49 protein-coding genes (2 of these 49 cut by a window edge) are annotated in these 57,671 nt (G+C 51.9%); 32 read left to right on the forward strand and 17 right to left on the reverse strand.

Annotated features, from left to right (window positions below; all coding sequences use genetic code 11):
• The 5 genes in view from IMCC3135_RS14720 to IMCC3135_RS14740 are tightly spaced (at most 13 nt apart) and all read left to right on the forward strand, a layout consistent with a single transcriptional unit that may run on beyond the window.
• Window positions 1–1,106 carry the 3' portion of an ABC transporter substrate-binding protein gene (locus tag IMCC3135_RS14720; RefSeq protein WP_088918317.1) on the forward strand. It extends 451 nt beyond the left edge of the window, so the window shows 1,106 of its 1,557 coding nt (coding positions 452–1,557); the start codon falls outside the window, past its left edge; the stop codon is at window positions 1,104–1,106.
• A 13-nt stretch (window positions 1,107–1,119) separates the two neighbouring features.
• Window positions 1,120–2,070 carry an ABC transporter permease gene (locus IMCC3135_RS14725; protein WP_088918318.1) on the forward strand — a complete coding sequence of 317 codons (951 nt, stop codon included), beginning with the start codon at window positions 1,120–1,122 and terminating at the stop codon, window positions 2,068–2,070.
• Complete coding sequence (locus IMCC3135_RS14730) at window positions 2,067–2,906, forward strand: ABC transporter permease (protein WP_088918319.1); 840 nt, start codon at window positions 2,067–2,069, stop codon at window positions 2,904–2,906. The genes IMCC3135_RS14725 and IMCC3135_RS14730 overlap by 4 nt, the downstream gene beginning before the upstream one ends.
• A complete protein-coding gene (locus tag IMCC3135_RS14735; protein WP_088918320.1) occupies window positions 2,903–4,969 on the forward strand; it encodes a dipeptide ABC transporter ATP-binding protein in 2,067 nt (688 codons plus the stop codon). Before IMCC3135_RS14730 ends, IMCC3135_RS14735 begins: the two co-directional genes overlap by 4 nt.
• On the forward strand, window positions 4,966–6,183 hold the full coding sequence (locus tag IMCC3135_RS14740) for a M20 family metallopeptidase (RefSeq protein WP_088918321.1): 1,218 nt from the start codon (window positions 4,966–4,968) through the stop codon (window positions 6,181–6,183). Before IMCC3135_RS14735 ends, IMCC3135_RS14740 begins: the two co-directional genes overlap by 4 nt.
• A gap of 70 nt (window positions 6,184–6,253) precedes the next feature.
• On the opposite strand, the gene IMCC3135_RS14745 is transcribed toward IMCC3135_RS14740, so the two are convergent.
• On the reverse strand, window positions 6,254–6,697 hold the full coding sequence (locus IMCC3135_RS14745; RefSeq protein ID WP_088918322.1) for an Lrp/AsnC family transcriptional regulator: 444 nt from the start codon (window positions 6,695–6,697) through the stop codon (window positions 6,254–6,256).
• Between the two features lie 247 nt (window positions 6,698–6,944).
• Between IMCC3135_RS14745 and ctlX the strand changes: the two genes are divergently transcribed.
• The 3 genes from ctlX (at window position 6,945) to IMCC3135_RS14760 (ending at window position 9,512) form a co-directional block, all read left to right on the forward strand.
• Window positions 6,945–7,886: a citrulline utilization hydrolase CtlX gene (gene ctlX / locus IMCC3135_RS14750; RefSeq protein ID WP_088918323.1), complete on the forward strand. Its 942-nt coding sequence runs from the start codon at window positions 6,945–6,947 to the stop codon at window positions 7,884–7,886.
• Window positions 7,887–8,203: 317 nt separating this feature from the next.
• Entirely contained in the window at window positions 8,204–9,178 is a 975-nt protein-coding gene (locus tag IMCC3135_RS14755; RefSeq protein WP_088918324.1) for a helix-turn-helix transcriptional regulator, read from the forward strand.
• Window positions 9,117–9,512, forward strand: coding sequence for a RidA family protein (locus IMCC3135_RS14760; protein WP_088918325.1), 396 nt, complete (start codon window positions 9,117–9,119; stop codon window positions 9,510–9,512). The genes IMCC3135_RS14755 and IMCC3135_RS14760 overlap by 62 nt, the downstream gene beginning before the upstream one ends.
• Window positions 9,513–9,643: 131 nt before the next feature.
• Here IMCC3135_RS14760 and IMCC3135_RS14765 read toward each other — a convergent pair whose 3' ends face one another.
• Window positions 9,644–10,135, reverse strand: a complete 492-nt coding sequence (locus IMCC3135_RS14765) for a hypothetical protein (RefSeq protein WP_157735994.1) — start codon at window positions 10,133–10,135, stop codon at window positions 9,644–9,646.
• A gap of 644 nt (window positions 10,136–10,779) precedes the next feature.
• On the opposite strand from IMCC3135_RS14765, the gene IMCC3135_RS14770 reads away from it, so the two are divergent.
• Window positions 10,780–12,963 carry a glutamine synthetase III family protein gene (locus IMCC3135_RS14770; RefSeq protein WP_088918327.1) on the forward strand — a complete coding sequence of 728 codons (2,184 nt, stop codon included), beginning with the start codon at window positions 10,780–10,782 and terminating at the stop codon, window positions 12,961–12,963.
• A gap of 184 nt (window positions 12,964–13,147) precedes the next feature.
• Here the strand turns inward: IMCC3135_RS14770 and IMCC3135_RS14775 are convergent, their stop codons facing one another.
• A complete protein-coding gene (locus tag IMCC3135_RS14775; RefSeq protein ID WP_088918328.1) occupies window positions 13,148–13,591 on the reverse strand; it encodes a cache domain-containing protein in 444 nt (147 codons plus the stop codon).
• A 241-nt stretch (window positions 13,592–13,832) separates the two neighbouring features.
• On the opposite strand from IMCC3135_RS14775, the gene tnpC reads away from it, so the two are divergent.
• The gene (gene tnpC, locus IMCC3135_RS14780; RefSeq protein ID WP_088918329.1) at window positions 13,833–15,284 is read left to right on the forward strand and encodes an IS66 family transposase; all 1,452 of its coding nucleotides are present in this window, start codon (window positions 13,833–13,835) and stop codon (window positions 15,282–15,284) included.
• Window positions 15,285–15,870: 586 nt separating this feature from the next.
• Here tnpC and IMCC3135_RS14785 read toward each other — a convergent pair.
• Window positions 15,871–16,362 carry a hypothetical protein gene (locus tag IMCC3135_RS14785; protein WP_157735995.1) on the reverse strand — a complete coding sequence of 164 codons (492 nt, stop codon included), beginning with the start codon at window positions 16,360–16,362 and terminating at the stop codon, window positions 15,871–15,873.
• Between the two features lie 430 nt (window positions 16,363–16,792).
• Window positions 16,793–17,080, reverse strand: coding sequence for a hypothetical protein (locus tag IMCC3135_RS14790; RefSeq protein WP_088918331.1), 288 nt, complete (start codon window positions 17,078–17,080; stop codon window positions 16,793–16,795).
• Window positions 17,081–17,581: 501 nt separating this feature from the next.
• Between IMCC3135_RS14790 and IMCC3135_RS34080 the strand changes: the two genes are divergently transcribed.
• Window positions 17,582–17,722: a hypothetical protein gene (locus tag IMCC3135_RS34080; protein ID WP_157735996.1), complete on the forward strand. Its 141-nt coding sequence runs from the start codon at window positions 17,582–17,584 to the stop codon at window positions 17,720–17,722.
• A gap of 76 nt (window positions 17,723–17,798) precedes the next feature.
• On the forward strand, window positions 17,799–19,301 hold the full coding sequence (locus IMCC3135_RS14795; RefSeq protein ID WP_088918332.1) for a CoA-acylating methylmalonate-semialdehyde dehydrogenase: 1,503 nt from the start codon (window positions 17,799–17,801) through the stop codon (window positions 19,299–19,301).
• Window positions 19,302–19,351: 50 nt separating this feature from the next.
• On the opposite strand, the gene IMCC3135_RS14800 is transcribed toward IMCC3135_RS14795, so the two are convergent.
• Window positions 19,352–22,732, reverse strand: a complete 3,381-nt coding sequence (locus IMCC3135_RS14800; protein ID WP_088918333.1) for an EAL domain-containing protein — start codon at window positions 22,730–22,732, stop codon at window positions 19,352–19,354.
• 494 nt (window positions 22,733–23,226) lie between these two features.
• Between IMCC3135_RS14800 and IMCC3135_RS14805 the strand changes: the two genes are divergently transcribed.
• The gene (locus IMCC3135_RS14805) at window positions 23,227–23,823 is read left to right on the forward strand and encodes a hypothetical protein (protein ID WP_157735997.1); all 597 of its coding nucleotides are present in this window, start codon (window positions 23,227–23,229) and stop codon (window positions 23,821–23,823) included.
• A gap of 184 nt (window positions 23,824–24,007) precedes the next feature.
• Window positions 24,008–25,432, forward strand: a complete 1,425-nt coding sequence (locus tag IMCC3135_RS14810) for a hypothetical protein (RefSeq protein ID WP_088918335.1) — start codon at window positions 24,008–24,010, stop codon at window positions 25,430–25,432.
• A gap of 3 nt (window positions 25,433–25,435) precedes the next feature.
• Here IMCC3135_RS14810 and IMCC3135_RS14815 read toward each other — a convergent pair whose 3' ends face one another.
• Window positions 25,436–27,268: an ABC transporter ATP-binding protein gene (locus IMCC3135_RS14815; protein ID WP_088918336.1), complete on the reverse strand. Its 1,833-nt coding sequence runs from the start codon at window positions 27,266–27,268 to the stop codon at window positions 25,436–25,438.
• Window positions 27,269–27,278: 10 nt separating this feature from the next.
• On the reverse strand, window positions 27,279–28,292 hold the full coding sequence (locus IMCC3135_RS14820; protein WP_088918337.1) for a YHYH protein: 1,014 nt from the start codon (window positions 28,290–28,292) through the stop codon (window positions 27,279–27,281).
• A gap of 301 nt (window positions 28,293–28,593) precedes the next feature.
• Here IMCC3135_RS14820 and IMCC3135_RS14825 point away from each other — a divergent pair, with 301 nt between their 5' ends.
• A complete protein-coding gene (locus IMCC3135_RS14825) occupies window positions 28,594–29,469 on the forward strand; it encodes a prenyltransferase (RefSeq protein ID WP_157735998.1) in 876 nt (291 codons plus the stop codon).
• Between the two features lie 6 nt (window positions 29,470–29,475).
• Here IMCC3135_RS14825 and IMCC3135_RS14830 read toward each other — a convergent pair whose 3' ends face one another.
• Complete coding sequence (locus IMCC3135_RS14830; RefSeq protein WP_088918339.1) at window positions 29,476–30,630, reverse strand: dimethylsulfoniopropionate demethylase; 1,155 nt, start codon at window positions 30,628–30,630, stop codon at window positions 29,476–29,478.
• Between the two features lie 251 nt (window positions 30,631–30,881).
• Here IMCC3135_RS14830 and IMCC3135_RS14835 point away from each other — a divergent pair, with 251 nt between their 5' ends.
• The gene (locus IMCC3135_RS14835) at window positions 30,882–31,451 is read left to right on the forward strand and encodes a GNAT family N-acetyltransferase (protein WP_157735999.1); all 570 of its coding nucleotides are present in this window, start codon (window positions 30,882–30,884) and stop codon (window positions 31,449–31,451) included.
• A gap of 263 nt (window positions 31,452–31,714) precedes the next feature.
• Here IMCC3135_RS14835 and IMCC3135_RS14845 read toward each other — a convergent pair whose 3' ends face one another.
• On the reverse strand, window positions 31,715–32,839 hold the full coding sequence (locus IMCC3135_RS14845; RefSeq protein WP_205738050.1) for a Gfo/Idh/MocA family protein: 1,125 nt from the start codon (window positions 32,837–32,839) through the stop codon (window positions 31,715–31,717).
• 359 nt (window positions 32,840–33,198) lie between these two features.
• Between IMCC3135_RS14845 and IMCC3135_RS14850 the strand changes: the two genes are divergently transcribed.
• The 4 genes from IMCC3135_RS14850 to IMCC3135_RS14860 all read left to right on the forward strand — a co-directional run bounded on the left by IMCC3135_RS14850 (window position 33,199) and on the right by IMCC3135_RS14860 (window position 36,042).
• A complete protein-coding gene (locus tag IMCC3135_RS14850; RefSeq protein WP_205738051.1) occupies window positions 33,199–33,654 on the forward strand; it encodes a GFA family protein in 456 nt (151 codons plus the stop codon).
• Between the two features lie 151 nt (window positions 33,655–33,805).
• Entirely contained in the window at window positions 33,806–34,015 is a 210-nt protein-coding gene (locus IMCC3135_RS14855) for a hypothetical protein (protein WP_088918342.1), read from the forward strand.
• Between the two features lie 92 nt (window positions 34,016–34,107).
• Window positions 34,108–34,179: a DUF6494 family protein gene (locus tag IMCC3135_RS35495; protein ID WP_418251441.1), complete on the forward strand. Its 72-nt coding sequence runs from the start codon at window positions 34,108–34,110 to the stop codon at window positions 34,177–34,179.
• Window positions 34,180–34,218: 39 nt separating this feature from the next.
• The gene (locus IMCC3135_RS14860; RefSeq protein WP_088921864.1) at window positions 34,219–36,042 is read left to right on the forward strand and encodes an SLC13 family permease; all 1,824 of its coding nucleotides are present in this window, start codon (window positions 34,219–34,221) and stop codon (window positions 36,040–36,042) included.
• 271 nt (window positions 36,043–36,313) lie between these two features.
• Here the strand turns inward: IMCC3135_RS14860 and IMCC3135_RS14865 are convergent, their stop codons facing one another.
• A complete protein-coding gene (locus tag IMCC3135_RS14865; protein WP_088918343.1) occupies window positions 36,314–37,246 on the reverse strand; it encodes a LysR family transcriptional regulator in 933 nt (310 codons plus the stop codon).
• Window positions 37,247–37,379: 133 nt separating this feature from the next.
• Between IMCC3135_RS14865 and IMCC3135_RS14870 the strand changes: the two genes are divergently transcribed.
• Window positions 37,380–38,747: an aminotransferase gene (locus tag IMCC3135_RS14870; protein WP_205738052.1), complete on the forward strand. Its 1,368-nt coding sequence runs from the start codon at window positions 37,380–37,382 to the stop codon at window positions 38,745–38,747.
• A 341-nt stretch (window positions 38,748–39,088) separates the two neighbouring features.
• Window positions 39,089–39,676: a hypothetical protein gene (locus tag IMCC3135_RS14875; protein ID WP_088918345.1), complete on the forward strand. Its 588-nt coding sequence runs from the start codon at window positions 39,089–39,091 to the stop codon at window positions 39,674–39,676.
• Between the two features lie 106 nt (window positions 39,677–39,782).
• Here the strand turns inward: IMCC3135_RS14875 and IMCC3135_RS14880 are convergent, their stop codons facing one another.
• On the reverse strand, window positions 39,783–41,123 hold the full coding sequence (locus IMCC3135_RS14880) for an IS4 family transposase (RefSeq protein ID WP_088918346.1): 1,341 nt from the start codon (window positions 41,121–41,123) through the stop codon (window positions 39,783–39,785).
• 573 nt (window positions 41,124–41,696) lie between these two features.
• On the opposite strand from IMCC3135_RS14880, the gene IMCC3135_RS14885 reads away from it, so the two are divergent.
• Window positions 41,697–41,978 carry a hypothetical protein gene (locus IMCC3135_RS14885; RefSeq protein ID WP_157736000.1) on the forward strand — a complete coding sequence of 94 codons (282 nt, stop codon included), beginning with the start codon at window positions 41,697–41,699 and terminating at the stop codon, window positions 41,976–41,978.
• Window positions 41,979–42,364: 386 nt separating this feature from the next.
• Here IMCC3135_RS14885 and IMCC3135_RS14890 read toward each other — a convergent pair whose 3' ends face one another.
• Together IMCC3135_RS14890 and IMCC3135_RS14895 are read right to left on the reverse strand one after the other, a co-directional pair.
• The gene (locus tag IMCC3135_RS14890; protein WP_088918346.1) at window positions 42,365–43,705 is read right to left on the reverse strand and encodes an IS4 family transposase; all 1,341 of its coding nucleotides are present in this window, start codon (window positions 43,703–43,705) and stop codon (window positions 42,365–42,367) included.
• Window positions 43,706–44,223: 518 nt separating this feature from the next.
• The gene (locus IMCC3135_RS14895) at window positions 44,224–45,369 is read right to left on the reverse strand and encodes an aminotransferase-like domain-containing protein (RefSeq protein WP_088918348.1); all 1,146 of its coding nucleotides are present in this window, start codon (window positions 45,367–45,369) and stop codon (window positions 44,224–44,226) included.
• 81 nt (window positions 45,370–45,450) lie between these two features.
• Here IMCC3135_RS14895 and IMCC3135_RS14900 point away from each other — a divergent pair, with 81 nt between their 5' ends.
• The gene (locus tag IMCC3135_RS14900) at window positions 45,451–45,915 is read left to right on the forward strand and encodes a MarR family winged helix-turn-helix transcriptional regulator (protein WP_088918349.1); all 465 of its coding nucleotides are present in this window, start codon (window positions 45,451–45,453) and stop codon (window positions 45,913–45,915) included.
• A 41-nt stretch (window positions 45,916–45,956) separates the two neighbouring features.
• Here IMCC3135_RS14900 and IMCC3135_RS14905 read toward each other — a convergent pair whose 3' ends face one another.
• Window positions 45,957–46,367 carry a response regulator gene (locus tag IMCC3135_RS14905; protein WP_088918350.1) on the reverse strand — a complete coding sequence of 137 codons (411 nt, stop codon included), beginning with the start codon at window positions 46,365–46,367 and terminating at the stop codon, window positions 45,957–45,959.
• The gene (locus tag IMCC3135_RS14910) at window positions 46,364–47,785 is read right to left on the reverse strand and encodes a sensor histidine kinase (RefSeq protein ID WP_088918351.1); all 1,422 of its coding nucleotides are present in this window, start codon (window positions 47,783–47,785) and stop codon (window positions 46,364–46,366) included. Before IMCC3135_RS14910 ends, IMCC3135_RS14905 begins: the two co-directional genes overlap by 4 nt.
• A 490-nt stretch (window positions 47,786–48,275) precedes the next feature.
• Here IMCC3135_RS14910 and IMCC3135_RS14915 point away from each other — a divergent pair, with 490 nt between their 5' ends.
• A complete protein-coding gene (locus IMCC3135_RS14915) occupies window positions 48,276–49,556 on the forward strand; it encodes a polyhydroxyalkanoate depolymerase (RefSeq protein WP_088918352.1) in 1,281 nt (426 codons plus the stop codon).
• A 93-nt stretch (window positions 49,557–49,649) separates the two neighbouring features.
• On the opposite strand, the gene IMCC3135_RS14920 is transcribed toward IMCC3135_RS14915, so the two are convergent.
• A complete protein-coding gene (locus tag IMCC3135_RS14920; protein WP_157736001.1) occupies window positions 49,650–50,453 on the reverse strand; it encodes an alpha/beta hydrolase in 804 nt (267 codons plus the stop codon).
• 287 nt (window positions 50,454–50,740) lie between these two features.
• Here IMCC3135_RS14920 and IMCC3135_RS14925 point away from each other — a divergent pair, with 287 nt between their 5' ends.
• From IMCC3135_RS14925 to IMCC3135_RS14955, 7 genes are all read left to right on the forward strand, one after another.
• On the forward strand, window positions 50,741–51,763 hold the full coding sequence (locus IMCC3135_RS14925; protein WP_088918354.1) for a TRAP transporter substrate-binding protein: 1,023 nt from the start codon (window positions 50,741–50,743) through the stop codon (window positions 51,761–51,763).
• A gap of 64 nt (window positions 51,764–51,827) precedes the next feature.
• Complete coding sequence (locus tag IMCC3135_RS14930) at window positions 51,828–52,328, forward strand: TRAP transporter small permease (RefSeq protein ID WP_205738053.1); 501 nt, start codon at window positions 51,828–51,830, stop codon at window positions 52,326–52,328.
• Complete coding sequence (locus IMCC3135_RS14935; protein ID WP_088918356.1) at window positions 52,325–53,599, forward strand: TRAP transporter large permease; 1,275 nt, start codon at window positions 52,325–52,327, stop codon at window positions 53,597–53,599. Before IMCC3135_RS14930 ends, IMCC3135_RS14935 begins: the two co-directional genes overlap by 4 nt.
• A gap of 38 nt (window positions 53,600–53,637) precedes the next feature.
• Window positions 53,638–54,531, forward strand: a complete 894-nt coding sequence (locus IMCC3135_RS14940) for an isocitrate lyase/PEP mutase family protein (RefSeq protein WP_088918357.1) — start codon at window positions 53,638–53,640, stop codon at window positions 54,529–54,531.
• Window positions 54,532–54,612: 81 nt separating this feature from the next.
• Window positions 54,613–55,266, forward strand: coding sequence for a Crp/Fnr family transcriptional regulator (locus IMCC3135_RS14945; RefSeq protein ID WP_088918358.1), 654 nt, complete (start codon window positions 54,613–54,615; stop codon window positions 55,264–55,266).
• A gap of 261 nt (window positions 55,267–55,527) precedes the next feature.
• A complete protein-coding gene (locus tag IMCC3135_RS14950; RefSeq protein ID WP_472343589.1) occupies window positions 55,528–56,415 on the forward strand; it encodes an MBL fold metallo-hydrolase in 888 nt (295 codons plus the stop codon).
• 26 nt (window positions 56,416–56,441) lie between these two features.
• Window positions 56,442–57,671, forward strand: partial view of a bifunctional protein tyrosine phosphatase family protein/NAD(P)/FAD-dependent oxidoreductase gene (locus tag IMCC3135_RS14955; RefSeq protein WP_088918359.1) — the 5' portion only. It continues 447 nt past the right edge of the window; the window shows 1,230 of its 1,677 coding nt (coding positions 1–1,230); it begins with the start codon at window positions 56,442–56,444; its stop codon lies off the right edge, out of view.

Here is a 57,671-nt window from a genome sequence, read left to right on the forward strand (position 1 = left end):
CAGTCGTTATCACGACCGAAACACCGTTCAGTGATTTGCCGGTGGGTTTGACTTATCCAACAGCAAAGATACTGCCGGCCAGTCTGATAGAGAGCGATTTCGCCGGATTTGATCAGGTGCCTGTGGGCACCGGGCCTTTCAGGCTGGTTGAGTTCAAACCCGATCAGGTTGCTGTAGTGGAAAAGAACCCGGATTACTTCATCGCCGGTGAACCTCTGCTCGATTCTGTTGAAATCCGCACCTTTCCTGATGCCTCCAGTGCCGCTGCCGCAATGCTGGCAGGCGAGATCGATCTGCTCAACGAAATACAACCCACTGATTTCAAACGAGTGGCTGATTCCGCTGGTATTGAAGGTCTGGTCACCCCGTCAGGTCGTTTTCTTGACATCGTCATGGACACCTCCAAACCGCCGTTCAATGATGTACGAGTACGTGAAGCCTTGTCATTGTCGCTGGATCGTGAGGCAATCGTTGAGCTTGTCGCTGAAGGCTATGGGACTGCCGGCAACGATACTCCGGTCAATAGTGCCTATCGCTATCATGACGAGGCGCCGCTCAAGGCGTTTGACCCCGAGAGAGCCAAAGCCTTGCTGGCTGAGGCCGGCTACCCGGATGGGATCGAACTGGAGCTGGTTGCCTCGGTCAAACCCGGCTATCGTTCTTCTCTGGCGGTAGTGGTTCGTGAAATGGCTCGTGCCAGTGGTTTCGATATTTCCGTCAAGACCATGGATCATCCCTCCTATCTTGATCAGGTCTGGAAAAAGGGCCATTTTTATGTTGGCTTCTACAACATGCAGCCCACTGAAGGTACGATCTTCAACCTGCTATTCACCTCGGATGCTTCGTGGAACGAGACACGCTGGAACAATGAAGAGTTCGATGCTCTGATCGATGAGGCCGATCGAACCACGGATACTGACAAGCGTTCTGAGCTGTATGCAGAGGCTCAACGTCTGATGCGCAAGGATGTCCCCGCAATCGTGCCATGCTTCTTTGATGTTCTGGGGGCCAGGGCCGAGTACGTGGAAGGCTATGTACAGCATCCTCGCGGTGCCAACTACGGCTTTCACAAAGTATCCCTGTCAGACTCGGCGCCCAAGCGCTAGTTGATCTGATTCCATGTCAATCGGATTCCTTCTCAAACGTCTGTCATCACTGGTGGTGACAGCCATCATTGTCTCGATTATCGTGTTCAGCGTCACACAGCTGCTGCCCGCAAATGCGGCGACGATGATACTGGGCGAATATGCAACGCCAGAGTCTCTGGCCGCGTTGAACGCAAAGCTGGGCCTGGACGATCCTGCCTGGGCCCAGTATTGGAACTGGTTTTCAGGGATTCTACACGGTGATTTCGGGATCTCCTTGCGCACCGGGCAACCCGTCGGGCCTGTCATTCTTTCAGCATTTGGCAACTCAGCCATTCTGGCGGTGTGTGCGCTCTTTCTGGTTTCCCTGATCTCCATTCCTCTGGGTGTTCTGGCTGCGGCACGTCGTGGCAAGCCGGTTGATCTGGGGGTCTCGCTGATCAGCTATCTAGGGGTCTCACTGCCTGAGTTTGTATTGGCAACCTTGTTGCTGGCATGGCTGGCCAGTCCCGCTATTGCATTGTTTCCGGCATCTGGCTATGTACCCTTTGCCGAAAACCCGCTCAAAGCGTTGCATCACATTGCACTGCCGGTGCTGACTCTGACCATTGTTCTGACCGCACACGTGAGTCGGATGGTCCGATCCGAGATGGTTGATACGCTGGAGAGTGATTTCGTCAGAGCCGCCAGATTGCGTGGTTTGTCTGCAAAGCGTGTGTTGTTCCGACACGCTCTGCCCAATTCCATGTTGCCAGCCATCACGGTCATCGCGCTGGATATCGGCTATCTGATTGGTGGTGTCATTGTCGTGGAGGAGGTGTTCTCCTTTCCGGGTGTCGGTCGGCAACTGATTCTAGCTATTCAGAATCGTGATCTGCCCATGCTTCAGGCGGGAGCCTTGCTGATGGCCGTTACCTATGCGGCAGCCAATCTGCTGGCAGATCTGGCTTATGCGCTACTGGACAAACGGATACAATTCGAATGAGTGGTTTTTTGCGTACATTGTCGGCCCTGGTTCGAAGTCCACAGGGTGCGGTTGGATTGGTCTTGTGTCTGATATTACTCATACTGACGCTTGTCGGGCCAGAGTTGGCGCCGCTTGATCCGGAGAAATTTCACTTCACTGCGCGCTTTGCAGCGCCTTCGGCCGAGTTTCCACTGGGAACAGACTGGTACGGTCGCGACCTGCTGAGTCGTATTCTGGCAGGTTCGCGTTCCACCATCTTGCTGGCTCTGGTAGCAACCGTCATTGGTACGGTGGCAGGCTCCATCATCGGCATTGTCTCCGGCTATCTGGGCGGACGGGCAGATGAAATAATCATGCGTTTGAACGATGCCATCATGGCGATTCCCAGTCTGCTGTTTGCACTGTTGATTCTCTCTGTGCTGGGATCCTCATCGCTTAATGCGGTTATTGCCATCGGCATCGCCTTTACGCCAGGCATGGCACGTATTGCCCGATCAGTTACCTTGCAAGTGCGTGAGCTTGATTACATCTCGGCGGCCAAGGCACGAGGCGAGGGTGTTGCCTGGATACTCATGGCAGAGCTTTTGCCCAATGTGGTGTCGCCCATCATCGTTGAGGCGACTATCCGGGTTGCCTTTGCAGTCATGACGCTGGCCACGTTGTCCTTTCTGGGTCTGGGCGCACAGCCACCATCACCTGAGTGGGGGTTGATGATTGCAGAGGGGCGTGATCATATGTTTCGCAGTCCCTGGCCTATTCTGGTCCCCGGTGTGGCGATTGGTCTGGTGGCCATTGCCTTCAATTTACTGGGCGATGGTTTGCGTGATGCCTTGAACCCGCAGGCAAGCTCATGAACGATCTCACACCGATCCTTCGCATAGAGAACTACTCTTTGTCTTATGCCACACGCGCCGGTACGGTGCGAATTCTCGATGGCATTGAGCTTGAGATCAAACGCGGGGAGGTACTGGGGCTGGTTGGCGAGAGTGGTTCTGCCAAATCGTCACTGGCTAACGCCATCATGCGGGATCTGCCGGGTAAGGTTGCGAGTGAATCGGGTCGGATGCTGTTCTGCGCAGAGGACATTCTGGGTGTTGATGAGAACGCCATGCAGGCCATTCGTGGTAATCGAATCGCCATGGTCATGCAGAATGCCAGTACGGCACTCAACCCGACGCTGAGTCTGGGTGATCATGTTATCGAGATGCTCAAACAACATGGCAAGGGCTTGGAAGGTGATGTAAAACAGCTCGCCGTGGAAGCGCTGGATTTAGTGGGTCTGCCGGATCCTGTCGCCATGATGAAACGCTACGCACATGAGGTATCCGGCGGCGAGAAGCAACGGGTTGTGCTCGCCATGGCATTGGCCTGTGAGCCTGAATTGATCCTGTTTGATGAGCCGACCTCGGCACTGGATGCTACGACTGCTGCCACGCTGCTGGATCTGTTTGCATTGCTACAACAACGTACCGGTGTCTCCGCTTTGTTCATCAGTCATGATCTGGGTGTGGTGTCATCTGTTGCTGATCGGGTCGCGGTTATCTACGGTGGGCGTGTCGTTGAAGAGGCACAAACATCACAACTGTTCAGCAATCCTCAGCATCCCTACACGCGCGCTTTGCTGGCAAGTCTTCCCAGACCTTCTGATACTCGGACCGGTCGTCAACTGGCGACGCGGCGTAGCCGTCCGGCACCTCGTCTGGGGCCGGCACCGTCCTGTATCTATTCGCAATCCTGTGCCTATCATGAGCCAGATCGTTGTGACTCAGGAATTGTTGGTTTGCAGGCGGACAAGGGGCATGCGGTGGCGTGTGTCAAAGTCGTTGCAGAATTTGCAGGAACAGAACAACCCTTGCAGCAACGTGCAACCTTGATCAGATCGCAGAGTCGGCCGCAGACGATGATGGCACTGTCTGGTGTCTCTGTCTCTTATGGCCGAACGAGTTGGCTGGATTCTTTACGAGGGAAAACCAGGAAAGTACACGCTGTCATTGATGTCAATCTGACACTGATCAAAGGCGAGACGCTGGCACTGGTGGGCGAGAGTGGTTGTGGGAAATCGACGTTGGCCAAAACGCTTGCCGGCTTGGTCGGATTTGAGGGGGAGTTGAGTCTCTCTGGTACTCCTGTCAGGCGAATTGACGAAAAATACCGGTCCCGTGTGCAGATCATCTTTCAGAACCCCGATAGCTCACTTAATCCCCGGCATTCGATCAATACCATCCTCAGCCGACCATTGGCGCTATATCGCACCAGTCTTGCAGCGGCTGAACGATTGACTGAGGTCAAGGCTTTACTGCAACGTGTGCAATTACCTGAACACTATGCCAGTCGTTATCCGCATCAGCTATCAGGCGGTGAGAAGCAACGAGTTGCTATTGCAAGGGCTCTGGCGGCAAATCCCGAAGTCATTATCTGCGACGAAGTTACCTCGGGGCTGGATGCCAGCGTTCAGGCATCAATCGCATTGTTGCTGAAGAGCATCCAGCGCGAAAGCGGAACATCAATCATTTTCATTACTCATGATCTGGGCATTTTGCGGCACCTGGCGCATCGGGTAGCTGTCATGTATCTGGGGGAAGTCGTTGAACTGATGGACATCAACGACATGGACTTGCCGCCCTATCATCCCTATACCGAAGCATTATTGTCTTCCTTGCCGTCGATAGATCCGCTGACCAGCACTCGGCGAATTCGTCTGCACGGGGCATTACCCAAACGTACCGAGCGCGTGACGGGATGTGCGTTCCAGAGCCGCTGTCCTCATCATCTGGGTGAGCAATGCGTGACTGAGCAACCACCCAGACAGCTCACCGCTGATGGTCATGAGATCAAATGCCATATCGATATCAACGATTTATCCTCGCATGCGCCCCTCTGGCATGAACTTGTAATACAACCGGAAACCACATCATGACCCCCCAGGAGTTGGTAGCACAGCTTGATGAACAAGCCTGTCTTGACAGGTTGGTCGACCTTGTCCAGCACAAGAGTTATACAGAGACTGACGAAGAGCGTGCGCTGGCTGTGCATGTCAACGATATCTGTCTGTCTCTGGGTCTCGACAGTGCGCTGCAAAGCGTGGAAGGTACGCGCGTCAACACCATTGCCAGGCTCAAAGGTGAAGGCGGCGGTAGTAGTCTGTTGTTCAATGGCCATCTGGATACCAATCCAGCGACATCCGGATGGAGCGTTGATCCATGGGGTGGGGTGGTGGATGAAGAATTCATCTACGGCATCGGTGTTTCGAACATGAAAGCTGGTGATGCAGCCTACCTGTGTGCAGTGGAAACCTTGTTGAAAGCCGGTGCGAAGCTCAAGGGCGATGTCATACTGTCATTTGTAGTGGGCGAATTGCAGGGCGGTATCGGTACGGTACGCATGATCGAACAAGGTGTTCGTGCAGACTATTTCATCAACAGCGAGCCGACGGATCTGCAGGCATTGACGCTGCATGCAGGAGCCTTCTCCTATGAAATAAAACTGCAAGGCTCGACACGTCATGTCTCCAAAAGACATGAGGCCTGTGATGCACTGGCAGCTGCCGCCGCGCTGGTTCCACGTATTAACAACATGACATTTTCCGGCGTCACTGATCCCATGCATCGATTGGTTAATCGAGGCCATGTCGGTGTGGTTCGCGCGGGTCTGGGAGAGGAGTTTCATGAGTGGCGGCCACCTCAGGTGGCAGATCATGCCAAGCTGTTGGGAACATGCCGTTATGGGCCCAGTCAATCAGTAGAGACTGTACTGGCTGATCTGCGACAAATGCTGGATGCCTTGCAACTCGAATTTCCCGGGTTGGTCAGCACAGTCGCTTCTCACGATATACGCAAGAACAAACCGCAAATGCCTCCCTTCCAGGTGCCCGTCGATGCACCTATCGTACAAGTCATGAATCGCGCCTACCAGCAATTGACAGGCAAGCCTCAGCCTACGGGGGCCATCATGCCGCCCGCATTCTTTGGAACCGATGCAGCGCATCTGGCCGCAGCTGGCATGCAGGGTGTTGTCTGTGGACCCGGTGGTGAGTTCAATACCATGCCCGATGAGCGTGTTCGCAAGAGCCAGTTCCTTGATTGCGTAAGGTTGTACATCCTGGCCATCTGCGATGTTTGCGAGCTGGTGTAACTGAGTTTCGAGAAAGACCCGTGCCGATAGCAATACGGCACGGGATCAAACTCTATAGAACCGCAATCATTCAGCTCGGACGAGCTGGACGGTTGCTTCGCATGGTGGAAAGATACAGGCTGGTTTCGCTATTGGTGATGCCTTCAATGACCCTGAGTCTTTTCAGAAACTGGTCCATATCGGGTAGCGTGTGTACGGCGAACTCGATGACGCAGTCCCATTGGCCGTTGGTCGTATGAATGGCCTGCACTTCGCTGAAGCCTGCCAGAGCTCTGACGATTTCATCATTGCCATGACCTGAAATCTCTATCAGTGTCACGCCACGAACGGCGTGCTCCTGAGCATCGCCTTCGACGATAACCGTAAACCCCAGAATCTTTCCCGAGGCCAGCAGACCATCTATACGCGTGCGCACGGTGGTACGCGAGACTCGTAGCAACTTTGCCAGCTCGGAAACAGTGGCGCGAGCATTCTGGCGTAGCGCGCTGATCAGCTGCATATCGGTTTTGTTCATAATGGAAGTTTAAACCGTCATTTTGAACAAAAATGTGAAAATTAGACCAATTTTACCGATTGTAACTGCCATTACAGAAATCTAAGATTTCGCAATGATCAGCCAGGCTCATTCTGTCCACGATTGACGATGAGTGAGCCTGCATTTTTTGCACAACCTTGCAGATTTCAACCATGACCCATTCACGTAATCCGAATATCGATCCAGTACCTTTCATCCATGCTGGTTCGCCCGAACTGGTCGCACCATGAACGCGATTAGAAAACCGAGGCGAAGCGTTCAGGCTCCCAGTTCCGTGGTCATGATTCGTCCGCACAGTTTTCGCTCGAACCCTGAAACCAGTGAGGATAATGCTTTTCAAAAACAGGGTGGTGAGGATACGGATGGTCGTATCGCCAAGGCTGCGTATAAAGAGGTCACCGCGGCAGCTGAGACCTTGAGTCAGCACGGTGTCACGACACATATATTCGAGGATGAAGGGCAGGCGACGCCTGATTCGGTATTCCCGAACAACTGGTTCTCGACACACCCTGGCGGGCATGTTGCGCTCTATCCCATGGCCATGAAAAATCGCAGATTGGAACGGCGCAGCGATGTGCTGGAACTGCTCAAGCAACACTACCGCGTACAGGACATTATTGACTATTCGGGGCTGGAAGCCGATGGCATGTTCCTGGAAGGCACGGGCGCCATGGTGCTCGATCATGTCGATCGTGTGGCCTATGCTGCAAGATCAAAACGCACAGACCCTGTCGCACTGGAACGGTTCTGTACCCACTTCAACTATGAGCCCATGGTGTTCGATGCGCTTGATGCGACAGGCGTTGCGATCTATCACACGAATGTGTTGATGTGTATCGCAACGGATTTTGCTCTGATCGGTCTGGACTCGATCAGTAATAGGGCAAGGCGTGATGAAATAGTAGACAGGCTGAGTCGCTCAGGTCGCGAAGTGATGACATTGACCCATGAACAGGTTGCCAACTTTGCCGGCAATGCGATAGAACTGCAGGGCGCTGATAATCGCATTCTGGCCCTGTCATCAAGAGCTTCGGCAAGTCTGACAGACAAGCAGAAGGCGATCATTGAGCAGAGTTGTACGCTGGTGCCACTGGAGGTACCGACCATTGAGCTGGCAGGTGGTTCAGTACGCTGCATGTTGGCGGGAGTGCATCTGGTTAGTCGGTAACCGGCCTGGTTCTGCAAAAATAAAGGCAAGGGATTGCCTGATCAGGCGATGCGAAATTCTGGATCAGGCCTGGTTAGAGGATTCGATTTGTTTTTTGATTTTCTTGTTTAATATGCCGTATTGCAAGTATGAGAAAAACACGAACAGAAACAGGAGTGAGATAAGATCTCCGCATAAAAATAAGTGTCGGGATGAATGGTTTTCTGAGGAAGGGCATTTGTCCGGGAACTCTGAGTATCACCTTGATTTTCCGATCGACTCACTAAGGTTGCGCGTTAGCGCAGAGCTGTAACAATGGGCAATGCTATAATAAAGTCATGAATCGATTCGATCGCGTTACCTCCATTTTACTGTTGCTGCAAACACGATCGGTTCTTACAGCTCGATTTCTGGCAGAGCATTTTCAGGTTACCGAGCGCACGATCTATCGTGATATCAGAACCCTGGAGAATGCCGGTGTGCCCATTGGCGCTGAGGCGGGTGTTGGCTACTTTCTGGAAAAAGGTTATCGCTTGCCGCCGGTCAGTTTCACGCTTGATGAGGCAGCCTCCTTGTTATTAGGGGAAAAGCTACTGGTGTCGAGTCTGGATGCCAGTTCATTGCAGGATTTCAAACAGGCTCTGAACAAGGTCAGGGCGGTTATCGATAGTGCGGACACCGATTATCTGAGTTCGCTGGATACCGATCTGGAAGTATTCCCGACTGGCAGTCATTTTCCCATTGATGCTGCTCATGAAGAGAATCAGGAACCAGGGGTATCCGGAGCACAGGGAGTTGCGCACAGTGGGGATCGCTGGTTGCGTGAGTGTCGAGGTGCGCTGGTACGTCGGCAGGTGATAGAAATTGGCTATGCCAGCACTGGTAGTGACAGTCATACCGCCCGGCTAATCGAGCCTATCGGGCTTTTCTACTATAGCTGGCACTGGCATCTGATTGCCTGGTGTCGTCTGCGTGAAGCCTATCGGGATTTCAGGCTGGATCGCATTCAATCTTTCTCGCTACAGTCTGAGCAGTTTGCACGCCATAGCAGACTGACTCTGCAAGAGTATCTCAAGCAACGACCCGGGCAAGAAGAGTTGCAGGAGGTTGAATTGTACTTCAGTACAGAGGCTGCTCGATTTGTTGGCTTGTCAGTGCCCTCTGTCATAGTTGATTCCTCGGTCAAACACCGTGAACCAAGGTCCGGAGCTTCTCCGGTTCTCCGGTCAGTGAATCAATGGGAAACAAGCTATGAAGCGCACATCTGTCAATCCGTGGTCGTGGTCCTTGAAGCTCGGTTACCACCAGGCTGAAATACTTGAAGACATCAAACGACAGTTGGTCTGTGCAGGCCAGACCTCCGTTGATGCCCAGGGCAACCCGCAGCACACAGACGATATGCGTGGCCAGATGGCTCTTGCGCTGGAGAACCTGGAGGCGGTACTTGAGGCGGCTGGCATGAGTCTGAGCAATATCACGCGGCTCAATATCTACACCACGGATATGGACGAAACCATGGAGCATTTTGATGTACTGGGAGCGGGGTTCGGCGCGTTCAATGCCACACCGCCAATGACCCTGCTTGGTGTTACACGACTCGCGATTCCAACGCTAATGTTTGAGATCGAGGCGACAGCCGCAGACTAGATCGATTCAAGCCTATCGCCAACACAGCAAGCAATCACTTCACGGTAATGCCCAAAAAAACGGCTGATCATATGACCAGCCGAAAAGGGGTAATGCTTTAGGGGATAGAATTTTTTGAGTTTGGGTGCGCTCTAGCGAATCTGCAGCTTGTACTGGAAAAACAGGACAGCGTTGTTTTTCTGATCACCGTAGTCAATGGCAGGTGAGCCACTGATGTTGAGTACCGCGTTTTTGCTCATCTTTACTTCAAGAGCCGGGAAGGGCAGTATCTTGGTCTCCGGAGCACCGTTCTTCTTGAACTGCTTGTGCACAACGGAGATGCCGAGCAGCAGACGTACTCGACTGGCGAGAACAGCGCGTGTGGCGTAGTTGATGCCACCATAGTAGGACTGGTAACCAAAGCTGTCGGACAGGGTGCCGGCATTCCAGCCCAGCTTGTGGCTAGGTGAGTATTCCCAACCGATACCGGGTGTAAAGGCGTTGCGATCGTCAAAGTTTTCGAAATGCAGAGCCAGTGTGCTCAATACAAGGAAGCTGTTATCGGCTTTGGCGGAGGCGCTGCCTGTCAACGATCCAAAGGCCAGAAGTACAACTGTAACGATTTTGAAAATCTGTGTTTTCATTGTTCTAATCCCGTGTTCTTCGCTGATCTGCGCCAGCTTTAAAGAGCCGCTGTTGATCTGTGTCAACAACATGCCGCGAACTCTACTGGGGAGCTAAGAGATAAGCAAATGGGGCGGGAGTTTATGAAAAATATAATTAAAACATAAGGTTACGATAAAATTAGAGGTGCCAATACTATGGCGCATGGGTGTAATATGTTCTAAGTTGTTGTATTGAATAATGTTTCTCTGACACGAAGAGTCGTTTGGCGCTATGCCCAAAGCGAGAACCCGCACGGGTTTTCAGGAGCATCCCGAGGGGCTCTGTGAGATGGCTCTCAGTCATCTTCTGCGATCACGGTCAGTGAGCCGGTTTGATAATTCAATTCGGTTTCGTCAGTGCTTGCAAATTGAATCGCAGATGACGATGTCACTGATTGTCGTGCTTCATGTCATCTGGTACTCCGCCTGATTTCGGGCACGTTGATCTGGAGCAATGACTCTACAGATTACCCAAGTGGGACGGATCATTCCTGAGTCTTTCGAAACAATACTTTGTCCTGGCATGTCTGTAATAAACGTTCAATTACTTAGATGATGTTCTGGCATGTGAGAGAGAGATTTCGCTGCACATGTGCCAAACATCGGATAACAGGAGATATTGAATGGGTGGACACACAACCAGGCTCGACGCAATTGCCGCAATCACGAAGGCACCGCCACTAGAATCGGGTATGGATTTCATTGCCACTCCTGCCAGCGAATACTGGGGCAAGAATGTCTTTAGCCTGAGTGAGATGGCACAACGCCTTCCCAAGGCAACCTTCAAGTCTTTGAAGCGGACGATAACCTCCGGCGACCTGCTTGACATCTCCACCGCAGATGCCGTGGCTGAGGCAATGAAGACCTGGGCACTCAGTAAGGGCGCAACTCACTACGCTCATGTGTTCTATCCGTTAACCGGATTAACCGCTGAGAAGCACGATTCGTTTTTTGACCCCGACGGCGATGGTGGCACCATTGCCACGTTTGCAGGTTCAGCGTTGATACAAGGCGAGCCCGACGGTTCATCATTCCCGAACGGTGGTATTCGCCAGACCTTCGAAGCTCGGGGTTACACTATTTGGGACGTGACGAGTCCAGCCTATCTGATCGAAAATCCGAATGGCACAACCTTGTGTATTCCGACTGCATTCGTGTCATGGACCGGTGAAGCCCTGGACAGAAAAACCCCTATCCTGCGCTCCATGCAAGCTTTGAACACGCAAACACAACGGGTTCTGAAGTTCTTTGGCACCGATGGGCCTTTCGTCTCCTCCACGGCGGGTGCCGAGCAGGAATATTTTCTTATCGACAAGAATTTTTACTATGCACGACCCGACTTGCTGGCGTGTGGACGCACTCTGTTTGGTGCGCCACCTCCCAAGGGTCAGGAGTTTGATGATCACTATTTCGGTGCGATTCCCGAGCGCGTTCAGGCCTTCATGTTCGAGGTCGAGCGGGAATGCTTCAAGCTTGGCATTCCGGCCAAGACAAGGCATAACGAGGTAGCCCCGGGTCAGTATGAGTTTGCGCCAGTGTATGAGTTTGCCAACGTGGCGACTGACCATCAGCAGATGATGATGACGATCCTCAAGAAAGTGGCCGACAAATACGGCATGGCTTGCCTGATGCACGAAAAACCCTTCGCAGGTGTCAACGGTAGTGGCAAGCATGTGAATTTCTCCATGGGTTCGTCAGCCGCTGGCAATGTATTTGATCCTGGCGATACACCTGCCGAAAATGCGCAGTTTCTGGTGTTCTGTGCGGCTATGATCAGTGCGGTCTACAAGCACGCAACGTTGCTACGCGCGGTGGTGGCCACGGCCTCGAACGATCATCGTCTGGGTGCTAACGAAGCCCCACCTGCCATTTTGTCGGTGTTTCTTGGCACTGAGCTCAACGAGATCATGGAAACCATCCTCAGCGGCGATTCTTCGGTCAGCTCGAAAAGCAGCACGCTTAACATAGGGGTCGATGTACTACCGCCGATACCCAGGCATTCGGGGGATCGTAACCGTACCAGTCCTATGGCATTCACAGGCAATCGGTTCGAATTCCGGGCGGTTGGTTCGAGTCAGTCAATCTCCGGGCCAATGGTTGCACTTAATATCATCATGGCCGAAGCACTGGATGAGGCCGCTACAGAATTGGAACGCGCTGATACCAGCTCGAGAGAAGCCTTGGGTAAAGCGGTTGAGGCCTATGTGAGCAAGGTTTGGAAAGAGAGTTCGAGCGTGGTCTTCAATGGCGATGGATATTCATCCGGTTGGCATGAAGAGGCAGCCAGACGCGGACTTCCCAATCTGGCGACCACTGCAGATTCACTGGGTGTCTTTATGGAGCCTGCAACAATTTCTCTCTTTGAAAAATACGGCGTGTTGTCGGCGCGTGAACTTGAATCACGCTACGAGGTTTATGCCGAACAGTACGTGGCTACGGCCAATGTCGAATCGAATCTGGTTCTTGAGATGGGCAGAACACAGATATTCCCGGCTGCCATTCGCTACCAGAGCGAGCTGGCGCTCAGCCTGGCTAATCTCAAGGCCGTCGGTATCGAGACTGATCACGATTCCATCAACCTCATCACCAGTCTGATCAAGAGTCTGCAAGTATCACTTGATGATCTGGAGAAGCTGAAGAATCAGGAAAGTTCCATAACCGATGTTGCGGCTCATTGTCAGTTCGTCAAAACCGAGGTATTGCCTAAAATGCTGGAAGTGCGCACGACGGTTGATGCACTGGAACATCGGGTTGCGGATGATTTGTGGCCGTTGCCAACATTTCAGGAAATGCTTTTTATCCGTTAGGAAAAATCAGAATTCCGTTCCCTGGTAGCGGTTGAAGATGCCGGGGGAGGCGATAATGCAGCTATGGCTGCTTTATCGGGCCCGATAGAAAACGGCTGGTCAATTGACCAGCCGAAAGGGGTCGTACTCAGGAGATAGAATTCAGTGCAATTAACACTACGTTAGCGTAGTTGCAGTTAGGCGACTACTGGTAGTAACCAACAGCGCATACCTGGTCACCGACTTTGGTGACGTAGGTGATTTTCTGTACAGGCTCTGTCGTATCAGGGCGTGGCCACATATAGCTCACCTCGCTTACACCACCTTCACTTGCGTTCTTGTAGATTTCTTCACCCAACGCAGCACCGGTCTTGTCTTTCAGATCTTTCAGGCTCTCTCCGGTTAGAGACGGGTGTGCGGTGAAGTTTCCGTCCGGGCCGCCACAAAACGGATAGAGATCACGGTCCTTGAAACCACCTTCGCCACTAGCGAACATGGTAAGTGCTGCTGCCTGGTCGGTTTCCAGTGCAACAACGGCTGATTCCAGCATGGCTTTGGCCTCATCAGCGGTACCAAAATCACTGGCAGCGAATACGCTGCTGCTCAGGGCCAATGCCGAAAATGTGCTTATAGCGAATTTGTGTAACATATTCGTAACTATTCAGCCGTATTTGTCGTTGCCGCGATAGATTTGCACACTTGATTAGTACTTGATCGAGAGCAATACCGCTGGCCCTGCATCTGTAAGCGCTGTATGCGCATTCATTTTCCACGGTGCCTCAAGATTGCACAGTGGTGCTATTTTTCTGGCAGTTTTCTCAATGACGTCTATGCTCCTCATAGACAAAACGTGGCTATGAGAGCAGCTCTGAAATGTTTGGGTTGTCACAGTGAAAATTCAGGATATTGACGTTGAATCGACCATCGAGTCGGTCAAGCTATCTCTGAAAAATGAGAAGGATCTATCACCTGCGCTCAGATCCTCTTTGGAGGTGTTGCTTCTGTTGGTTGGCCTGCTGCTCAACCGTGTCACTCTTAACAGCAGCACTAGCAGCATCCCACCTTCACAAGATCCGAATCGCGACAAGAAAGCGAGGCCGCCCAGAGGCAAACGCAAGCCCGGTGGACAAAAAGGTCATAAGGGGTGCACCCTGGAACCGGTGGCTGAACCAGATGAAATTGTGCCCATCAAAATCGATAAGCGCACGATTCCCACAGGAGTCGAGTACAAAGAAGTGGGCTATGAGTCACGACAGGTTTTTGATATCAAGATCTGCGCTGTCGTCACCGAGTACCGCGCCCAGATTCTTGAAGGTAGTGATGGATATCAGTACACCGCACCATTCCCCGAAGGAGTGGTTGCCAGAGCTCAATACGGCAATACGGTAAAAGTTCAGGCAGTCTATCTGTCTCAGAAACAGCTCATTCCCTATGAGCGAGTACACGAACAGTTTGCTGATCAATTTCTAATGCCGCTTAGTGCCGGGACGATCCATAACTTCAATCGTAAAGCGTTTGACAAGCTGGAAGAATATGAAAGTTGGGTCAAGTATCAGCTCACGAACAGTACCTTACTTCACGTGGATGAAACGGGCATCAACATTAATGGCAAGCGTCATTGGTTGCACTGCACCTCGAACCTACAATTTACCTACTATTACCCGCACGAACGCCGTGGCACTGAAGCGATGGATCAGATCGACATTCTTCCACACTTCACCGGCGTGCTATGTCATGACCACTGGAAGCCCTATTACACATATCTTTTTTGTCTCCATTCTCTTTGTAACGCACACCACCTACGCGAACTGCAGCGTGCCTGGGAGCAGGATAAGCAAGCGTGGGCAAGAACGATGCGTCAATACCTGATAGAACTCAATACAGCGGTCAACAAGGCTCAAGGTAAGTTGGATTTAGATGAGGCGACTCGTTGGTACGCCAGATATCGTCGGATAACGAAAAAAGCACAGATCGAATGTCCTCCACCGATAGACAATCGTCGAAGTGGTACCCGTGGCCGCCTCAAGCGCAGCAAGTCACGAAATTTGCTCGAGCGTCTGATCAACTACGAAGATGACGTGTTGCGATTCATGAGTGATGCGATAGTGCCGTTCACCAACAACCAGGGTGAGAACGACATACGGATGACCAAGGTGCAGCAAAAAATATCAGGATGTTTCCGTTCGATGGACGGTGCCTTGATATCGTGTCGAATTCGCGGCTACCTATCGACGTGCCGCAAAAATGGAGTTTCAGCAACTGATGCGCTGAACATGCTCTTTGATGGGCAGTTGCCTTCGTTCATAGCCAATACTATTCAATCACAAGCTCAGGCCGCCTGAAACGGCTGAATAGTTACACATATTCCTTCCTTTAAGAGTATGAATAATCCAAGCCAGCGATGGGCAGGATTCAATGGTTAACGCTCCTTCCTTAAGTGGGCAGAATAGCTTGAGCTGAACGTTGGCAAGTCGAACAATCAGTAATCGGTGTAGAGCCTGGAGTGAACTCTCTGAATGGTTTCAATGGCTAACGTGCTCTTTCAGCCCACCTGTAGGAATCATACGAGTGTGACGCAGTTATCACAAGTAATGTGTCGAAGCAGCAATGCTTCTCATGGAGGCAACCGTTTTCAAATGGAAAATATCTCGCACTGGCACCAAGTGTTCAACAGGCTCGATTGTGCAGAATCCTAAAAACTGCAAGGTTGTCTCTGCCTGTTCAATGCGAGTGCGAAACGTAGATCTGATGACCCTCGTCGCAAATTCTCGATTGAAACGTTGAGCACAAGTGTTACAAACAATGAGAATGGAACTTGATGCGATTCGTCAGCATGAACTTTATTTGCGCCCAAAAAAATGGCTGATCAAACGATCAGCCAAAAGGGGTAATGCTTTAGGGGATAGAATTTCTGGAATTGGGTGCGCTCTAGCGAATTTGTAGCTTGTACTGGAAAAACAGGACAGCGTTGTTTTTCTGGTTACCGTAGTCAATGGCGGGTGAGCCACTGATGTTCAGTACCGCGTTCTTGCTCATTTTTAGTTCGAGAGCCGGGAAGGGCAGTATTTTGGTTTCCGGAGCACCGTTCTTCTTGAACTGCTTGTGCACCACGTTCAGACCGACAAGGAGGCGTACTCGATTGTAGAGAGCAGAGCGTGTGGCGTAATTGATGCCGCCGTAGTAGGACTGGTAGCCAAAGCTGTCGGACAAAGTGCCTACGTTCCAACCCAGTTTGCGGCTGGGCGAGTACTCCCAACCGATGCCTGGAGTAAAGGCGTTGCGCTCGTCGAAGTTTTCGAAATGCAGAGCCAATGTGCTCAATACAAAGAAGCCGTTATCGGCTTTGGCGGAGGCGCTGCCTGTCAACGATCCAAAGGCCAGAAGTACGACTGTAACGATTTTGAAAATCTGCGTTTTCATTGTTCTAATCCCGAGTTCTTTGCCGGTCTGCGCCAGCTTTAAAGAGCCGCTGTTGATCTGTGTCAACAACATGCCGCGCACTCTACTGGGGAGCTAAGCGATACGCAAATGGAGTGGGGATATTTGGAAAAACGATTTAAAACATAGTGTTATGGCTTTATTGCTGGCGCCATTACTATGGCGTCAAGCTAAAATTCATCGTAAGTAGTTGTATTGAATGAGTTTTATTTGGCACGATGGCCAACCTGTCTCTATGCCCAAAGCGAGAACCAGCATGGGTTTTCAGGGGCGAGTCGAGGGGCTCTGTGAGACGGCTCTCAGTATCTGTCAGCTTGAGAGACAGCGATCCGGTGCCTCGATATCCATGTCCGGATGAGCACATGGGGTATACCGCCAAGCTGATTGGAATGCTCGGCGGTATAGGGACTACTTAAGCAAACAGCAAATCATAAGCTTTGCAATACGCTCGGCCTTTAGGGGCAATCTTCAGAAAAACACCTTTGGCTGGTGCATCTGCAGGTGGAGCGATCTGCACTGCCAATTCTTTTTTGATCAGTGTTTTGTAGGCTGCTGTTACCTGAGTAGTAGGCAATGCTGTTAATTCAACAACCTGGCGTTTGGTGCATGGAGCCTTTTTCGCTTGAGCACCAATAGCGTTCAAGACAGCCACCAAGGCAGTGACATCGTCAAAGTCTAGTTTTTTAGCGGCACGTGGCATATCTGTATATCTCTAGTCAATTAAGTTGGTTACGGGTACAGGAAGTCGCTATTTAAGCGAGCCTCTATCTGTTGGTTAAAGCCGAAGGCAATAGCTTTGGCGCATATAGTGTCATATTGACGTTCTTAGCGCTTGTTTAAGACATAGATAATATAAATTGCAATGACCTTTTTTTCTTCCTGTGCGGCTTGATTCCCGATTGCGCGATCGAAGCGAAGCTGCAATCTGTTTCAGATTTGGGGGGCATTGGATAACGCTTCTTTAGCTTTGACACTTTAAAAATAGTAGTTTTCAGGCAATCATCGAACTGATATGAAAATTCAGGTGGAATGTTTGAGTGATCGATTTTTAGTGAAAAACCATATTTTAGAAAACTTTTGGTTCTGGAGAATAAGTGCTGTGGCTGTCGAAAAAGAATCGCTGTTTCGTCTTTTCAGGGCAGTTGTGGTCACTCGCTGATACCACTGCGAACTTACAGAGCGTAAATTGTGTCGCCAGAAATTGATCGCAATCTTTGCTCTGGTGTATTCCTTGGCAATGATGGTGTTCAGCTTTCGTGTCTCGGTGGATGGCTGGCTGGAGGGTGTGCTGCCTGCCTCCTTGCATTATCCGCTTGCCGGTTTGTTATCTGTTTTTGGATAATGGTTAATCATTTTCGAGTATATAAATGGATGATAAATGTCGATAGTCTCGCACCATGAACTCAAGGAGACCTGATATGAACGACATCGCACATTACATCAATGGTTCGGCCCTCAGTGGCGATTCCAGTCGCACGCAGCCTGTCTACGATCCGGCGACGGGTGAGACGGAGAAGAACGTGGTTTTGGGATCAGCCGCCGACGTGGATACCGCGGTCGCAGCAGCCAAGGCTGCCTGGCCAGCCTGGTCCAAGACGCCGGCACTCAGACGTGCCCGTGTACTGGATCGATTCAAATCGATCTTGTGGGAGCGCGCTGATGAGCTGGCCGGTATTCTGGCCTCTGAGCATGGCAAGACACACGAGGATGCACTGGGTGAAGTGACCCGCGGTCTGGAAGTGGTTGAGTTTGCCACCAGCGCTCCCAGCTTTCTCAAAGGGGACTTCTCCGAGAACGTAGGAACCGGTGTCGATAGTCACAACATTCGTCAATCACTGGGTGTGTGTGTCGGCATCACACCGTTCAACTTTCCTGCCATGGTGCCCATGTGGATGTTTCCGGTCTCTCTGGCCTGCGGTAACACCTTTATCCTGAAGCCATCCGAGCGGGTGCCATCGGCTTCTCTGAAAATGGCCGAATGGCTAACCGAAGCGGGTTTGCCGGACGGTGTCTTTAATGTTGTACAAGGCGACAAGGAGGCAGTTGATGCGCTGCTGAACCATCGTGACGTCAAGGCCATCAGCTTTGTCGGCTCCACACCGATTGCCAAGTACATCTACACAACGGGTACTAGCAACGGTAAGCGAGTGCAGGCATTGGGTGGTGCCAAGAACCACGCCATCATCATGCCTGATGCAGATCTGGACATGGCTGCCAATGCACTGATGGGGGCTGCCTACGGTTCAGCAGGTGAACGTTGCATGGCAATCTCGGTGGCAGTGCCAGTGACCGACGCGGTGGCCGATGCGCTGATCGAAAAGCTGATCCCCAAGATCGAAGCTTTGAGAATTGGGCCCACAGGCGACAGTGATTCGGATATGGGACCTCTGGTTACCGCCCAGCACCGTGATCGCGTTAGTGGTTATATCGATGCGGGCGAGGCGGAAGGTGCGAAAGTGGTTATTGACGGTCGTGGCTTCAAGCAGGACAAGCAGGGTTTTGAAAATGGCTACTACCTGGGTGGCACGTTGCTGGACAATGTCACAGCCGATATGTCGGTGTGGAAGGATGAAATCTTTGGCCCGGTACTCGCCGTGGTGCGTCGCAACTCCTACCAGGAAGCGCTGGACCTGGTGCACAGCCATGATTTTGCCAACGGTACTGCCATCTTTACTCGTGATGGTGATACGGCACGCGCTTTTAGTCAGGATGTTGAGGTGGGCATGATTGGTATCAATGTGCCGATTCCTGTGCCGATGGCATTCCATAGTTTTGGTGGCTGGAAAGCATCGATCTTTGGTGATCATTCCATGCACGGTATGGAAGGTGTTCGCTTCTATACGCGCATCAAGACAACAACGACTCGTTGGCCTGATGGTCAGCGCAGTGATGCTGAGTTTGTGATGCCGACTCTGGGTTGATCGTCTGTTTCCAATCAGCGATACCTGGCTGGTATCGCTGATTGGAAATGCTACGAAGGTTTAGAGCAGGTTGTCAAGACGCGTTCGATGTTTGTCAGTACATCATTGGCAGGTTCGGGTCGATGCAATAAAAAGCCTTGGGCAAAGTCGATCCCGATGGCGCGGACACGTTCAAGAATGGCCGGGCTCCCGACATATTCTGCGACAGTTTTCAGCCCCATGATGTTGGCAACCTCGACGAAGCTGCGCACGGCCGCATCGTTCAAAGGATCATCGATCAGACCGGTGATGTACTGACCGTCGATCTTTAGCAGGTCAACTTGCAGCGATTTCAGATAGCCAAATGAGGAGGCGCCTGCGCCAAAATCGTCAAGAGCGATGCGTACGCCCAATGCGCGTAGCTGTTCGATGAATTTGGTGGCGTCTGCAATGTTGGTCACGGCAGCCGTCTCGGTAATCTCCAGGCAGATGGTCTGGCAGATCGTTGCGCCGGCCGATGTCAGCATGTCGATCGCCTGATGATGAAAGACTCGGTCTCCAATCGACTGGCCCGACAAATTGATGAACAGCATGGTAGGCGATGATTCCCTCGTCGATGCGCACGCCGATGAGCTCAGGAGATCGATGGCACTTCTGAGCACGTATCGATCAATACGGGTGGCCAGATGGTAGCGTTCAGCCGCTGGCAGAAATTGCCCGGGCAGCACCAGACTGCCATCCACATCGCGCAAGCGAATCAGTACTTCGGCGTGCAGGCCACAGGTTTGGAATAGCGGTTCGATGCGCTGTAGATGTAGCTCGAAGCGATTCTCATCGAGCGCCTGTTCAAGTCGAGCAGCCCATTGCATGTCGCCCTGACGCTCTTGCATCAATTTATCAGTATCGAACCAGAGATGAACTCGATTGCGCCCAGCCTCCTTGGCAGCGTAACAAGAGATATCGGCGGCTTGCAGCAGAGCCTGCTTGTCAGGCCAGCGGTTATCCATCGGTACCAGGCCGATACTGGTGCCGATACGAAAACGTTGGCCATCATGGGTGAATCGGAACTCATCCATGCGATCGCAGATCGCCTGTGCCATATGCAGGGCCTGTTCATCGTCGCAATCGTGAAGAATCACACCGAACTCGTCGCCTCCGAGGCGCGCCGCAGTATCAGTGTCACGGATCGTTGCAGTCAGCAGTTTTGACATCTGTAGCAGTAGTTCGTCACCGGCAGTATGTCCGCAGGCGTCATTGACCAGCTTGAACTGATCCAGATCGATATACATGAGTGCACTGAGACAGTTGTCCTCATGAGCACGATCAAGCGTGTACTGCAGGCGAACCTCGAATTCTGAGCGATTGATCAGGCCGGTCAGTGCATCATGCGTGGCCCGGTGCATCATTTCCCTGGCCAGGCGGCGCTTTTCGGTGACGTCGTGGAAGACCAGTACCGCACCCAGTGTGGTGCCATGCTGGCCATGGATGGGAGCTGCAGAATCTTCGATGCTGATCTCGTGACCGTCACGTGAGATCAGCATTGTGTGGTTGGCCAGCCCGACGACCTTGTTGAGTGCCAGGCAATTGTCCACCGGACTCTCGATTGCCTGGCGTGTGTCCTCGCGCATGATGTGAAAGACCTGGTCCAGCGGTCGTCCCTCGGCCTCGCTCGATAGCCACCCGGTAAGCCCTTCGGCGGCGGGGTTCATCCAGGTCACGAGAGCATCAGCATTAGTCGTGATAACTGCGTCTCCGATCGATTGCAGGGTCACGCGCAGCAATTCATGCTGTTCCGCAAGCTCTGCGGTTAACTGGCGCACATCTGTGACGTCCCAATGCACACCCAGAAGTTTCAACGCACGGCCTTGTTCATCTCGTGTGACGTGGCCCGATGAGCGCAAATGATGAATACTGCCGTCAGGCCAGATTACGCGATATTCAGCATCGGCTCTGCCTGTGTCTTCAATGGCAAGCTTCAGATGTTGTTCAGCAATTGGCAGATCTTCAGGATGTACGCACTGAGCCCAGCTTGCGTAGTTCAGGGGGGCGGCGCTGAGGTCCTGGCCGAACAATGCATACGTTTGCGCGGTCCAAAGCAGGGTGTCGGTGTCGACCTCCCACTCCCAGACACCGATTTTTGCGCTGTTTGTGGCAATGCTGATGCGCTTGTGCGCATTTTCCAGTGCTCGGCGCTGGGTTACTTGTTGAGTTGCGTCCTGTATGGCACCAAACAATCGGACTGCCTTGCCGTTCGAGAACTCGGTACGTCCAACAGCTCGCACCCAGATCGATTCGCCATTGGCACGCCGAAAAGGAAGTTCCAGGTCCCAGGACCGGCCTTCATTGATGGCATGAGCTATCGCATCGTGCATGACTGCACGCGCCTCTGGTGCGTAGTAGTTGATCGCATCGTTTATTGAGGGTGCCTCTGTTGAGCTAAGCCCAAAGATGCGAAATGTCTGTTCTGTCCACTGCATCTTGTCGGCGACGATGTCCAGCTCCCAGCCTCCGACGTCGGCCAACGAGCCGGTTTCGCCCAGCAATTGGCGATTATGTTCAAGTGCCTGGCTTTGTTTTCGCTGGGCGGAGATATCACAAACAGAACCTATATGACCGAGCCACTCACCGGTCTCACCGATCATCGGGCGCGTCAATGCATGTACGTGTAGCACTGTCCCATTATCATGAAGTACCCGAAACTCCATGTCGAAGTTCAATTTTTGTTGAGCGCAGCGCTGCCATTCATCGAATATATGCTGTCGGTCGTCGGGGTGTAGCGTACGACTCCAGCCGTGTCCATAGGCATCGGTTCGACTCATACCGAAGATTTTCTCCCACAGATCATTGGCGAACGTACAGGCCCCGCTGGTGTCGGTGCGGAACAGGCCCATCGGTGTACATTCACCCAGTGCACGGAAGTTGGCCGTTGTAATGGCCAGCGTTCTAATGGTCTCGCGAGTTTCCAGCATCTTTGCCGTGGTTACTGCAAGGTGTCTCAGCATCTGGCGTTGACCGTCGTCCAATTGTTGCGGTTCACGATCAAGAACGCACAGCGCGCCAACCTGATGGCCTGAGCTAAGCCGCAATGGTGCGCCAGCGTAAAAGCGCAAGCGCGTCTTGCCAGTGACGAGTGGGTTGTCAAGAAAGCGGGCATCCATGGATGCATCCGCAACCTCGAAGACATCAGATCCGGCAATGGTGTGAGCACTGAAGGAGCCTGCCAATGGTGTCTCGGTGACATCAGACATATCGATTGCCGCCAGTCCCGTTGTCGCCTTCAGCCAGTGTCGATTCTGGTCGAGCAAGGCGATTACGGCAGTGGTAACGCCGCAGGCTAGTGCAGCGGCTTCAACAAGGCCTGAAAATTCATCATCGTCTGTGTGAGAATCGAGAACATCGAGTGCGCGCAGTGCGTTCAATCGTTCCAACTCATCAGGCAACAATATAGACATACTCAGGCGCTCAGGTAATTATCGCTGAATGGCATCGGTTGGATGTCGGTGATTGAAGTGGAAAACAACAACATCAGCCCCGTGTTGTTCAATGGCTGGCATTATTTTGCAATCTCGTTGTTAAAAAGGACGACCATCGTTCGACTCTCCTGAAAAATCCCCGTGAATACTTACATAGTGTAGGGATATTTTCGTTCAGCTCCGATGCGTAGCGTTATATTGGCAATCTACTCGAGTGGTTAACATGGAGCCAATAGCGGTGTAACTACAACTCCGTCTCTGAGGGATCCCAATACACTGACACTCCAGCGTTTTCTATCCAACTCTGGCTCAGAACAGGATCGCTACGCGGGATGAACTCAGAACCCGCTGCCGGGTACGATTGGAAAAACCTGACTTGGTCAAGTTTATTCAGTATTTTTCGGCTAGTATTAATATTGCAGTCAAGCTCGCACACGCAAGTTTGAGGTTGGCAATCCGGAGCCGTATCAACAGTGACTCAAAGTCGAATACAGAATCATCGTCGCCGCACTTGCCTGGCAGTGGCGATCTTGTCAAGTTGTGTGCTGGCGAGTTGCTCCACACGGCAGGTGTCACGCACACTTGAAGGCTCGACTGCTCAGCGACTTGTGACCTACAGTCTTGATCAGTTCATTGGAGAGCTGGCAGAGCAACCTGAAATCTCGGTGATGAAAGGCAAGACAGTCCACCTGGGTGTCTATTTCGTCAAAGATCACCCTTTAATGGATTACGCGACGCGTTTGATTACCGCGCGGCTGAATCTGGTTCATGGTATCAAGGTGGCAGCACCGGCAGACACGTCAGAGTTCGAGCTTGATGTGTTTTTCAACTCCATGGGTACAGACAGCGATGACTTCGGCTTATCAGTGCCAACATTCGGGTTGGTGCCCACTTCTGATTCCATCAATATTCTGGCGCTTGACATGTACCACGGGATTACCGAAGGCTACGCTATTGTCAAATCGACTGACGATGGCGTTATCCAGCAAACCGAGCGCGTGCTTGCCCGTATTCGCAGAGATAATGTGTCTACGCCTATCATTGATTTTCCGTTGAACCAGCTGGAGTGAAGCGTGAGCGCGATCACAGTGAGCCCGGGTCATACCCATGGCTCGCTGTTGTCGACTGCGACCAGCGCACATAGAGCAAAGTAGAGCCTACGTACGGGACCTGTATGGCCGATATCGTTAGCGTCAGCCGAGTTTGAAGGCTTGACGAATCAACGATAGCGCCCATACCGGATAGTTGAAACTCGTGAAACTTGCTGATTTCCCCATACTGCTTCCCATTGTCTGTCTGGTCATGGCATTGCCATTGTCAAACGCTCTGGCAGATTCAAATCAAGTCTATCTTGAGGAGAATGGTTATATCCACTTTGAAGCAGAAGATGCTGATCTGCAGGGAGAGTGGGAGAAAAATGCAACTCTAGCCGGCCATACAGGCAGCGGTTACCTGGAATGGGCAGGAGCAGATTACTTTTCTGAAGACACCGCAGGCGAAGGCACAACCACATATCATTTCACTATAGAGACTGCTGGCAACTATGAGTTTCGCTGGCGTAGCAGAATTGCCAAGGGTGATAGCAATACTGAGTCAAATGACTCATGGCTGCGTTTTGACACGGGCGACAATGTCCCGGGTGAAGAGCCACTCTATGGGTGGACGAAAGTGTATATGGGCGAATCGAACGTATGGTCGTGGAGCGCGCGTACGGTTGACCAGCAAGCCAGGAACGTCCGGCAATATCTGTCAGAGGGTGAGCACACCTTAGCCATCTCGGGCCGTTCTTATGGCCATGCCATCGATAGAATTGCCCTGTATCGTTACGCGGACGTCAGTTTTGATCCTGGTTTGAACGATACGCTGCCGCTGTCGCGTTATCAGCTGGCGGATGGAACAACAATAGATCCTAATCCAATCGTCTATTCAAATATCCCGGAGCCCGAAACCACGGAGCCGGTACCTTTGGATCGATTGAATGTCGACTATATAACTGTTGCCAGTAATGCCCAAAGCGAAACATCTTGTCAGGGCAACACACTGAGGCTATCACTGGCTGAGGCGGCAAGCGTCAGCATTGGGAATGCGGCAGGTCAGTACAATACAGATGAGCTTGTGCTAATCGCGGATTCTCAACAAGTACTACTCTCATATGATTTGTCTGAGGTGCCTGTGTTTTCTACCGCATCGCTACACTACTCAACCGGTGCAGAGGCAAGTAACGGTTCCATGACGATACATTTAGGGTCGCATAACAACTGGCCTGATGGAGAATCTGCCGAGGCACCCAGTGCACAGGTATTGATCGCGGATGCGCAGGGCGGCTGGGAAGCCGACAAGCGATATGGCACGAATCTGGACGCAACTCTGTTACCACGTGAAATGACAACCATCATCCTGTCCGCAACGACAGGTAGCGAATCACTCGCACTTATGCAAGCCTCAGATGACATCACAGCGCCTGAGCTGGTGTTGACAGGTGACAGCTCGTTTTGCAGCACATGGGAAGCTGGTCTTGGTACAGGAGCGGTAGATAACGAAACCACTGATGAGGTGGAATCAGAAAAGAGTGAGGAAAATGCCGAGGGTCAGAGTGAGAGTAAAAAATCGGGCGGTGGTGGTGTGATGTACTGGTTGTCAGCGTGGTTGCTTGTTGCGTTCAGAAGAAGGCGCGTTTAATGCCTATTCAATGTCGATAAAGCCACCGGACTGATGTTGCCAAAGCGTTGCATACAGGCCTTTTTGATTGATAAGGGTCTGGTGCGAACCTTGTTCGACAATGCAGCCTTTGTCCAGTACCAGAATGCGATCCATTTGCGCAATGGTCGATAAGCGATGTGCAATGGCAACCACGGTTTTGCCGCGCATCATGCCGTAGAGCGTCGTCTGTATCTGTGCTTCGATCTCACTGTCCAGTGCACTGGTAGCCTCGTCCAGAATCAGTATGGGGGCGTCTTTCAATATGACTCTTGCCAGAGCTATTCGCTGGCGCTGGCCGCCAGAGAGTTTGACGCCTCGTTCTCCGACATGAGCGGCATAACCTGTGCGGCCATAGGAATCGCATTGATCCAGAATAAAATCATGTGCCTCAGCTTGAATGGCGGCACTGATTACCTGCTCGTCACTGGCACCAGGCCGGCCGTAAAGCAGGTTCTCTTTGATAGAGCGGTGCAGTAGCGAGTTTTCCTGCTGAACCATGCCGATCTGGGCGCGCAGGCTTGCCTGGGTGACGCTGCCGATATCCACATCATCGAACAGAATCTGCCCTTGCTCGGGGTCATAGAGCCTCAACAAGGCCTTGACCAACGTTGACTTGCCTGATCCTGAACGGCCTACCAATCCAACTTTCTCACCGGCTTGTATCTCAAACGACACATTGTTGAGCCCGCCGGACTCCCGGCCATAGTGATGGCTCAGTGCCACCACCTTGATGCCACCTTCGCTCAGCTGCAAATCAGGTGCGTCGGGCTTATCCAGCAGGCCAATGGGTTGGGCGACAGATTCCATACCTTCTGAAACAACGCCTAGATTGCGAAAGAAAGAGGTCAGGGAACCCATGACCCAGCTGGACATCGAGTTTATTCGTAAAGCCAGTGCACCAGCCGTGGCGACAACTCCGACCGTGGCTGAACCATCACTCCAAATCATCAATGCCCAGCCCACGACACTGGCAATCAGAAAACCATTCAGAAGCACCAGGCCGGCATCGATAGTGGTGAATATTCGAGTCTCAGCGGCGTAGGTCTGGCGGTGATCTTCGAAAATGCCTTGAGCGAATTCAGTTTCTCTTGCGGTATGAGAAAACAGTTTCACAGACTGTATATTCGAAAAGCTGTCGACCACAAACCCCAGGGTGCGACTGCGCGAGGCCGAACTGGCACGAGATGCGGGTCGGATGCGCTTCAACGACCAGCGAAGCAGAACGATATAAAGTACAAACCACAAAAACAGGGGGATGAGCAATCTGGGGTCTGAGCTTGCCAGCAAGATGCTGGCCCCGATCATATAAGCCACTGTAAAGCTCAGAGTGTCCATCACCTGAAAGATCAGGTCGCCGCATGCCGCGGGCATCTGGCAAACCCGGTTGGCAATACGTCCGGCAAAGTCATTCTCGAACCAGCCTACCGACTGGTTGAGAACATGTTTGTAGGAGCGCCATCGTCCCAGGGCTGCGATGTTTGGCTGTATCGCATTCTTGATCAGTGCCGTATTCAATATCTGTACAAGAGGGCGAAAGATGACGACAAGCGCCAGCACAATCGATATTTCCAGCCCATTGGCTGACCAGAATTCACTCGGAGTGGATTCATTCAACAAGTCGACTATACGGCCAAGATAATAGAGAAGACCTACCTCGGCGGCTGCAACGAGAAAAGAGGTGACAATGTTGAGCGCAATGATCGTGCGGAAAGGACGTGTAAATGCACCAATGAATGGCCAGACACGCGTGGTAGATTCCGAACCGACAGGACCTTCGGTGTAGGGATCAACCAGATTTTCAAAAAACGTGAACATGATGGCTGGATCATTGCCGTGTGTTGGTTGGCGACACTAGCACAGTACCCCTATCGATCGCAGGGTGCACAGATTCCCCATGCAGACACCCAATGAACAGATTCTCGCTCGGACTGGCCGCATGGTAGTGATAGCCTCGAGTGTCGTCGCTTATTCCTCGGCACTCATCCAGCGACTCTTCATTACCTTCAGCATCTGTCATGGCATAGATGCCGTAGCCATCTGATGCGTAGCCGATTAACGGAGCATGTCCATCTTCGGTGTTGCTATCCGGGGTATCCGTGCAGCCAGTGCTGGCGTGGTAGTGATAACCCTGGTGTACGTTGATATGTCCACCGCAGTCATCAAAGGCTGCGATCGTATAGGCGCCCAGAATGGCATCTACCGGTGCAGGTCCTGACAGCTCTGTGCCATCCAGTGCGATACCTGCGGTGCGAACACGACCCGTCTCGGCGGCCGGTATCGGCGTGGTCGGTATCAGAAAGGTGAGAGAGAAGTCATCATCAAGGTATGACAGCTGGCATTCAATGCAGTTTTGCTTGTACTGCTCTTCAACGTCAGGCCTGGCCGCGCCCAGGCAGGCCTCTTTTGTTGCTGTATAGCGTACTTCGTTGGTCTTGGCATCGTATAGCACCCACTTTTCATCACCGTAGTAGTCGCTTAGTCTCAGGATGAATTCGCCGGTGATATCCACCAGATCGCCTGTACCATCCTTGCTGAACCAGGCTCCACCAGCATCAGGCCCATCGGTGATGGTTCGCGGGCAGAAAGGTCCCGGCTCGCGTCCTGCAGGTGCACCGGAGGTGACCAGTTTGTAGCAGGTCGTTGTGGTACCTGCGGCCGTTTCGCAATCCACTATCTCAGGCTCTTGCGTGAATGCACCTTCGGCGAACAGGGAAATGTCCATGCCAACAGAAGCTGTTGCCTTGTCCGTTGAATTGACGGAGGAGCTGGCACAGCCCCCCAGGGCGAGGGCACTAAAGGCGAGCATGCCCAGTAGTGATGGACTACGGGATAAGCGCATGAATCGATTCCTTAGTATTGGCAGACTATCGGTTTGCATAGCGTACAGAGCAAATATGCAAACAAAGTGAAGACTGTACGACAAGGGCATGAGTATTTCAAAGAACATATTACCCACTGCTGTGTGCACAGGTAAGAACACGAAAGTTCGCCTCGAAGAGTATTCGCAACCCATTGCCGTAGATTGTGTACATGGCTCAAAGTCTGGTGCCAGACATTGCCATGCTCCTGTTGTAGAGTGCCTTTACTCTCCAGGTATATTCAGGCTTTTTGGTTGTATGCTGCACACCCTTGTCAGATCCATGCGAGTCCCATTTCTGGTACTGGCACCCGTCAGTGTCTTTCTGGGATACGCCACCTCATTGGTCAGCGCGTTGCGCATTCAGTACCTGGATCTGTTTCTTGTACTGCTGGGTGCTTTGCTTGCGCATGTCAGCGTCAACCTGTTTAACGAATATCATGATTTTCGTCGTGGTCTGGATGTCGATGCCAATTCGAAGACCAAGAGAACACAGTTCAGTGTCAACAGCGGTGCATTGTTGGAAAACCCGGACGCAGCAGAGGCGGTGCACTATGGGGCAATCGCCAGTCTGTTTGTCACAACCCTTATCGGAACCTACTTCATCGTCAGCCAGGGACTGCTGATAGCCCCCTTGGGGGTTATCGGTGTTCTCATCATCCTGAGCTACGCACCGCGGTTGATCCAGCATCCGGTTTTGTGTCTGGTGGCTCCGGGCGTCGGATTTGGCCCGTTAATCGTTATCGGTACGCATGTCGTACTCACGGGTGAATATTCAGTACAAGCAGCCATTGCCTCATTGATTCCTTTTTTTCTTGTCAACAATCTCCTGTTGCTCAACCAGTACCCTGACATTGCGGCAGACAGACGTATTGGGCGGCAGCATTTTCCTATCGTCTACGGTGAAAGGAAAGGCATCATGTTGTACGGCAATACGATCATGGCTACCTGCGGGATCATTGTTCTGGGGATCGTGTCGGGGATTTTTCCCGAGCTGAGTATTGTTTGCCTGTTTCCGGTCGGTTTTGCGGTGATGATCTTCTTTGGTATCGCCAGACATGGAATCTCGTTGTTCAGATTATTGCCATATCTGGGGATGAATGTGGGAGTGACATTAGTGACGACTGTATTTCTGGGGATGAGTATTATCTATGGCTGAATGCCTTTACAGATTGGGGAAGCGCTCATTCAGTCCCATTTGACCCAGTTTGAAAGGAATCTCGCTGTAGCGTGCGTCATGCAGCTCGTTATTGCATAGCAACTGGAGTTTGACCGATTCATTTTTCAGCCTGTCTATCAACTCGCTTTCGAAATAGGCGAAAGCGATCCAGGCATCATATCGCCCGGAGAGCGATTGGGATGTTATATCGCCCACAGGCTTGCCATCGGCAAGCAATTGGCAATATTTTGAAGCGGCTGGAACCCCGGGGGCCACAATGCCTACAAGGCGGGTTGGTACACCTTGCGCCCGCTGCTCTCTGAGCGCTGCGATACTCATGCTTTGCAGGTCTGTATCCAGCTGGCAATAACGGTCAAGGCCACATTGCAGAGGTGTGTGGCTGTAATCCATATCACTGCCGAAAGATAACAGGCCTGTTTCCATACGCTCGATGTTGTTGGGGCAGCCATGCCCGACGTTCAGGTCTGCTCCGACCACGAATAGTTCATCCCAGAGTTCCTGGCCCAATTCGGCATCATCGATATAGATTTCAAACCCACCCTGGCCCGACCAGCCGGATCTGGCGACTATGAAAGCGTGGCCTCGGTATTCCAGGCGCTTGTAGCGAAAGAACCGTATTGAATTGACTTCGTCACCAAACACCCGTGCCATCAGCGTTTCAGCCTTGGGGCCCTGGACGGCAATGGGCCAAACGTCGGCTCGAATTATCTCGACATCCAGACCTTTGCCAAGGGCAAGACCCTTGGCCCAGAGATAGATGTCCGAATCGGCAAGACTGAGCCACCAGGTGTCGTCATCGACCTTGATGGCGATCGGATCGTTGAGAATATGTCCACGTTCATCGCATATCGGAACATAGAAGCACTGATCTGGCTGGGCTTTTGATAAATCGCGCGGTGTCATCAGCTGTACCAGCATTTCAGCATCCGGGCCTTTCAATTGCACCTGTCGTTCGCAAGAGACATCCCATACCTGCACGTGCTCTACCAGGTGCCAGTAGTCCCCCTCCAGAGACCGAAACCAGCTGGGTAACAGGGTGTGGTTGTATACCGTGAAGGATTGTGCACCTCCAGCCAGAATACGGTCGGTGAAGGGGGTTTCTCGCAAACGTCGAGAGAACGTGATCAGTGGCAACGTCATGGCCGAAACCCATGTGATATTAACGAAGTCTGATTCTGTACTTTGTCTGGCAGATAATCAATTGTATTCGTCAAACTGCCAGAACAGGGGTATTGCCAAGAGGTGAGTCTGTAGAGCTGTGCAACATACCGAACGTTGTTCCGTCTTGTTGGGCGACTACAATGACATCATGGCGACTGATATGGATGGCATGTGCGAAGGTTTGGGAAAATTCAAGCGGATTGTAACCAGGCGTCAACACAGGAGTGAGTATGACCGGATATTTTGAGAACGTGAGTGTCCGGCGAGCAAAGCCTGCCGATGCTAATGCCATTGCCTCTGTTCATTTTCTCAGTTGGCGGTATGAATATGCAGGGCTTTTGCCGGAGTCGGTGATACGGTCTCAATCGTTGCCGGATATCACTGTATTCTGGCGCGATTTCGTCTCTGAACCGAACAACTGGCCGGTTTTTGTCCTTGAAGAGGACCGTCATGTTGTTGGGTTTTCATCGGTGATTCCTGCAAGGGACGATGATGTTGATGAGTTGAAAGTCTCAGAGCTTGCGGCAATCTACCTTAAGGAATCTTCCCGAGACAAAGGTTTGGGAGCCTCGCTTCTTCAGAGTTGTCTGGATGAGTCTTGCGCACGTGGGTGCATGTCTATGGTTCTGTGGGTTCTGGATGGTAATAGGCAGGCATTGGGCTTTTATCGCAAGCACGGTTTTGTCGTTGATGGGGATTCAAGATGTGAGGAACCATTCGCTGTACATGAGACTCGAATGCGGGTTGATATTACTGGCAATGCAAGCTTGTCAGACAGCATGCAAACGCATGATGAATGAAGTTTGATAAGGACGAGTTCGCCAAGGTCCCTCAAAGATCCAGTGCTCCATGGCGTGAATTTCCCGGGTCATCGCGCTTTTTACTGTCGCTGATCGTTCCACCCAGCCAGGTAGATAATGAATCTTGTCCATATGGAATACAGGTAACCCAGTGGCCTCTCCCAAGCGTATGGCCAGCGTACTTTTCCCTGATCCAGGTTGACCAACAATCATGACGCGTTTCATTGGATTGACCGGCTTTCTCTATATCGAAGTAATTTTTGTTACAGGTGAGAGACTTGTGTCCAGTTCTGATTCAAGCGGATAAGGTCGATAAATTGCTGATACTGGCTGCCTTCCTTGAACGTCGGGTAGGGTTCAACGCTCTGTCCACGGATGTCCTTCACGAACTCCCGCGCCAGATAATGCCAGCATTGCTCTGTTTCGCCTTTTACATCAGGGATGCTGTCGGCAATGTCAGCCGGTGTTGGTACTTCTTCCCACTGTTTGTTCTTGCCCCACACTGACAGAGGTCCGCTGCCATAGTGACCCTTGATGTAGATTGCGCCATCTCGGCCGTAGAACACAATATGATCGTCGTGATAGCGCGGTACCAGTCCACCATGTTTGAACAATACTGACACCGGCTTGACGGCGAACTGGCTTTCAAGTTGCGCCATGACGGTATAGGACCATTCAACGTTGCTCTCTCCCCACTTGAGCGAAGGGTCGTTCAGATCTTCGGGAATGAAGTTTCGTCGGGTCATGAAGTTGTGCACGCCATCGACAATAGGGGCCTTGCCCAAGTCATCTCGAACTTCACCGATAAGCGAAAGAATCTTTTCGCCGATGACTGAGGATACGATAGACAGTGTGTGAGTGAAGTTGTTGTTAAGACGACCACCGCCGTCCTCTTTGCGATGAGACCAACCGAAGGGGATGTCACGATCTAGATTGAAATGCGAGATACATTCGACCTCAAGCGGTTCACCAATCGCCCCTTCCTCAACCAGACGTTTGGCATGCAGGACACTGGCGGTATAGCGAAAACTGGCGGCATAGGCTGTTTTCACGCCTTTGGCCTGTGCCAGCGTATAGAGCTCCACGGCGGACTCTGCGCTGTGGGTCATGGGTTTGTCGCAGAAAACGTGGCAGCCGACTGCAATGGCCTGCTTGATGGGTTCATAGTGAGCACCACCGGGCGTGGCGATTGAGACGATATCGGGCTTGCATGTCTCCAGCGCTTCCTGCCAATTAGTGCTGGAATAGGGGATAGACAGCTTCTCAGCCACGGCACTGACAACGCTGGCTGTGCGGCCGACAAGGCCGACTACCTCAGCGCCCGCGCCACGAAAGGCATCGGCGTGCCCCTCACCGGCAAAGCCGGTTCCATAAACCAGGACTTTCAACGTAGGTATCTCCTTTTTTCTTCATGAAAGCAATAGCCAGGACTCCGCTTTAGCCCAGGCCGATAGTCGAGTTAGAACACTATTGCCGATGATACGCTGTCGGCTCTACATCAAGCGCGTTCATCATTGACAATTGGCAGACGTGGCTGTTGGGATCACCCACGTATCCATACCCGGCACCCTGCGTTCATATCGATAGTTCCCGTGTCATGCTGGCTCCAGGGCAGGCGTTAACGTTCAACGGTATCGCTCAAGATTTCACAACGGACCAAGCCACGGGGTAGTCGACACACACACTTGGAATCGTGAAACCAGGAACGACCAATGACCCATAGCAACGCACCTTTGGACAGTGCAACATGGCTGCACTCAATCACTTGAACTGCGAGGCTGAAAAAGTGGCAAAGATCAAAGGCGGATGTTTATGCGGCGAAGTTCAATACGAGTCAACGGCTGAACCGTTGATGGTGGCGGCTTGCCATTGTACAAATTGTCGAAAGCAAAGTGGTACAGCGTTTTCGATGAATATCGGTGTCCCTGCGGATTCTGTTTCTGTCACGGGCGGCTCGCTCACAACCTATGAAGATGCCGGGGCCTCGGGTGAGCCAGTGTTACGTAAATTTTGCAACAAGTGCGGGTCCCCCATTCTGACGAATCTGAAAGCTGCAGATGGTGTGTCCTTTATCAAGGCGGGCACCCTGGATGATTCAAGCTGGGTGGTACCAGGTGCTGAAATCTGGTGTGATTCCAAAGCTTCCTGGGGTTCGCTGGGTGAAGCACTACCGAAGATGCCCGGTAATCCGCCTTTTGGCTAGTTGCGTTTTTTGGAGTTTCATCTCACGCGTCGATCTGAACAGCGCTATCCTTTGACGACCGGTAAGTCAATGAGGTCGTTAATGTCACTGAAGAGCCAGCGCGCGTGAGTGGATCCGCAAGCGACAACGAACGCCGAAGCGTGAGTTCCCCTTGGCCATCGTGATGAACTACGGCCCGGATGATCAATGTGCGGCCAAGCTGATGGCCGCAGTCATCGAGAACGTGGGTGATAATCTCTGGGCACTCGAACGCTGGATCTCTGATGAGGGCGACTTCGCCATGACGATCAGGTGCTTGAGTAAGGCGCTATTGTCAACCGCCATATTTCAACTCAGAGGCTTGGGCAAAAATTCATGGTAGTGTGAGAACCAGACTGGCAGTCTGACGCGGCTCAGTCAGGCCCGTACAACTCTTGTTTTATCGAACTGCACCCTCCTGGGAGGATCAAGCCGATGGTGGACGAAGACAAGTTGAACATGCCGATCAGGAAATTTGTCAAAGAAGTTGGTGTAACTTCTCGTTGAATAACCTTGGCAATTGATTCTTCGGGCGACTCAGCCATCATGTTAGCTGTACCTAACCTGCACGCCACCAGTGTGTTGTTGCTGACCGCGATTGCCTTGATCCTGTTCTCCCGGCGCAAAATTCCGCTGGAGACCACCAGTTTGTTGGTGCTGGTTGCTCTGCTCGTTGGCTTTACCGCTTTCCCGTACAGCAACAATGGGCAGGTTCTGGAAACACGGTCGTTTTTTTCGGGTTTTGGACACGAGGCTTTGATTGCGGTCTGCAGCCTCATGATCATCGGTCATGGAGTGGTGCGTACTGGTGCATTGGAACCCGTTGGGCTGCTGCTTGCGCGAGTCTGGGGGAGGTCTCCGCGCCTGGCATTGTTACTGGCCCTGTTGGCAGCCGCTTTTTTCAGCGCATTCGTGAACAACACCCCCATCGTCATACTGATGCTGCCAGTGCTGGTCACTGTGTCCATGCGCAGTAAAGTGTCTACTTCGCAAGTATTGATGCCAGTGGGTTTTGCCACTCTGCTGGGTGGTATGAGCACCACTATTGGCACCTCCACCAATCTGCTGGTGGTCAGCGTGGCGTCGGATCTTGGGCTCGATCGATTCTCCATGTTTGATTTCTTGCTGCCAGCGAGTATTGCCGTCGGTGTCGGTATTCTGTATCTGTGGCTGGTCGTCCCATTAATCATGCCTGAACGTACCCCAGTCATGAGTGATACTTCACCGAGGGTATTCAATGCCTATCTGTTCATTCCCGAGGGCAGCTTTGCAGACGGCAAATCGCTGTCCGATACACTGGACAAGACCCAGGGTGAGATGTCGATACAGCAGATTCTGCGCGATGAAACCACTTATATCCGGCCATTGCCGGATGCCAGGATCATGGCCGGCGATCAACTGGGAATCAGGGATACGCCTGAGCGGCTGAAGGAATTCGAACGAACGCTGGGGGCAACGCTGTATACGCGTAACGTCAAGGTTGACGAACAACATCCACTGGCCGACGCGGAGCAGCAGATTGCCGAGATCGTCGTGACGCAGGGTTCTTTGCTGGAAAACAATACACTGAGAAATATACGATTCAAGGATACTTATCAACTGGTCGTGCTGGCTCTGCATCGCGCCGGAGTTGAAATGAAGTCGCTGCCCAAAGGCGTCATGAGCACCCGCCTGTATGCCGGTGATGTCATTCTGGTTCAAGGTGGTAGAAAACAGCTGGCCTCCATCCGTCGTGAAGGCCAATTGCTGATGCTTGATGCCACCAGTGATCTGCCCTTCACTCATCGTGCTTCGTATGCCATTGCAATCATGGCCGCAGTAGTGTTGTCAGCCGCATTGGGCTGGATGCCTATCTCGGTCAGTGCGACCAGTGGCGTCGCTCTGATGATTCTCACCCGATGTCTGAACTGGCGCGACGTTGGAGGCGCACTGAGCACGTCTGTCGTTCTGGTTATCGTGGCCAGCCTGGCCTTGGCAACGGCGCTACAGCAGACCGGAGGTGCCGATTACCTTGCCTTGTTGTTTCTTGAATATACGCGTGATTTCTCAGCCACCATCGTTCTGTCCTTGTTGATGTTACTGATGGCGATACTGACTAACGTGGTTTCGAACAACGCAGCAGCAGTGGTTGGTACGCCCATAGCCGTCAGCATTGCAACCGAGCTGGGTTTACCGGTCGAAGCATTCGTGCTGGCAGTTCTGTTCGGAGCAAACATGAGTTTTGCAACTCCGATGGCCTATCAGACCAATCTGCTGGTCATGAACACTGGGGGGTATGTGTTCTCGGATTTCCTTCGGGCAGGCGTGCCGCTTGTGCTGCTGATCTGGTTGACGCTCAGTGTGGTATTACCGATGCTTTATGGATTTTAACGCTCCTACCCCAGAAGATCCGAGCTTTGTGGCACCTTCCTGGAGCGCCTGGAAAGTGCCTCTTTTTACGAGCCTTCATTCCGAACCTCAGTTACGATATGGCTGTTTGATCGACTGACCGCTGGTACAGAGAAGGGTTACAGCTGGCGACGACTCTCGGGGACATAGTTGTGGTCTGAGTAGTCATCGGTGACCAGATGATCGGTCAATTTTGCTGGTAGCCTTTCAGCTGGAGTCTTGCCGAATGATACTTTTAACGAGTCATGTCACCTCAAGGTTGGTAAATGACTCTGTGGTTTTGCGCTGCTTCCGTCTCAAAGTATGCTCTGCAACTGTCTACAAATGCCTGGCTAAGTTTTCTGGATGGCCCAGGCAAATAGCCAATAGTCAAATCCAATGTTGTTTCGCCTGCATCGGCCAAAGGAATATAAACAACACTCGAACCGAAATAAGTTTGATCTGTCATGGGGCGCATGTTCAAGATCGAACACCCAAGATCAGCGGCTACCAATGATCGGACCATTTCGACATTGCTCGCGCCGATGACAACATTAGGTCGAACATCATATCTCTTTAACATGCCAGAGTAGTATTCCAAAGTTGTTGGCAGGTTGAGCAAAATGAAATCTTCGCCTTGAAGCTCTGAACACTGAACAGATGAGCGTTTAGCCAGATGATGGTTCTTGGATACGATTAGATAGGGAGGGATTTCCATGAGTGTTTCGACACTGATATCGCTGAGAGTTGCATAGTTTAGAAAGAGGGCGACATCGAAAGTGCCGGCTCGCAGTCCTTCTTGAGCTTCGTCGTTGTTGCAGGCGATAAGGTCAACATAAACATCTTTCCCGTGCGCAAGTAGCGGTCGGATTATATGGGGTAAAAATGCCGGGCTGATTGGAGCAAAGTAACCAACTTTTAGCGTGCCCTTCAACTGTGAGTTCGTCTCATTTCCAGCCGTTAGAAAATGATCGTATTCCTCGATTAAATGTTTGGCGTGTGACAGGATGTTTCTGCCTGCGGGTGTCAACACAACGCCCTTTGATCGCTGACGCAAAAGCAGTTGCACGCCGAATTCTTGCTCTACGGCATCGATAGCTGCGGATATCGCCGAGTTTGAAATTGATACTTGTTCAGCAGCTTTGGTCAGGCTGCCCAGCTCGCAAGCCGCAACAAAATATCGGATGGCACGGAGTGAAATATTCATCTGATTATCCGACAAAGAATGGCTGAATTATGTGTTTTACCAACTATAAAGCTTGTATTAGGCTCTATCAACAGGAATCTTGATGCAAGTGCAGATAGGTTCTCCCTGAATTTCTTAGATGAGGATGCCCACAGTGGATGTCACCCAATTGAACAGCCTTTCCGCATTAGATGCCAAGCATCACCTCCATGGCAGTACAAACCCTCGAACGGTCATTGAAAATGGCGCAATGGTCGTCACGGGAGGCAGTGGAATCCGCATTGTCGATGAGGATGGAAAACAGTATATCGAAGGGCTAGCTGGGCTTTGGTGCGCGGCGCTTGGCTTCGATGAAGAGCGTCTTGTCATCGCCGCCGAAAAACAAATGCGTGAGATGCCGTATTACCATTCGTTTCTTGGTCGGGCGCCGGCGCCAACAATCAAACTGGCAGAGGCACTGTCCAGAATTACTCCTGCTGGAATCAATAGATTTTTCTTCGCTTGCTCTGGCTCAGAGGCGATTGATTCAGCAATCAAGATGGTGTGGTATTACAACAATGCTAAGGGTCGTCCGCAAAAGAAAAAAATCATCTCCCGCCTGAACTCTTATCATGGCGTCACCGTTGCTGGGGCGAGCTTGACGCGTCTAAAAATTAATCAAGATGGCTTTGACTTGCCAATTGATGGATTCGTTCAAGTGCCTTGTCCGCACTATTATCGATTTGGCCGGGATGGCGAAACAGAATACGAGTTTTCAATGCGTCTGGCAGAAGAGCTGGAGAAAACCATTCTCGAAGAAGGGCCGGAGACCATCGCCGCATTTTTTGCGGAACCCGTGCAGGGGGCTGGAGGGGTCATCATACCTTCGCAAGGATATTTTGATCTGATTCAGCCGATCCTGAAGAAGTACGACATTCTATTTGTAGTGGACGAAGTCATCTGCGGTTTCTGCCGAACAGGCAATATGTTTGGCGCTGATACCTACAATTTGAAGCCTGATATCATGACCATGGCGAAGGGCTTGTCGGCAGGGTATCAGCCGATTTCTGCCGTTGGCATTAGCGACGAGGTCTTCGAAGGGGTTTTGAAACTCGGAGATGAGAAAGGTGCGTTTGGCCATGGTTTTACTTTTGGCGGGCACCCGGTATCTGCCGCGGTTGCGCTGGAAACGCTGAATATCTATCAAGAGCGCGACATGGTCGGGCACGTGCAGGCCGTTAGTCAGACATTTCAGCGTCGGCTACATGCTTTGGCAGATCATGCCTTGGTCGGTGAAACGCGTGGCGTTGGCTTGTTGGGTGCCGTCGAAATGGTTGCCGATAAATCGTCAAAAGAAAAGTTCGACCCCGCACTTAATATGGGCACGCAGGTGTTCGAGGAAACAAAGAAGAATGGGCTTCTATTTAGGGCCGCGGGTGACACATTGCTGTTATGCCCACCGCTTATTGTCATGGATTCAGACGTGAATGAAATTTTTGACATACTCGAAAATGCACTGAACACAGTGGCAAACCGTATCTAAGAAAACATGAGGTTCCTCCGGCTGTACGCGTTCACGCCCCCTGGTAAGCCAAGCCCGGACCATTCGTCCATGAGTCTGGGTGGCCTGGGCAGGTTTTAGCCAGATAAGGGATCGTGAAACAATCCCTAAGCTGAAGCGCCCAAGCTGGTGTGATCAGGCACGCGCTGCGTCTACTTCGGTGGAAGCGATGAGTAGATGCAGAATACTGCCAAAACGAGCGAATCAACACAGTGACTTGACATTGTTTTACACGGACGAATACATATTGGGCATTTCCGGCCCCTTGAATGAAGTGGACATCGGATATGCTTTTCTCACTTTAAATAGTGAGGATATGGTTCATGAAAAAGATAGTCTGTTCTCTGGTTTTTCTGTTCGTTGCAGGCATCGCGTCTTCAGCCGCATTGGCGCAAGACCCGCAACTACCCGATGTTGAAAATCTGGATGTTCAAGGTGATACGCTGCTTTGGGATCCTCTAGAAGGGGCGAGCGGCTATAACATCAGTCTGGACTATCGCTACTACGACACTGTACGGGACGCAAACTCCTACCAGTTGAGTGAGCCTGGTACTTATCGAGTGATCGCCTTTAATAATTCTGGAGAATATGGTTCAGACTACGGATTAGAGGCTGAGTATGGTGGAAGCGATGCCGATATGTCGGTGAGTTACTCCTACGATTACAATAGTTTGCTGGTTTATCAGACGTGCGTAAATGTGGGGGCTGGTGAATCTTGTATTGCCCGATGCCCGAGAAGCTACAAGCCTGAAAATCATTCAACAATATATCCCAGTAAAATGACGGGTGGCGCTTGCTCAACATCCGATATTGTTGAAGCGGACGCTTGGGTTGGGCACAGTTCCTACACATGTACGGTTCCTACATTTTCAGGTGAAGTGGTTGCACAGGCAATTTGTTTCACCCGATAAGCACTTGGAACAATCGGTTTATGGGGGTGGCATAAACTAGAACCAGTTGCCGCCAATGACCCACTAGCCAACCCCCCGTTTGGGTCAATGGCACTCGGTTAAGCCATCATCGCTCGTATCTGTGAGCGCAAGCGCGTGCTGCTGATCGCGGCATGTCCAACAATGGCCTCGGTTTCGGTCGCCTTTTTACTGCCCGAGGTTCTTTGCGTCCCGGTCGATTTCCTACCCGGCGACTAGCGATGGCCTTGAGCAGTTGATCCCATTGGTAGGGATCCAGCTGGCAGCCGCTCAGTGACCATGCACTCCACAGCTGCACGGTGTGTCGAAAGCTGATCGACCGAGGTTCGCATCCGCAAAGAGTAGCCGCCTCATTCATCAGTAGCCGCGTCAGGTTGTAGGCCAGCAGGTGTACTGACAACTCTTTCTTGATCATCTCGGCCGTACGGCAAGTCAGTATACCGGCCTCCAGGGCACACTTGAGCGAGCGAAAATCCGTCTCGACGTTCCAGCGTAGTAGATACAGTTTCACGATCTGCTTGTCGCTTATCAACTTGCTGTCGGTGAGGGTGGTCAGGAACACTCTGGGCTGATACCCACGTTGGCAATTGACAACCTGACGCACAGTAATTTGCTTTGGGCACAAGTGGAATGTCTCCAGATCCATCCATTCAGGGCGCACTGGACGTTTCAGTACCAGCTGCGTGCAATGTTTGCCTGGGCGAGTGCGACTTCCATTGATCTCGAACACGCCGTCGCAGCCGATGTCCTGCACCATCATGAATGTCCAGTACGTCTCATAGATAGCATCGCCCACGAGCACGTCATTCGCACGCAAGCTACGCGAAAGAATACGCATCTGCGACAGTTCTCCGGTTGCCTTACCTTTGGCAGCTCCGATCGTCGCATCAATGATCGCGCCGGTAGCCGCGCACGAGAGTGCAACCATGCGAGCTTCGGGGAAGCCCAAACCCTCTTCCTGGCTGGACGGCTGAGGGAACTCTCTTTGGTTGTCCGGGGTGTCAGGCATTGTGGTTCCTGTACCATCGATGAGCAGAGCGCGTCGCTCGTTCCAGAGTGATTTGATTGGGGCGTTGTCGCTGACATGCTGCCCTACAACCTTGTAGAGTGACTCAACCAAGTCGCTCGGCAAGCGAGCACGCGCCTCACAATAGGCCGCTGTTGATGTGCTCGGCGGGCGTAATCCATGTTGCAGACAGCGAACAATGCGCTCGTTAACCGCACGTTGACAGGAACTATCATCACTGAGAACCTGCGCAACGAACATCGCCAGTGTTTCGGTCGGCGGATAGGTCCGTTCCCGGTGTGTAGGTAAATGAGCCTCGATGGTGCCGAGAAAGCGATCGTCTGTAATCAGATTGAACACGCCAGTGGAGTTCAAAGTTGCTCGTAGGTCTTGCTCGGACGGTATGGCTCGGGTAGTGTGCATGGTGGCCGGTTTCGGTTACGTTGATTGTTTCGCAACCTGAAACGTACACGCCGGAACCGGCCACTACAACCTTCCCAAAAATTTCTTTCAGATCAAGCCCTTGCTGCTAACCGAGTGCCATTGCCGTTTGGGTAGCGGTCGTTGAGCGAAGGCTTAGGTAGAGTTTCAGAGAACACTGCGTGAAGAAGGTCTCGAAGCCTTTGCGGGTAATGAGCAGATTTAAGGCACAATCGTCAGAAAGAGAGTTGTGCGTTACGGTTACCAGCCAATCTATATTGCGCACTGCAAGCGTGCGATAACGTTCAGATAGCTGAAAATAGTGCAATCGCAGGTTCATTTTGCTTCAGGGCGGTGCAGGACTCGCACATTTTCGGTGATTTCATGAGTAAATAACCTGACATTAGATTTTATTTGTCGACGTAAAAGAAAATATTGTTTGTGTCTGTTGCCACTCTGACGCTACTTTGAAATTGTGCAGATGCGCAGCTAGAACCAGATGATTCGCATCGGACAACTTGAGACGCCTCAGTTGTTCTTCGATCAAGCGCTATTTTCTAACGACAGGTAATTACCATGAAAATCGTTTCAACTCTGATGGATATATTTGATGGTCAGGCGAAAAGATTAACGCTCTCGCATCTTCGCGCCATGTCAGAAAGGCAGGTGGTGGAATATGGTTTTTCACCTGAGATTCTCAGGAAAGGTGTCAAGGCATGGCCATGGAGAGAACTTCCAGAAGATTTTGCTACGCACACAGCTAATCAAATACCTGGCCACAGTACAATTTTTGATGAAACTGAGGTGAAAGTCAAATCATCTGAGAGAGATGTTATTGCTCATCGGTATGCTGCTTGATCTGGTAGTGGCAGCTTGTAATGAACAATATCCAACCACTGGTTCAAAATTCCTACTACCAGCAATCAAGTGGTAATGATAGGTATCGCCGAGTTTTCCGTGTAGAGCATGACAAGATCCATGAGCATTTCATGCGTCTGGATGACGTTGACAGGCGCACCCGCTTTTGTGGAATAGTCAGTGACTCATATGTCTTGCAATACAGCGCCAAGCCACGATCACCTAACGATATAGTATTGGGGGCCTTTGTCGACGGTGGTTTGCGGGGTGTGTGTGAGCTGATTGCAGATAACGATAGAACATGGCCTACCCATGCAGAGATAGCGTTGTCTGTTGAATCGCCTTGGCAAAATAGGGGTATAGGACAATGGCACTCGGTTAAGCCATCATCGCTCGTATCTGTGAGCGCAAGCGCGTGCTGCTGATCGCGGCATGTCCAACAATGGCCTCGGTTTCGGTCGCCTTTTTACTGCCCGAGGTTCTTTGCGTCCCGGTCGATTTCCTACCCGGCGACTAGCGATGGCCTTGAGCAGTTGATCCCATTGGTAGGGATCCAGCTGGCAGCCGCTCAGTGACCATGCACTCCACAGCTGCACGGTGTGTCGAAAGCTGATCGACCGAGGTTCGCATCCGCAAAGAGTAGCCGCCTCATTCATCAGTAGCCGCGTCAGGTTGTAGGCCAGCAGGTGTACTGACAACTCTTTCTTGATCATCTCGGCCGTACGGCAAGTCAGTATACCGGCCTCCAGGGCACACTTGAGCGAGCGAAAATCCGTCTCGACGTTCCAGCGTAGTAGATACAGTTTCACGATCTGCTTGTCGCTTATCAACTTGCTGTCGGTGAGGGTGGTCAGGAACACTCTGGGCTGATACCCACGTTGGCAATTGACAACCTGACGCACAGTAATTTGCTTTGGGCACAAGTGGAATGTCTCCAGATCCATCCATTCAGGGCGCACTGGACGTTTCAGTACCAGCTGCGTGCAATGTTTGCCTGGGCGAGTGCGACTTCCATTGATCTCGAACACGCCGTCGCAGCCGATGTCCTGCACCATCATGAATGTCCAGTACGTCTCATAGATAGCATCGCCCACGAGCACGTCATTCGCACGCAAGCTACGCGAAAGAATACGCATCTGCGACAGTTCTCCGGTTGCCTTACCTTTGGCAGCTCCGATCGTCGCATCAATGATCGCGCCGGTAGCCGCGCACGAGAGTGCAACCATGCGAGCTTCGGGGAAGCCCAAACCCTCTTCCTGGCTGGACGGCTGAGGGAACTCTCTTTGGTTGTCCGGGGTGTCAGGCATTGTGGTTCCTGTACCATCGATGAGCAGAGCGCGTCGCTCGTTCCAGAGTGATTTGATTGGGGCGTTGTCGCTGACATGCTGCCCTACAACCTTGTAGAGTGACTCAACCAAGTCGCTCGGCAAGCGAGCACGCGCCTCACAATAGGCCGCTGTTGATGTGCTCGGCGGGCGTAATCCATGTTGCAGACAGCGAACAATGCGCTCGTTAACCGCACGTTGACAGGAACTATCATCACTGAGAACCTGCGCAACGAACATCGCCAGTGTTTCGGTCGGCGGATAGGTCCGTTCCCGGTGTGTAGGTAAATGAGCCTCGATGGTGCCGAGAAAGCGATCGTCTGTAATCAGATTGAACACGCCAGTGGAGTTCAAAGTTGCTCGTAGGTCTTGCTCGGACGGTATGGCTCGGGTAGTGTGCATGGTGGCCGGTTTCGGTTACGTTGATTGTTTCGCAACCTGAAACGTACACGCCGGAACCGGCCACTACAACCTTCCCAAAAATTTCTTTCAGATCAAGCCCTTGCTGCTAACCGAGTGCCATTGGGGTATAGGAAAGAAGTTATTTCATAAAATGACGGTGATGGCCCGGAATCGCGGGATCAAATCGTTATCTGTCGATTATGAAAATTATAATAGGAAAATGAATGCTCTAGTAATGTCTTACAACGCCAGGACCTTGAGTCAGGATGACACCAGGCACGTGAAAATTACTTTATCACCGCCAAGCTGCCTATCGTGGTATGAGGAAATTGCGCCTATCAGCTATGCCAGGTCCAACAGCTTGCTCGCTCCATTCCGTCATGGCAGTCCATGATTCAAAAAATGGCTTGCGGGCATTGTTTGCACGCCTCACACCTTGAAACGAATGACTACTAGTGGATTGCTTCATGAATAGTCGTGCCGAGTAGCAACTGCAGCTACAGGAAACGGGTATATGATCAGGTATTGTTGCGTATCAATGCCGATAGCACGCTGAGCCCCTTTGTAGCCTCATCGGCACTGGCATGGCTGAAGTTCAGGCGTATGGCTGAATACCCGCTTTGCGGGTCCAGAAAGAAGGGTTCACCGGGCATGAAGGCGACGTTCTGGCTGATTGCGCTGGCCAATAGCTCTGAGGTATTGATAGTTGTATTCAGCTTCAACCAGAAAAACAGACCACCTGTAGGGACTTGCCAGACGGCCAGGTCTGAGAAGTGCTCAAGCAACAGTGCCTGGAAGTGATCACGCTTGAGCAGATATTGGGCGGCCAGAGTGTGCAGCTGCTCCGCTCGGGATACTTTGTTGAGTTCTTGCAGTACCAGCCATTGGCTAACACGGCTGCTGTGCAAATCAGCCGCCTGTTTCAATCGCAGTAAATACGGGACAAGATCATCAGAGGCTGCCAGAAATCCCAGGCGCAGGCCAGGGGCCAGATTCTTTGAAAACGAGCTTTGGTATATCCAGGAGGTTTTTTTGAGTTTTGCGCAAACCGGGGTGCGGTCAATCTGTTCATAGACCAGATCGCGGTAGGGATCGTCTTCAAATACCGCAACCCCTGTCTTGTCTGCAAGCGATGCAAACTGCAAACGTTGTTGTGTCGACCAACAGTGTCCGGTGGGGTTCTGAAAAGTCGGGTTGATATAGGCCAGAGCGGGGTGGTTGCCATCGCCTGACAAGGCCTGCTCAGGGGCATCCGGGTCCAGTGCTACGGCGTGCATGCCATAAAAGCGGAAAGCCTGTAATGCTGCCAGGTAGGAGGGTGATTGCAATGCCACACGAGTGCCGTGGTCAATGAACAGCTTTGCGACAAGATCGATTCCCTGTTGCGAACCTGAGAGCACAATGATGTTTTCCGGTTTTACGTCAAGCTCGATATTCTGCAATTCTGTCGCAATCAGATCTCGTAGTTCCGGTTCACCTTCACTTGGTCCGTACTGCAGCATTTGTCTGGGCATCTGCAAGATGTCCATTCGCGGAAACGAGTCAGCTGAGGGCAATCCGCCGGCAAATGAAATCATGCCGGGTTTGTTCGCGACGGCTAGTACTTCACGAATGGGAGAGCTGTGAAGATTGGATACGCGCTTGGACAGGCTGATAACCGACATGAGTGATGCTCAATGATTTGCAAAATAGGTCAAAGTAGTTGACCTAATGCCATCTTCGATTATTCTGCGTAATATGTCAATATGGTTGACACAAAAAACAGCGCTACTGAGTCCTCTCGAAAAAAGCGTGAGGAGCAATTAAGAATATCGGTTGAACTGATGTTCTTCGGGTATCGAGCTTTTACAATCGGCCCGGATGCTCTATTGGCAAAGCAAGGGCTAGGTCGGGTACACCATCGAATTTTGTATTTCGTGGGCCGTGAGCCCTCATTGAGCGTTGCTCAGTTGCTAGCGGTGCTGTCGGTCAGCAAGCAGGCTCTCAATGCTCCATTGCGCGATCTGATGAGTGCAGGGCTGGTCGCGAGTGAGCCTTGCGGTGAGGACAAGCGAGTCAGACGCTTGTCATTGACGAGTACCGGGGAGTCATTGGAGGCGCAGCTCACGGGAATACAGCTTGATCTTATGGCAGGCATCTTCGATGAAGCCGGGGCTGGGGCAGAAGCTCATTGGCAGGAGATCATGCAAAAGATGCGGGCAACTCTGTAGGTTATTCGCCTACTGTGTAAACCTGGTTCTGGTCAGATTCTTTAGTTGTCCAGCTCGGCAGTCTCCAGCCAGAAGCGCACCAGATTTTCCATCTTGTTGCCATCTCTGGGGTCGAAGGATTTTACGATATAGGCATTGGCCTGGCGGTTGTAGCTGTCCGATATATCGTTCTGATCCTTTGAGGAGGACATCATGATGACCGGAATGCTGCGTAGGCGCAGGTCTTGTTTGATCAGCTCCAGTGTTTCCAGGCCTCCCATGCGTGGCATGCGAATATCCATGATGATCAGATCAGGTCGGAAATTCTCGAGTGTATCAAGAGCGTCAATGCCATCTTCACTACGCATTATTTTGACGTCGGGTTTCAGGCGACGGAATACTCGTTGCAACAGATCTGCATCTATATCGCTGTCCTCAACGAGTAGAACAAGATCGTGTGCTTTGGTACTCATGCAGCTTCTCTACTCTGTTGACTCAATGAAAGCGAAAATGAGATGCAAGCGCCGGAGCTGACATCAGAATCCAGCCAGATCAGGCCTCCATGGCTTTCGACAATGGTTTTTGCGAGTGAGAGTCCAATGCCGACTCCTTCGTAGGGTGATTTTTCTCCGTGCAGACGGGCCATGGGTTCAAAGATGATATCTGCGAATCGTGCGTCGATTCCAATACCATTATCGGTAACAGAAAAAAGAGCTTTAGCATCTTTTCTGTTGGCACTCACGACAATGTGTATCAGCTCTTCAGGGTTGTGGTATTTAAAGCTGTTGTCGATCAGACTGTTGATGACGCGAGCCAGCAGTTTGGGATCTGCCAATACCGGTGTTTCCAGGTTTGTGTGGAACTCAACATGCGCTTTGTGTCTGGCAATCTCAGGTTTCAGACTCTGTTCAATGTCTGCGAACAGCCGGGTAATATCGAGTCTGTGTATTTTTGGCTTGGAGAACCCGGCTTTGGTGAAATCGAGAAGGCTGTCGATAATCGAATCCATTTTCTGAACCTGTATATCGATGTGGCCAGTATGTTGTTCAACCGCCTTGTTGTTCTTCTTGTCCTCAATGATCAATTGATTGAACATATTGATGTACCTGATGGGGCTTTTCAGGTCGTGAGAGACGATTCCGGCAAACTGGCTCAGTGACTCGTTTGCTTTGGATAAATTGACATTGGTGGCTGCCAGGTGTTCTGCGAAAGTGCCCAGTGCTGCAGCGTGTTTTTTCTGCCGCCTTGCGACTATGGTGATGAGTAGCAAGCCGAGTAGCGCCGTGCCAACGGTGCTGAGCAAGGATGTCAATGAGCCCTGGCGTTGTAGTTTCTCAAGACGATCCTGAACAGCCGTGTTCAGTAGTGAAAGCAAAACGTCGACTTCCTGTAAAGCCGGATTATCGTCGAAGCGAACCTGTTCATCGATGGATTGGGATGACAGGCCGCTTTCTGCTAGCTGGTGTACCTTGGTCAGCCGTAATGTATAGCCTTCCAGCATTTCATGTGTATTGGACAGGCTTGCATCAATGTCGATGTTATCAGCACTGGTGCGCAAGATTTCAAGCAGAGCGAGTGCATGGGCGGCATCCAGGTAGGCGGCCTCACGATAATGTTCTTCTTCAGGTCGCAACACGTAGTTCTTGAAGTTGTGAATGAGGCCACCGTAACCGATGCGTTGTTCGAGGGTGTTAACGGCTACGTGGGCTTCCGAGAGCAGTGATCGCAGTTCCTTGGCGGTTGTCGAGACACTTGCAGCGGAGCCGATTTGCAACAGGAGCACGATTGCGACACTGCCGATAACCAGCCATAGAGACGAGGTCCAGTGGCTTTCAGACAGTTCGGGTGGCAGCTCAGTTGGTGAACTCTTGGAAGTGTGGTTTGTTATCAAGAGTGATGTTTCAGCACATGTTTTATGATGTCGAGCAAGCCATCTGTATGAATGAAGCAGTGCAATAATATGTGATCTATCGACCTTTGCAAGTGATGCTGAATCCTGTTACTCAGATTGTTTGGGTTACATTTTTGGCGGTTGAGAGCTACTCATTTGCTTGTTTCATGACATTTCCATGTCATTATTTTTTGGGGCACGCTTCGTGCTTTGGTATTGGGTCATGGTGTTTGTCTAATGCCGAGAGCAGGGTAACGACTGCCAGCATCGCATTGCTACAGCCTGCGGTGATTAATGACATGCAATATAATGCAAAAAATGGTGGGCATTCACAATAACGGTGCTGGTTCACTGAACGTCATTCGACACTCATTTTCACAATGATAGATACATGCCTATAGAGAACGACAGCTATACTCTTTCTTCAACATTGACTTTATTCAATGTTGCAGTGCAAAATGATCCGACAACTTTAGTTCTGGAGCGTTGAATGAAATATCAAACATACGAGTTCGCCCGTTCTGCGCTCATGCCCTTGAGAATGCAGAGCAAGTGGATGCGGCAGATGTTGGATACGCCGTTCAACCCATGGCCTGAGAACTACTCGAAAAAGTGGATCCGGGCCTCCAGCACGATGTTCGAGAACATGACACGGCGTTATGGCAAACCTGAATGGGAAATCGACAGCACGACGATAGAGGGTCTGGAAGTTCCGATCACTCCAGTGGTTGCGATGAATCGCACCTGGTGTGATCTTTTGCATTTTGACCGCGATGAGAAGACTTGCGGTAAACGTGATGATCCGAAGGTATTGCTTGTTGCCCCCATGTCGGGTCATTACGCAACGTTGCTGCGTGGCACGGTCAAGGCCATGTTGCCAGATCACTGCCTTTATATTACTGACTGGCGCGATGCCCGGGAAGTACCTGTTGCCGAGGGTGAATTCAATCTGGATGACTTCGTTACCGAAATCATTGAATGTGTTCGCTTTATTGGTAAGGATGTCCATGTCATTGCCGTCTGCCAACCGGCTGTTGCGGCTGTTGCAGCAACCGCTGTCATGGCTGCCATGGACGATGACTGTACCCCCGCATCATTGACACTCATGGGTGGTCCGCTGGATACCCGTCGCAGCCCCACTGCTGTCAATGACTTTGCGAAGTCCAAGCCGCTTAGCTGGTTCAAGCGCACCGTCGTTCAAAGTGTGCCTTGGCCCAACGCGGGTTGCATGCGCCAGGTTTATCCTGGATTCATTCAGCTTTCAGGTTTCATGCATATGAATCTTGAACGGCATATAGAAGCGCACAAGACAGTGTTCAACGATCTGGTCAAGGGTGACTGCGATAGCGTTGACCAGCACAACCGATTTTATGACGAATACCTGGCGGTGATGGACCTGCCAGCCGAGTTCTATCTGGATACTGTAGAAAAGGTGTTCCTGGATCATGCTCTACCCAATGGCACGTACACATACAAAGGCGAAGTCATCGATCTGAATGCCATCAAGGATACGGCGTTGATGACCGTGGAAGGGGAGAACGATGATATCTGCGGCTTGGGTCAAACCGAGGCAGCTCATGATATCTGTCCCAATGTGCCTGATGAGAAGCGCTGGCATTATGTGCAACCGGGTGTGGGCCACTACGGTGTATTCAACGGCACCCGTTGGAGGACAGAAATCCAGCCACGCATTCGGGAGATGATCCGTACAGTTCGGCACCAGAGAAAGACGGCCGTAAAAAAACCAGTAAAGGCCGTCAACGCGGCCTGATCGCAAGGTGTGGTGACAATTCTGGATCCACACTGTCAGATCCTGTGAGGTAGGTGGCCTGCATTCAGGTGGCCTGCACTCAGGTCCCGGCAATTAGAATCTTTCCAGCCATTGTTCGATGTCAGTCAATGTGCGTTCCCGACGCTCCAGAGTCTCATTGAGCAGCTCGTGAAAATCGCCTTCATAGTCGTGCACCGTTAGAAGTCCTGCCGGCACCTTGCTGGCAAACAGCCGAGTTTTGCTCGAGTCTGCCACCGTGTCTGCCCCGGCTATCATCAATAGAGTGTCCACATCAAGCTGAGCGGCTTTGTCGATCATGCGCTGGCCGGTGTCCAGTAACCAGTTAACCAGGGTCGCCGACTTGTAGCCATGAATGAGTGGGTCCGCCACGGCTGCTTGTTGCACAGCAACATCTTTTGTCAAACGGCTGGGGTCATAGCCCAGGTCCAGGCAGAGTTTTGGGGCAAACGTAGACAGCAGGCGCAGCTTGATTCGATCGATGGGACGCATCACTGCAGCGTAGGCTGGCGCGGAAAGTATGAGCCCCGATACGGCAAGCTTTTCCTCAATCACCAGTTGCGTGGCCAATACACCGCCCAGGCTATGTCCAAACAACACAGGTGTAGCGCCCGTTTCATTGGCAAACGCCTCTATCTGAACGGTTGCTGTTGTTGACAGGACATTTTCGGGGTAGACCAGGCCTCGCTGACCTTGTGAACGGCCATGCCCGATATGGTCATGCGCCCCGACGCGCCAGCCTCTGGACGTCAGCCGAGTGACGAGACCCTCGTAGCGGCACGCATGCTCACCGGTGCCGTGCAGCAAGTAGATGCCGTGCGGCCTCACAATCGTGTCCGGTGGTGGGTTCCAGCGGTAGGTCTGTATTTTTGCGTTCATTCGTGTCTCAGCTCCACAGGGCTGTGCATTCAATGATCGAGCCTTTTTGTCGGCGGCGTACGAATCTGTCCCACCAGTTGTATGTAGCAGAAAGTAGACTGGGTGCAGCATAACGACTCTTGCGCTGACAGGCCCGTCTGATCTGCCGAAGCTTTAGCCGACAAAAGACAAATGACAACTCACTTCGACATTGTTAATGTATGGGGTTCACATAAAAAAGTGACTGGCCTCAGGGCAGTCTGGATACTGGCAGCTCGCGGTATCAACCAACCACTTGGAAGCACTTTATGAATTCGTTTTCCCTACACCACCGTTTTCCTCGCAAGCTGATTGTTTCTCTCTCATCTGTACTCTTGGGTGTCGCATTGACTGGCCAATCAATGGCAGCTGATGTCACGTTGAGAGTGACGTTGCAATTGCCTTTGAAGAGTCACCTGGGGCAGAATATGGTGCTTTTCGAAAAAGAGGTTGAAGAGAAGTCAGGCGGCGCAATTGATGTTGAAATCTATGATTCAGCGACCTTGTACAAAGACAAGGAAGTACCCGCAGCGGTCGGTTCAGGTTCTATCGAGATGGGGGTTGTATCGCTAACGCGCTATGTAGGAGATGTGCCTGCTGTAGATATTTTCTACCAGCCATTCCTGTTTGATACCGAGGCCAAGGTTCGCAGTGCGGTTGCCAAAGGCTCTACTGTACGGGCGCCATTGGATGCGGCGATTGCTGAGACCGGTTCAACCGTTCTGTGGTGGCAAGCTTATGGTGGCGCGGTATTGTTGTCCAAAGAGGAGCCTGTCAAGACGCCTGCAGACATGGTCGGCAAGAAGGTTCGCGTGTTTGGCAAGACGCTGGGTGACTTTGTGACAGCAACAGGTGGAGCTCCAACGCTTGTCTCAGGTTCAGAGCAATACCTGGCCTATCAGCGAGGGACTGTTGATCTGGGCATGACGGGAGTGTCGGGTGTTGCCTCTCGAAAGCTGTGGGAAGTCATGGATACCATCACCATTACCAATCATGCTGACATCGAATTCATTGTGGTCGTCAATACCGACTTCTGGAACGAGCTGTCTGAAGAGCATAAAGAGATCATCGCCGCGGCGGGCCTGGTTGCCGAGGCAGATGTGCGTGATCGGATGACTAGCATCGAGGCTGACGCCTATTCTCTGGCCGAAGAGAACGGCATGACGCTGTATACACCTACTGCAGAAGAAGTGAGCGAGTGGCGCGCTGCCAGTGAACCTGTTTATGAGGCATTCACAGAGCAGGCAGGTGATTTGGGTGCTACTGTTCTCAACGCTGCCAAGGCGCTGTAAAAAGCCGTACACATTACGTTTTTCTCGAGAATACTTCCCCAGGTCAGCATCCTTGATTATGTCTGTGACTCGTTTATTTGACTGGCTGAATCGCGTCGGTACTGCGTTGGCCAGTTGCCTTTTTGTAGCCGCGGGAGCGATGCTGACCTACGAGGTCATTGCTCGATACTTCTTTACCAAGCCGACGAGCTGGGCAGCAGAGTTATCTCAGATGTGTCTGATCTGGGGGGCTCTGTTGGCCATGGCCTCGCTATTGTCCAAGCGTCAGCACATTCAGGTTGATGCGGTGGTGCAGCTGCTGCCAGGCCATGTAGTTCGCTGGGTAGATATGCTGGTGCTGATGGTCGTTGGCATTTTTTCAGGTGTTGTAACCTGGTATGGTTTTGAGATCTTCTACGATTCATTTATTCGTGGACGAACCACTGGCAGCATGTTGAATATTCCAATCTGGATTGTCGAGCTGGCTGTGCCGGTCGGCTTCTTCATGCTGACTCTGCAATGCGTCTATGAGATCAAACGAACCTTGTTCCGGGTTGTCAGTCCAGCTGAGGGCGTCTCGTCATGACAGTCGTCATTATTCTTGCTTGCCTGTTCACCCTGTTGCTGGCGCGTGTGCCAGTGGCATTTGCGCTGGGTTTTCTGGGTCTTGCCATGCTGGTGGTCGGCGGGTTTTCTCCGCTGATGGCTCCGCAAGCCATATTGTCTACGCTAGATGGTTTTATCCTGTTGGCGGTACCGTTGTTCTTGTTGATGTCCAATGTCTTGCTCAAAGCCGGCGTCGGTGCTGATCTGTTTAACGCGGTGCAGGCCTGGGTCGGGCATTGGCCTGGCGGGATTGCCGTTGCCACCATTTTATCTTGTGCATTCTTTGCAGCCATTTCTGGCTCATCGGTCGCTACCGCCGCAACAATTGGTACCGTTGCGATTCCAGAAATGATTTCGCGTGGCTACGACCGCCGGTTTGTCTATGGCTTGTTGGCAGCAGGTGGCACGCTGGGCATACTGATACCACCTTCCATTCCGATGATCGTCTACGGCTTTGTGACGGAAGAATCGGTCATCGCCCTGTTTCTGGCAGGCATTGGACCGGGGATGGTACTGGTGGCCTTGTTCATCGGCTATTCCATGATCTATGCGCGGTTTATCAATCGCAACAAGAGTCCGGCGAAAGCGAGCGGTGCTGAACGGCGCAAGGCAACCATACGGGCATTGCCATCCATAGCACTTGCAACACTGATCATGACAGGTATCTATTCAGGTGCCTTTACGCCAACGGAGGCGGCAGCCATCGGATTTTCGGCAGCACTGCTGATCACGGCGGTATTTCTGCGATCGTTAAGCTGGGCCAAATTCAAGGAAGCCGCTCACGAATCGATGGTAACCACGGTCGCCATCTTGCTGATCATTGCCGGGGCTAAAATATTCGGCAAGGCCATCGCGCTGTATCGAATACCGCAAGACATCTCCGTCATGATCAGTGAGAACTTTGGTACACCATTGGGTTTTATTCTGGTGATCAGTGTTGTATTGCTGGTAATGGGGCTGGTGTTCGAAGCACTGTCCATGGTCTTGATCATGACGCCGGTGCTTTTGCCGGGGGCTATCGGCCTGGGCTTCGATCCTATCTGGTTCGGAATCTATATGGTCATACTGGTTGAATGTGCACTGATCACGCCACCGGTGGGTTTGAACCTGTATGTCATTCAGTCAGTGGCAAAGTCCTCGTTAGGGGATGTGTGTCGGGGTGTATTGCCTTTTCTCGTCCTGATGCTGCTGACGGTCGTTCTGCTCTATCTGCTGCCTGATATGGCACTGTATATCCCCTTCAAGTTGTAACCTTCATTCATCGGCAGGAACAGGAGCTTTTCACTCGCATGAACCATCCGCAACCTGCGCAGGTGCTCAGAGATCTGTTGTCCAGCAATGCCTTTCTGACGATGCCGTGCTGTTTTGATGCACTCTCGGCAAAACTGATTGAACAGAAAGGTTTTGCACTGACATTCATGTCAGGCTTTGCCACATCAGCTTCGCGAATCGGGGAGCCGGACCTGGGCTTGATGTGTTATTCGGAAGTGCTTGATTCTGCCAGCAACATTTGCGATCAGATCAATATTCCGCTGATTGGTGATGGCGATACGGGCTATGGGAATCCCATGAACGTACGGCGCACCGTTGAAGGCTTTGCCAAGGCCGGTTGTGCGGCGATCATGATTGAAGATCAGCTGGCGCCGAAGCGATGTGGGCATACGCCGGGCAAGGAGGTGGTTGATCGTGAGGAGGCGTTTGATCGTATTCGTGCAGCGGTTGATGCCAAAGAGCAGGGGCGTGACATCATGATTCTTGCGCGTACTGATGCCAGGCACAATCATGGACTGGCTGAAGCGATAGATCGAGCCGCACACTTTCATGAGCTGGGAGCCGAGATCCTGTTTGTGGAGGCGCCGCAGACTGTCGAGGAGATGCGTACCGTGTGCAAGGAACTGCCCGGCTTCAAGATGGCCAATATTGTCGAGAATGGCTTCACGCCGGATTTACCACCCGAACATCTGGAAGAGCTGGGTTTTTCAATAGCGGCCTATCCTCTGTCATTGATGTCGGCGGCCATGAAAGCCATGCTGGAAACCCTGGATGCTTTGCGAACGGGCCAGCCACGCGACAAGCTGTTACTCGATTTCTCGGAATTACGTCAGCGAATTGGCTTTGACGAATATTATGAGAGCTCTAATCGATACAAGAGTGCGCAGCGAAAAGAGACGGCGCCAGAGTAGGAGGGTAAGCTACCGTGAAGCTGGGCCATGGTTACCCGTCCGGAGCAATTCACCTGAGCACGATTCAAAGAGCATTCAAATATGAGCTGGATTGATCAATTTCCCGGCTTGTCTTCGTTAGGCAGTGTTGAGCGAGAACTGTTGCTGGCTAACAGCTCGGTGATGAGTGTGCCAAAAAATACCGTGGTATTTGGTCCCGGAAAAACGCCTGACCACCTGTTGCTGCTGTTGGAAGGTACGGTGCGTGTGGAGCAACTGTCAGAGAAGGGACGCGAGATTGTGCTCTATCGAGTGCGTGCGGGTGAGAGTTGTGTCATGACCTCTGCCTGCATGCTCGCCTTCGAGAGCTACTCTGCACAAGGGGTCACAGAGAGCGAGGCTCGAGCGGCTGCGATCCCGTTGAAAGTCTTTGATCAACTCGTCAGTGAGTCAGCCGACTTCAGGCACTTTGTCTTCACAGCCTTTTCCACACGTATCGTGGAGCTCTTTCATGTCATTGAAGATGTGGCCTTCCAGCGTATCGATATCCGGCTGGCTGCAAAAATTCTAGAGCTGGCTCAAGGCGATGAGCTCATTCGAATTACCCATCAGCAACTGGGTGCTGAGCTGGGTACGGCGCGGGAGGTGATCTCTCGCCAGTTGTCAGAATTTCAGCGGCGAGCATGGATAAAGCAGACCAGGGGCGCTATACAGATAGTGGACTCTGGCGGGCTTCAAAAGCTGGCGGGTAATTGATCTCAGTGCTAAGGCAGCTGATCGCTGCTAATGATGATTTCAGGTTGCTATTCGATGTGTATGTAAAATATCCCATAGCGTGACTTTGTCACTGACAGGCCTATCGCACAGCTCTAGACTCAGGTTCGATTCGGTTATTGGCTGACGATACGCGTATCTTGGGTTTCTGAAGAGAAGCCACTTGCTTGATCATCGCTAGCGCCAGACAAATTCCCACGCAAGTCAGATTGACGTACGCCGCCAGTTGAACAGGAACAATCCATGAGCAACACCTCAGCATTGATGAATACACAGCCTGACGTTACGGCTTTTTTTGATCCGGCCACCAACACCATCAGTTACGTGGTCAAGGATCCGGAATCCAGTGCGTGTGCCGTTATCGATTCGGTCATGGACATAGATTATGCCGCTGGACAGATCACCTACGACCACGCTGATGCGATCATTGCCTTCATCAAGGTTCATGAGCTCACTCTCGAATGGTTGATAGAAACGCATGTCCATGCTGATCACCTTTCCGCCGCGCCCTATATCCAGCAGCAACTGGGCGGCAAAATCGGGATAGGTGAGAAGATCACTTTCGTGCAGGAGACCTTCGGCAAGGTCTTCAACGAAGGCACAGAATTTCAGCGCGATGGCAGCCAGTTTGATGCCTTGTTCAGCGATGGGGAGATCTATCAGATCGGTGGCATGACGGCTCGTGTCATGGCAACGCCAGGCCATACGCCCGCCTGCATGGTGCATGTGATCGGCAATGCGGCCTTTATTGGCGATACCTTGTTCATGCCTGATGGTGGCTCAGCCCGAGCTGACTTTCCGGGTGGTGATGCAGGTGAGCTTTATGACTCCATCCAGAAAATACTCGCCTTGCCCGATGACATGCGCCTGTTCATGTGCCACGACTATGGGCCCAATGGTCGGGAGATTCAGTGGGAAACCACTGTTGCTGAGGAAAAGGCACACAACATTCATGTTGGCGGTGGTAAGAACAAGGCGGATTTTGTCAAGTTTCGTACTGAGCGAGATGCACAGCTTGATATGCCCAAACTGATTATTCCTTCATTACAGGTCAACATGCGAGCGGGTGCCATTCCGGTTGATGCTGAGGGGCGGCCTTCGCTCAAAGTTCCGCTTAACGCACTGAAATAAGACCACCGGTAAAGAGGATGAAGTCGATGGACATAAAAAGAATATCAGACAAGTTGTCACTCAGTGAGCAACTGCAACTGGCCGATATCCCTTTGCTGGTGGAGCAGGGGTACCGCTCGATCATTTGCAATCGTCCCGATGGCGAGGGCGCTGATCAACCCACATTCGAGGAAATAAGATCCGCGGCAGAACCGCTGGGCCTGGATGTTCGATTTCTCCCTGTGGTGCCTGGCCAGATCAGTGATGAGGATGTCACCGCATTTTCTCAGGCCATGCGAGAGCTGCCCAAGCCGACACTGGCTTTTTGTCGCACCGGTACTCGATCAGCCACACTGTGGTCGTTGAGTCAGGCCAGTAGTCAGCCAATTTCCGATATTCTGTCCGCCGCCAAAGCGGCCGGCTATGACATGTCCGGTGCTGCGCGACGCCTGGCAAACGGTGGCAAGACGCCGACGAATCAGGCCGATGCGAGCTACGATGTGGTTATCGTCGGTGCAGGTGCTGCTGGCATCGCTGTGGCAGCCAGCTTGCTGAAACGTCGTTCGGATCTGGAAATTGCCATCATCGATCCGGCGGATATCCACTATTACCAACCGGGCTGGACCATGGTGGGCGGTGGAATCTTCGAGCCTGAAGAAACTGCCAAAACCATGGGCTCGTTGATTCCCAAAGGTGTTCATTGGCTCAAGACGGCAGTGACCGCTTTTGAACCCAAAAATGATTCGATTATCCTGGAAGGCTGCAGGGTCATCAAGTACGGCAGAATGATTGTCTGTCCGGGTCTGAAACTGGACTGGAACAAGGTTGAGGGTCTGAGCGATACGCTGGGTCGCAATGGGGTGACCTCCAACTATCGTTACGATCTGGCGCCCTATACCTGGTCTCTGGTGCAATCGCTGGAATCGGGTAAAGCCATCTTCACGCAGCCACCGATGCCCATCAAATGTGCAGGTGCACCTCAGAAGGCACTCTACTTGTCGGCAGATCACTGGTATCGCAATGGGCGAATCAATGATATCGACATCTCGTTCAACAATGCAGGGGGTGTCTTGTTCGGTGTCAAGGAATACGTACCGGCATTGCAGTCCTATATTGATCGCTATCAGGCATCGCTTAATTTCTTCCACAATCTGGTGGCTGTGGATGGCGCTGCGAAAAAGGCGTGGTTTGATGTGTCAACACCGGATGAGCCGGTACGGCGTATAGAGACCGACTTTGACATGATGCACGTGTGTCCGCCTCAGTGTGCGCCCGAT

This window comes from Granulosicoccus antarcticus IMCC3135 (assembly GCF_002215215.1).
In the GTDB taxonomy this organism is placed as follows: Bacteria; Pseudomonadota; Gammaproteobacteria; order Granulosicoccales; family Granulosicoccaceae; genus Granulosicoccus; species Granulosicoccus antarcticus.

Coding starts and splice junctions, on each gene's coding strand:
- IMCC3135_RS14725 (WP_088918318.1), top strand. CDS start 1,120: ATGTCAATCGGATTCCTTCTCAAACGTCTGTCATCACTGGTGGTGACA.
- IMCC3135_RS14730 (WP_088918319.1), top strand. CDS start 2,067: ATGAGTGGTTTTTTGCGTACATTGTCGGCCCTGGTTCGAAGTCCACAG.
- IMCC3135_RS14735 (WP_088918320.1), top strand. CDS start 2,903: ATGAACGATCTCACACCGATCCTTCGCATAGAGAACTACTCTTTGTCT.
- IMCC3135_RS14740 (WP_088918321.1), top strand. CDS start 4,966: ATGACCCCCCAGGAGTTGGTAGCACAGCTTGATGAACAAGCCTGTCTT.
- IMCC3135_RS14745 (WP_088918322.1), bottom strand. CDS start 6,697: ATGAACAAAACCGATATGCAGCTGATCAGCGCGCTACGCCAGAATGCT.
- ctlX (WP_088918323.1), top strand. CDS start 6,945: ATGAACGCGATTAGAAAACCGAGGCGAAGCGTTCAGGCTCCCAGTTCC.
- IMCC3135_RS14755 (WP_088918324.1), top strand. CDS start 8,204: ATGAATCGATTCGATCGCGTTACCTCCATTTTACTGTTGCTGCAAACA.
- IMCC3135_RS14760 (WP_088918325.1), top strand. CDS start 9,117: ATGAAGCGCACATCTGTCAATCCGTGGTCGTGGTCCTTGAAGCTCGGT.
- IMCC3135_RS14765 (WP_157735994.1), bottom strand. CDS start 10,135: ATGAAAACACAGATTTTCAAAATCGTTACAGTTGTACTTCTGGCCTTT.
- IMCC3135_RS14770 (WP_088918327.1), top strand. CDS start 10,780: ATGGGTGGACACACAACCAGGCTCGACGCAATTGCCGCAATCACGAAG.
- IMCC3135_RS14775 (WP_088918328.1), bottom strand. CDS start 13,591: ATGTTACACAAATTCGCTATAAGCACATTTTCGGCATTGGCCCTGAGC.
- IMCC3135_RS14785 (WP_157735995.1), bottom strand. CDS start 16,362: ATGAAAACGCAGATTTTCAAAATCGTTACAGTCGTACTTCTGGCCTTT.
- IMCC3135_RS14790 (WP_088918331.1), bottom strand. CDS start 17,080: ATGCCACGTGCCGCTAAAAAACTAGACTTTGACGATGTCACTGCCTTG.
- IMCC3135_RS14795 (WP_088918332.1), top strand. CDS start 17,799: ATGAACGACATCGCACATTACATCAATGGTTCGGCCCTCAGTGGCGAT.
- IMCC3135_RS14800 (WP_088918333.1), bottom strand. CDS start 22,732: ATGTCTATATTGTTGCCTGATGAGTTGGAACGATTGAACGCACTGCGC.
- IMCC3135_RS14815 (WP_088918336.1), bottom strand. CDS start 27,268: ATGTTCACGTTTTTTGAAAATCTGGTTGATCCCTACACCGAAGGTCCT.
- IMCC3135_RS14820 (WP_088918337.1), bottom strand. CDS start 28,292: ATGCGCTTATCCCGTAGTCCATCACTACTGGGCATGCTCGCCTTTAGT.
- IMCC3135_RS14825 (WP_157735998.1), top strand. CDS start 28,594: ATGCGAGTCCCATTTCTGGTACTGGCACCCGTCAGTGTCTTTCTGGGA.
- IMCC3135_RS14830 (WP_088918339.1), bottom strand. CDS start 30,630: ATGACGTTGCCACTGATCACGTTCTCTCGACGTTTGCGAGAAACCCCC.
- IMCC3135_RS14835 (WP_157735999.1), top strand. CDS start 30,882: ATGACCGGATATTTTGAGAACGTGAGTGTCCGGCGAGCAAAGCCTGCC.
- IMCC3135_RS14850 (WP_205738051.1), top strand. CDS start 33,199: ATGGCTGCACTCAATCACTTGAACTGCGAGGCTGAAAAAGTGGCAAAG.
- IMCC3135_RS14860 (WP_088921864.1), top strand. CDS start 34,219: ATGTTAGCTGTACCTAACCTGCACGCCACCAGTGTGTTGTTGCTGACC.
- IMCC3135_RS14865 (WP_088918343.1), bottom strand. CDS start 37,246: ATGAATATTTCACTCCGTGCCATCCGATATTTTGTTGCGGCTTGCGAG.
- IMCC3135_RS14875 (WP_088918345.1), top strand. CDS start 39,089: ATGAAAAAGATAGTCTGTTCTCTGGTTTTTCTGTTCGTTGCAGGCATC.
- IMCC3135_RS14880 (WP_088918346.1), bottom strand. CDS start 41,123: ATGCACACTACCCGAGCCATACCGTCCGAGCAAGACCTACGAGCAACT.
- IMCC3135_RS14885 (WP_157736000.1), top strand. CDS start 41,697: ATGAAAATCGTTTCAACTCTGATGGATATATTTGATGGTCAGGCGAAA.
- IMCC3135_RS14890 (WP_088918346.1), bottom strand. CDS start 43,705: ATGCACACTACCCGAGCCATACCGTCCGAGCAAGACCTACGAGCAACT.
- IMCC3135_RS14895 (WP_088918348.1), bottom strand. CDS start 45,369: ATGTCGGTTATCAGCCTGTCCAAGCGCGTATCCAATCTTCACAGCTCT.
- IMCC3135_RS14900 (WP_088918349.1), top strand. CDS start 45,451: ATGGTTGACACAAAAAACAGCGCTACTGAGTCCTCTCGAAAAAAGCGT.
- IMCC3135_RS14905 (WP_088918350.1), bottom strand. CDS start 46,367: ATGAGTACCAAAGCACACGATCTTGTTCTACTCGTTGAGGACAGCGAT.
- IMCC3135_RS14915 (WP_088918352.1), top strand. CDS start 48,276: ATGAAATATCAAACATACGAGTTCGCCCGTTCTGCGCTCATGCCCTTG.
- IMCC3135_RS14920 (WP_157736001.1), bottom strand. CDS start 50,453: ATGAACGCAAAAATACAGACCTACCGCTGGAACCCACCACCGGACACG.
- IMCC3135_RS14925 (WP_088918354.1), top strand. CDS start 50,741: ATGAATTCGTTTTCCCTACACCACCGTTTTCCTCGCAAGCTGATTGTT.
- IMCC3135_RS14935 (WP_088918356.1), top strand. CDS start 52,325: ATGACAGTCGTCATTATTCTTGCTTGCCTGTTCACCCTGTTGCTGGCG.
- IMCC3135_RS14940 (WP_088918357.1), top strand. CDS start 53,638: ATGAACCATCCGCAACCTGCGCAGGTGCTCAGAGATCTGTTGTCCAGC.
- IMCC3135_RS14945 (WP_088918358.1), top strand. CDS start 54,613: ATGAGCTGGATTGATCAATTTCCCGGCTTGTCTTCGTTAGGCAGTGTT.
- IMCC3135_RS14950 (WP_472343589.1), top strand. CDS start 55,528: ATGAGCAACACCTCAGCATTGATGAATACACAGCCTGACGTTACGGCT.